Source organism: Streptomyces durhamensis, from assembly GCF_000725475.1.
Lineage (GTDB): Bacteria > Actinomycetota > Actinomycetes > Streptomycetales > Streptomycetaceae > Streptomyces > Streptomyces filipinensis.
The window spans coordinates 1-55324 of sequence record NZ_JNXR01000041.1; the positions used below are offsets into that span (position 1 = coordinate 1).

A 55324-nucleotide genomic window follows, 5' to 3' on the forward strand; every position below is an offset into this window, starting at 1 on the left:
CACGCTCGCCACCTGCACCGAGTTCGGCGCGGAACACCTCGCCGACGCCCTCCTCGCCCGCCTCGACGTCGCCAGCGGGGGCAACGACGACATCGCCATGGTCGTCGTCCGCCTGGACGAAACGACCCGGCCGTACTGATGGGGGCCGAGGCCGTCGTCGGTGAGCATGCCGCCTTCGGACGCAGGTGCCTGACGTGGTGCGGTCGTAGCGCAGCACGTCCCGCAGCGCGGTGCGCGCAGAACTCTTTCGGCCTCCTCCACGCTGTGCCGCCGGTGGAGTACGGCGCTTACCGGCGCTCGGCAAGTGACCCAAGGGCACATCCAGGGCACATGAGCCCGGGAAACGACGTTGATCCGTGAAAACCACTGAGAGGAGTTTCCGCAGGTCAACGAACATTTGACCAAGAAACCCCAGGTCAGCACCCCGGTTCGGACGGGGTCTTCGGTGCCGCCCTCACTCGCGTCGTACGTCCCCGGGGACAACCGCTCCACAACGCTGCTGAACAGGCTCCTGTCCGCCGCCGGGCTCGGTACCTTCAGCGCCGCTTGCCTCTTGCTCGACTGCTCTTTCCCTCGCGTCAGTGGTCGGCTTCGGCTTCTGCGGCCACGTCGCGGATGCCACGCGGCCGTCCGGCCTTGACCCACAGGCGGTACAGCACCCCGGCAATCACCACGGCCGCCACCAGCGATGCGATGGGCTCGCCGCGCGAGAGGTTGACAACGAGGACAAAGCCAACGGCAACCGCCCCGACCAGATTCACCAGCGCGTGGACTGGCTTCCCCTCCCGCAGGGAGAAGCGGGTCATCGCGATCAAGCCGGCGAGGAAGGCCATGAACACGGACACCGCGTAGAACAGGACCAGACGCTGGTCGTCGCCTCCGGCTGCTGTGATCACTACGGCGGAGACGGCGAGGAACAGCAGAGCGCCCCAGTAAGGGGTGTGGTGCTTGTTGGTCCGTCCCCAGACCGCCGGGAGGATCCCGGCGTCAGCGCCGTCCGGACGGTGGTGGCGGGAGAGCGCCTTGAGTAGACCCGGGCCGGCGGCAAACGACGAGGAGGCGGCAGAGAGCAGCAGCAACGCGGTCAGCAACTGGAACACTGCGTAAAGCGGGCCGGAGGCGGCGACGTGCGCCAGGTCGGCGATCTGGGTGCTGTCCGGAGCGGGGATCCCGATTCTGAAGTGCACGGCTTCGGCGGTGAGCCCGAGGGTGAGGCCGCCGACGATGAGCAGGGTCAGCCACAGCGTGATGCGGCCGAACCGGCGACGCCCGGCGTCATCGAGCTGGCCGAGCTGGGCGATCGCGGACGAGGGGGCCTCGACGCCGGTGGCGAGCGCCATGGCGACGGGGAAGGCCACGGCGACGGCCAGCGGCGCCCAGTGCCCCGCCGAGTGGGTGATCGTCCCGGTCGGGCGGACGGGGGCACTCAAGCCTCCGGTCAGCACCGCCACACTCACCCCGATGAAGACGAGGGTCATCAACGCGAACACGGCACGCCCCAGGTGCCCGAACCAGGTCAGCCCAGCCACGAACGCCGTCAGGCCGAGCGCGATCGGGATCCGCCATGGGGCGGCGGCGGGCGCGTAGGCGATGATCGCGGACGATCCGGCTGCGGAACTGATGGCGATGGTGAGCACGAAGTCGACGATCAGAGCCCCGATCGGCACGAACGCCCACGCCTCCCCGAACGCCTCGCCGGCGGCCGCAGCGGCTCCACCGCCCTGGGGATAACGAGCCACCAGTTGGTGGTAGTTGACGATGACAAGGGCGATGAGGGCGACGACCAGGCCCATGGTCGGCAGCAGCAGGTCCAGGTCACCGTGCAGGGCCCGCAGCGCAGCCTCGATCGCGTAGGCCACGGAGGACACCGGATCTGCCATCACCGCGAACGCGAAAGCGAGCAGCAGCACGGGGCGGGCATGCAACAGCGCCCGCCACCCCGTCGCGGCCGTGGTGGTAGGCACCGCCGACAGGACCGGGCGAGGGGTGCATGCGCTGGGGCGATTGCTCTTCACGGCGGCGACTTCCTGATCGGAAGAAAGCATGAGGGGTTGCATCGCCGACCAGACTTCCCGGCACACCGGGGCAGACTTTACGTCAAAAACCTGGCAGCAGAACGTCAAGAAGTCATTAAGACAATCGCTGGTCCAGTACGAGCACACGACACCTCAGGCACCGGCGACTGCCCAGTCCCTCGTGTCCTTACCGGTGCTCGAGGCTCTCCCCATCGCGTGGGGACACCACCAGGACGCTCCGGCCCTGGTTTCGCAGCGAGCACACCTGGTCAACGAGGCGTTCACGCTGGCCAAGGAGCTGTTCGGCCGGGGAGAGCAGGTCGCCGATGCGCTGATCCTCAGTGAGAGGAACAATCACGCCAGTGGCACGCGCCGTAGCCAGAATCGGTACGGCCAGCGACTCGAGTCGCCCGCTGTCCGGTCTCTGCCCGCTGTTTGCCAGCACCCTCGAGTCGATCGCGACGACGGAGACCGTGTCGGGCAGGCGCAGCGCCGACGGATCGAGGGGCACGAGACACAACGGGCCAGGTCACGGCCGATCGTCGCCGCAAAGCCGTCCCTCCCATAACGAGCCCGCCCGGGGTACGGCGGCGAGAATCGCATCCGCCGCCCTCGTCGGACTGCCCCTCAGCGCGAATACCGAGGCCGCGGTGAGCGGGGCGAACGACGCCAGCCGCCTCTCCCCCTCCTCGACCGGGCCGGGCGTCCGGGGCCTGCCGCATAGGTACCGGGCCGCCGGCAGGGTGTGCGATACGCAGTCCGGGCCGGGGCAACAGATCCTTCTCACGCCGCTCCCCCACCTGACGGCGCGCGCGGATCTCTCCGAGCAGCAGCATGCGGTTCACCACGTCGACAGCGGGCATGGCGATGCCGTCGCACAGCCCTTGACGGTGGCGCCGACCAGCGACAGCTGAAGATCGGTCTCGAGCGGCCCGATTCGCCGCAGCATCGGCCTGCGCAGCTTGCCCTCCAGCTCCAGCCCGGCCAGCGCCGCCGGTATCACCCGGGGCAGCCGCGGCACGGGGGAAGATCTTCTGGACGGCTCCGGCGGCCACCGCCAGGCAGTCGACCAGCAGCTCGGTTGCCGCCGCAGCGGTCGACGCGTCGTCACCAGGGGTGACCGGCTGGGCCCAGCGGACATCCGCTTCCTGAACGCCATGAGCCTCCTCGACCGCCCGCACGGTGTCCAGCAGCCGGTCGAGACCGACCCTGCGTTCGTCGAAGGACAGCAGCACCTGGCCAGTGACCGCATTCACCTCGGCTCAACGCACCCCGATCAGCCCACGCAGCGACTTCGTCACCGCACCAGCCAGCCGCACGCGCGTGCGCTCACCACCCCCCGAGCCCGCGCACCTCGATGTGGGCACGCCCATGACCTGCCCACACCCGCCGGATATGCCGACGCGCATGGAAATCGACCAGAGCACGCCCCACCCGCACAGACCGCCCGGGTACCCCCGCAGCCGACGAAACCCCGTGCCGCGCAGTCGACAACGCGACCCGTCCGGTGTCGTCACCCAGGTGATCGAGATCGATGTTCACAGCGGGGTCGGTGACCCGGACCGGGGTGTCGGCGATGCAGGCGCTGGGCAGAGAGGGCGCCCGTGCGGCGGGAAGCGTGGCGCCGGTGGTGATCAGGACGGTGGGCGGGGTGACGGTTGGGGTGACCAGGGCTGGTCTGGGCGTCGCTGGGCACCTCATGTTCCGCATGACGGGCACTCTCGAGCAGAGTTTCAAGGGCGCCCTGCGCCGCAGCAAGGCCGGTGGAGTCGACCGCATCGCCCGTACCGCCGACTTCACCACCAAGATCCGCCAAGCGGTCGTGTCTCAGAGTCGGTATCACATCGAAGGCTGAAGATGTCCCGCACAGAGCTGGCGAGTACCCGGTCGAGTGCGGGGAGCGGCCGCCAACGCAGGTCTGTGGCCGGCCGGTCAGGGCAACAGCTTGGCGAGTCACGTGCCGAACATGCGTTCAGCCGTCCCAAGTCCAGTCCGCCACTTCCGGTAGATCCATCCCGTGCAAGCGGATCCAGACGTGATGGTGCTGCCGGACGTCCTCCATCTGCTGGCGTACGGCCGCCGCGCGGACCGCGAGGCCCGGGACGCGGTCGATGACGTCCATGACGAGGCGGTAGCGATCGAGGTCGTTGCGGACCACCATGTCGAAGGGGGTGGTCGTGGTGCCGATCTCCTTGTATCCGCGCACGTGCAGGTTCGGATGTCCGGTGCGGCGGTAGGCCAGGCGGTGGATGAGCCACGGGTAGCCGTGGTAGGCGAAGATCACCGGCTTGTCCGCGGTGAACAGACCGTCGTACTCGAAGTCGCTCATGCCGTGCGGGTGTTCCTCGGCCGGCAACAACCGGGCGATGTCGACGACGTTGACCACGCGCACGGCCAGCTCGGGCAGGTGACGGCGGAGCAACTGGGCCGCGGCGAGGATCTCCTGAGTGGGTACGTCTCCCGCAGACGCGAGCACCACGTCCGGTTCCCGGGCGCCGTCCTCGGTGCCCGCCCACTCCCAGATGCCGGCGCCGCGGGCGCAATGGACCTTGGCCTCCTCCATGGACAGCCAGTCGAAGCAGGGCTGTTTGCCGGCGACGACGACGTTGACGTAGTCACGGCTGCGCAGGACGTGGTCGGCCACGGACAGCAGGGTGTTGGCGTCCGGCGGGAAGTAGACCCGCACGGCCTCGGGACTCTTGTTGAGGATGTGGTCGACGAAGCCGGGGTCCTGGTGGGAGAAGCCGTTGTGATCCTGGCGCCACACGTGCGAGGTGAGCAGGTAGTTGAGGGAGGCGATGGGGGCGCGCCAGGGCAGGCGGCGGGTGGTGCGCAGCCATTTGATGTGCTGGTTGACCATGGAGTCGACGATGTGGACGAACGCCTCGTAGCAGGAGAACAGCCCGTGCCGGCCGGTCAGCAGGTAGCCCTCCAGCCAGCCCTGGCAGGTGTGCTCGGAGAGGATCTCCATGACCCGGCCGTGCGGGTCGAGGTGTTCGTCCACCGGCAGGGTCTCGGCCTGCCACGCCTTGCCGCTGGCCGCGTAGACAGCCTGCAGCCGGTTGGAGGCCGTCTCGTCGGGCCCGACGAGCCGGAAGTCACGGCGGCTGGCGGTGGCCGCCATGACGTCCTGGAGCAACTCGCCCAGAACACGGGTCGGTTCGTGAAGGGTGGCGCCGGGCTTGTCCACCTCGACCGCGTACTTCTCCAGCGGCGGCAGGGGCAGTTCACGCACCAGGAGACCACCGTTGGCATGCGGGGTGGCGCCAAGCCGGCGGCTGCCCCGCGGGACGCAGTCCAGCACCTCCGGACGCGGGGCGCCGTGCTCGTCGAACAGCTCCCCGGGCCGGTAGGAGCGCAGCCACTGCTCCAGTTGCCGCAGGTGCTCGGGGTTGTCCCGGACCGCGGCCAGCGGCACCTGGTGGGCACGCCACGTACCCTCCACCGGCAGACCGTCGACCTCCGCGGGACCGGTCCAGCCCTTGGGCGTACGCAGCACGATCACCGGCCAGCGGGGCCGGTCCGAGACGTCGTCCTCGCGAGCCGCGCGCTGAATCGCCGCGATGCGGTCCAGCGCGGTGTCCATCGCGCCGGCCATCGCGCGGTGGACGGTCAGGGGGTCGTCACCGGTGACGTGGATCGGATCGTGGCCGTAGCCACGCAGCAGCTCGTCCAGTTCTGCTTCGGGGAGCCGTGCCAGGACGGCCGGGTTGGCGATCTTGTAGCCGTTCAGGTGCAGGACCGGCAGGACGGCGCCGTCGCCGACCGGGTCGAGGAACTTGTTCGAGTGCCAGGAAGCGGCCAGCGGCCCGGTCTCCGCCTCGCCGTCACCAATCACACAGGCGACGAGCAGGTCCGGGTTGTCGAAGGCGGCGCCGTAGGCGTGGGAGAGGCAGTAGCCCAGCTCCCCGCCCTCGTGAATCGAGCCCGGCGTCTCGGGAGCGACGTGGCTGGGCACCCCACCAGGGAAGGAGAACTGCTTGAAGAGCCGGGCCATGCCGGCCGCGTCTCGGGTGACGTCCGGGTACGTCTCAGTGTACGAACCCTCCAGCCAGGAGTTGGCCAGCACCGCGGGTCCGCCGTGGCCGGGCCCCCAGATGCACAGGGCGTCCAGGCCGCGGGCCTTGATGACGCGGTTGAGGTGGGTGTGCACCAGGTTCAGGCCCGGAGAGGTGCCCCAATGCCCAAGGAGCCGCGGCTTGACGTGCTCGGGGCGCAAGGACTCGGTCAGCAAGGGGTTGGCCATGAGGTAGATCTGGCCGACGGCCAGATAGTTCGCGGCGCGCCAGTGGGCATCCAGCGACCTCAGCTCCTCCTCGTCCAGCTGAGCGGGCGCCTGCTGCGTTTCGGGGGCCATCGGGATTCCTTCCCTGCCGAGGCAGCTCACGGACTCGTGCGTGGCGGCCGCTGTACGACCCACCTTCCACCGGAGCACCGGGTACCCGACAGGGCCGTTCGGGCCACCCGGCAGAGTGAGTCATCCGATCGAGTGCAGAACTCATTGCCGACCGGGGCGGGGCTGTCCCGCCCGCCTCCTCGCAGGACGGTCAGCCTTCGCCGGTATTCGTCCTCGTCGATCTCCCCACGGGCGAAGCGCTCGGCGAGGAGTTGCTCGGGGGAGGTCCCTGGATGCCTGCTGCTGGCACGGTTGCCGCGCTCCCGCGGCGCACGCGAGCGATACAGGAGAACGTCGAGGGTGATGAGCAAAACCCAGAAGAGGACGATGCCCACGGGCATGGCGAACCAGCCCCATCCGCTGGCACCATGGCCGTACCAGAACATCACACTGGTTCATCTCCTGAAGGGCCCGGGAGCAAAGGGACCGGAGCCCTGTCACTTTCGAGGTGTCGGCTCCTCACTCTCACCGTCGAGCTTCCAGCGCGTCATGAGCCGCCCAGGCCGACGCGAGGGGTCGATAACCCCTCATCGCAGATGGGGTGGTCCGTGCCGTTTGCAGCGAGCCACTGCGGAGGCGTGAACAGTACTGGCCCGGCGGCAGTGCCTTTTGTCCTCTGCACGATGGCCGCCACGGTGATGGCCGGGAGCTTCGGCTTACGCCCGGCGCGACGCGATACCGAATGGCAGTATCAGCGCCTCTCCCGCCGCATCGCCAGCATCTGGAGCCGTCCTTTGCCGAGTGTGGTCTGCCCCCCGGTCGAGCCGTAGACCTGCGCTGCTGGAACACTCCACCGGAGGCCCATTCGGCCCCGGAGCGCCCGGTCAGCCCCTGTGCCAGCGCGCCACGTCGCTGGACGCTGAAGGCGGGGTCGTCCGGAGGGAGAGCCCGTGATGACCGGCATCCAGGAAGCCCCGGTGCATGCCCTGCTGGCCGACGGAACCACTGTCCGCATACGGCAGGCGGGACCGGCGGATCGCGAGGAGGTGCAGCGCCTGTACGAGGCGATGTCACCACAGAACCTGCGGTTGCGGTTCTTCTCCGTCAGCGCGTCCTCCGCCCGGCAGGCCGCCGAGCGGGTGGCCAGGGGCGAACGCCCGGATATCGCGCGCTGGCCGCGGAGTGCGGTGGGCGGCTTGTGGGGCTGGCCGAGTACGAGGTTCTGCATGAGCCCGTGACCGTCTCTGACGTGGCCCGCCAGCTTCCCGCCGTTGGCCGGACGACGGCGGGACCTGGGTGGCGGCCGTGCGGCGGCTGGGCTGAACCGCTCCCGCGGCGGCGTGCGGGATGTCCCCTGCGGGGTCATGATGAGACGGCCCGGCCGCCGCGGGAGCGCCGGGCGGGAAGGGGCAGGCGATGGAGCTGTTCCCGCCGGCACCGCTGCCGGAGTGGCGGGACACGAAGGAGACGCTGCACCGCTTCGCGCAAATTGTCGGCAAGATCCGCTTGGCCGCGAGCGCTCGGCGCAACCACTGGTGGAACGTCCCGTTCCATGTCACTGGCCGCGGCATCACCACCCGTCCGATGGGTCAGGGCGACGGGAATCCGATCTTCACGATCGACTTCGACTTCGTCGATCACCGGCTCGCCGTCATGACGCTGGACGGCGAAGAGCGGTCCTTTCCGCTTCCGGGCCAGTCCGTCGCGTCCTTCTACGAGCAGACCCTGGCCGCTCTGGCCGCGCTGGGCGTCCGGGTGAACATCGCTATTCCCAGGCCCTTCGATCTATCCGACGCCGACCGGCCGTTCGCCGAGGACACCGAGCACGCGACCTACGACCCGGTGGCCGCAAACCGCTACTGGCGGGTGCTGAGCCAAGTGGCGTCCGTGCTGGAGGAGTTCGCGGCGGGCTTCTCGGGAAAGGCCAGCCCAGTGCACCACTTCTGGCACACCTTCGACATCGCCCACAGCCGGTTCTCCGGGCGCCGGGTCGACCAGCCCAGGCAGGCCGACCCCGTCACCCGGGAGGCGTACTCCTCGGAAGTGATCAGCTTCGGCTTCTGGTTCGGCGACGACACCTTTGCCGAGCCCGCGTTCTACTCGTACACCGCCCCCGAGCCCGCCGGCCTGGCCGAGGCGCCGCTCAGCCCGGCGTCCGCGCAGTGGGTCGCGCGCGGCGACAGCCACCTGGCCGTGCTGCGCTACGACGCGGCCCGCGCCGAGGCCGATCCACGTGCCGCCGTGCTCGCCTTCTACGAAAGCGCCTACCAGGCCGGGGCCGGACACGCCGGATGGGACATCGCGGCGCTTGCGTGCCCCGGCGGAATCACGGACCCGGTCCGTCGCATCTGACGAATTCGGTCAGCAGTGCAGCGCGGTGCAGTGGTCAGGCTTCGGTATCAGTGCGCGCCAGGATGCCCTTGAGCGGGCCCGTGGACTGGCCGGCCTCGATGAGGTAGCCATCCGGGTCGCGCATGTAGCAGCGCAGCTCGGCGCGCCGGTCGATGGGCGGGGTGAGGAACTCGGCTCCCTTGGCGCGGGCTGCCGCGTAGAAGCCGTGGACGTCCGCCACCCGTACGTTCAGGAAGCTGGAGGCGGTGTGGGGATCCTCCGGCGGGCACAGTACGACGTCCGGTTTGTCATCCGTGGGCCCGCCGCCGGGGTCCATGATGATCCAGCTGGTGGCGACCTTGATGACACAGGGGTCATAGTTGGCGTTTGAGCACGCTAATTGGCGGCCGGACGCGATAGTTGGCCTGGCAGAGGGGCACGCCAGGTGTGCTGAGCAAGTCCTTTCGCGAGCGGAGGATCTTCGGCTGCTCCGACTTGACCTTCGAGTCGGGTCGAAGGTTTACGGTCGCTTGTGTGACGAGCTACCGCATCTCGCAGCTGGCCCAGCGCTCCGGCGTTCCGGCCACGACGCTGCGCTTCTACGAGGACTCCGGTCTGCTGCTCGCTGACCGCACGCCGTCCGGGTACCGGGTGTACGGCGAGGACGCGGTGGAACGCCTGGCCTTCATCTCCTCGGCCAAGCTCTTGGGCCTTGCCCTCGACGAGATCCGCGAGCTCCTGGACGTCCGCGAGGGAGGGGTGTGCGCTTCGGTGCGGGCACGGATGCTGCCGCTGATCTGGGGGCGGATCGCGGAGACCGACGGCCGGATCGCCGAGCTGCGCGCGTTCTCCACCCACTTGGCTCGCGTCCATGCCGACCTGTCCGGCCCGGCTCCGACGGGGGCGTGCGGGCCGGACTGCGGCTGCACCACGACCAGCCCGGCGCCGGCGGCCGAGCCTGTGCCCATCGAGCTGTCGCCGACACGCTTCTCAATGGACACCGATCCGTCGCGGGAGGTCCCGGTGGCCTGCACCCGGGGCGGCGCCGAGCTGGGCGAGCGCACCGCACAGTGGCAGCAGCTGGTCGCCAAGGCCACGAGGCACGAGGAGATCACCGACGGCCTTCGACTGTCCTTCCCCGCAGACGCTGAGCTGTCCGGTGACCTCGCGAAGCTGGCCGCGGCGGAGCAGGGCTGCTGCGCGTTCTGGCAGTCCTCGACCGCGCCGGGCTGGTACGCGCCCACCGGGCCGGACGCGAGGTCCGCTACGAAGCCGACCTGCAGCCACTGAGGCGGACAACGCGGTGGATGGACACCCTCACCACCCAGTGGGAGCACCGCCTCAACGCGATCAAGGACCTCGCGGAGGGGGCCAGTGGGCCCTGACCCCGTTGTTGACGCCTCAAAGGGCCGTCGCAGTGCGGAGTCTTCTCCAGTAGATCAGTGCGCATCCGAGGATGAGGAAGGCTTCGTGGATGTCGTCGCGTATCTCTCAGCGGATCCGCAGGCGGCGGAACCAGTGCAGCCGGGCGAACGCACCCTCCACGAACCGGGATCAGCTGAATGACGTCGTTGCGGTTGCCGCGGCTCGTCCCAGCCTCCCGAGGACCCCGCCACCGTGCAGGTCACAGCCATTCATGGATGGCCGCGACCAGCACGGTCGCCTCGTAGCGGACGGCGAGCTTGTCGTACCCCGTCGCCACTGCTCGGTGGCGCTTGAGGCGATTGATGCTGCACTCCACCGCATGGCGCTCTTTGTAGTCCGCGGCGTCGAACTTCGGCGGCCGACCACCCCGGGAACCGCGCTTCTTGCGGTTGGCGATCTGGTCGCGCTTCTCCGGGATCGTGCAGGGGATACCGCGCTTACGCAGGTAAGCGCGGTTCGCGCGGGAGCCGTACGCCTTGTCGGCGCGAACCTTGTCCGGACGGGTGCGCGGACGTGGCACGAGCCGGGGCACCCGGATACGGCCCAGGACCACCTGGAACTGCGGGGAGTCACCGCGCTGTCCGGCCGTGATCACCAGTGACATCGGCTTCTGGGCCTGCTCGACCGCCAGGAACACTCCCTAGGGGCCTGCCTGCCTTCATCACCAGAGCCACGTCGGGGCGCTGCCCCGGGGCCCTTCAGGGGACATCCCGCAGCGCATTGGTCGCGCAGTGCACCTCGCCGCCGACCATGTGCGCCCAGGAGAAGTCCTCGACCCAACGGACCCGGACGCCCTGTGCGGCCAGGCGTCGACCGGCTTCCTCCCGGAAGAGGTCGTGCCCTGTGACCCGGGGGCCATGGGGGTCGGGGGCGGCGTAGTCGCGGGCGGACAGGGAGAGGCCGTTGGCGAGTGCGGGCGAGGCGGCTATGTACCGGCGCGGCAGGCCACCGCCCGGTTCGTCCCCCATGTAGAGAACCGGGAGGCGGATGATGTCCTGTGGCCGCAACCCGGTCGCCCGGAGCAGAACCTTCAGCTGCTCATCGAGATGCCGGGCGGCGTACTCGTTGTCGCCGCGCGTCGCGTCCATCCGGAGATACTCGTCGATGGTGGGCTTCAAATCGGCCTCGGTGCCGGCGAACAACCGCTGTCCGCCCTCTCCTGCGCGTTGTGCCCGGCGCAGCAGGTCAACGGCGAGCCGGGGATCGGAGACCGCGAGCGTCCAGCCGCGGGCGTTGTCTGCCCGGAGGACATGCACGGTCTCATCCGCGTGCCCGACCACCAGCCATGAGGTGTCCAGCACCACTGGCGACTGCTGCCCCTGGGCTCGCAGCATCCGTGTGAACGAGGGATCGGGGTGGCGCTGCGCGCTGCTGCCGTAGAGGATGCGGCCGTGCGGAAAGCCGTCGTAGGGCGGCAGTGACTCGATGTTGCCGGTGAAGTTCAGCAGCTCGTCGACGTTCGGATCGCGGTGCGTCGTGTACTGCTGGACGATGCCGATATCCGGCCCGCGCAGATCCCGGAACAGCAACCGCCCGGCCCGTCGGAGGCTCGCGCTGCGCCCGTCGTGCGATGTCCAGTAGTTGGGTGAGCGCAGCAGGATGCGGAGGGTGTGCGGGCCGTTGGGTGTGGGGCGGGTGACGTAGGCGGGTTCGACGATGTCCTGGCGCCAGATGTCCCGCCACCACTGCGACGTGCCCTTTTGAAACGTCAGTTGGCGGTCTGCCATTCCTGCCGCACGGGTCGCCTTGCGCAGTGAGTCAGCGAATTGCCGCCACAGGCCGGGCTGCCGGGTCGCAGCCGGTACCTCGACCGGCTGGCCCTTGCCGGGGCCGGGGGCGGCCGCGAACACTTGCTGCGCGCGCTGTAGGTCGTTCTGGAGCAGGACGGGGGCGATATGCAGTGCGAGGTGGGCTGTTCGCGCATCCTGCCCCTTGGTGACCGTCAGCGTCAGTGAGATCCGGCCGTTCCACCGCTTCGGGTCGCGCACGATGTCGCGGCCTTCGACGGCCAGCTGCGCCCCGTGGCGCAGCTCCGACGCGGTCAGCTGCCCATCGCTGCCCAGCGATACATACGTGCCGGCGCGCCGTACAAAGATCCGTACGTACTTTCCCTGCTCGGTCGGTACGGAGATCCGGCCACTGGCATGCCGCGTGGTCTTCATGGGGGCCAGCCGTACCGGGGTCAGATCCGCCATGTCCCGTGGCCCGTTGACGATGTCGTCCGCGGCGTCATTGCAGCTGGCCAGCCGCGTGTCGACGGCGACGTCGAGGCGGTCCAGGTCGCCCGGCCGCAGGGTGCAGCGCCGGGTGTCGTCGTCGAGATTCGGCAGGACGAGGGTGCCTTGCGGAGCTGTGAGCCGTGGGCTCGGCGGTAATGCTGTACTCGCCCCGGCGGTCGACGGTTCGCCGACCGCTGACGCGATGATGGCCATGGTCGCTACTCCGCAGGCCAATGCTGGTTTTGTCGTCCGTAGCAGCCGACGTTGCCGACGGTGTGGAATGGTCATATGGCGGGCCTCCCCCTCGCGTCCGGCGGCCGTCAGTCCGCGTTGCGGACGACGGTCGTTTGCACGGTCATTACTCTCCCGCCCTGCTCCCTCGATTTCCTCAAGCTCCGGGTGGAATCCGGATTGAATGTGGACTAGTCCCTTGGATGCAGCCCCGGGCGAGCCGTCTCCACCCTCGGTACCAGGCCAGCGGGAGCACCGGTCGAAGAACGGGTCGAATGGGCCGCAAGGTCTCGTCTCGTGGGCAGACAGGCCCCACGAGGGCCGCTGCCCCAACCCCACCCGCTCCCCCCGCACACGCGAGCCCGTACGCCTCGTCTCGGAATTTCGAGGACTGGGTCGGCCACTCCCCCACGCAGGTCAAGGCGATGCTGAACGGGCCGGCCGAGCTTCGCCGTCGCGATGTCGGCTGCCGTGCCGAGTAGACCAGGAGGGAAGTCGGTAGAAGGCTTGTGGCCTGCTCTGTTACGGTCCTGGGGCCGGCCGCGGGACTCCGGTGCGACTTCCGGAACCTGCCTATGAAGCAATGATTCGCAGCTCGTGCCCCCATTCCCCGGCCGGCGTCCACACCTATGGGGGAAGCATCGGATGGATTCGTACGGGGACCTCATCGCAGCCGATGATGTGCTGCTCTTCGTCAACGCAGCGATCACCTCCACCGGCCAGCATGAATTTCACAGCGATGCGGGCGAGCAGCGGCTGTCCCTGGACTTCCTCCATGCGTACATGCTGGGGAACTACCGTGACCTGTACGCCCGGGTCCTTGCGCTCGACATCAACGACTACAACGCAGCCCTCATCATCCGACGGCTGCTGGAGACCACCGGGGAGGCCACTGCCGACCAGCGTCGCAGCGAGGGCCGGCTGATCGCGTGTCGTTTGGCGACGCTGCCACCACAACGCGTGTACGGGCTGTTCGATGCCCTGCGCCGGGCCGGGGTGAACAACCGACGGACCCGCGCGATCATGCGCGACTGGCTGTCCGCCCGCCCGGACCTGGCGTTCGACGCCGTGAAGTACCGCAGCGGTCTCAAGCGGGCCCTTCGCCACGCGCACCTGGCCCCCGCCGCCGAAGAGCTGGGGGCGTTCGTGTTCGCGCCGCTGACCCGCAAGCACTACGCGACGCCTCTCTTGGAGTCGTGGCGCCGCGCGCACTACGAGCAGGCCGCCCTGTATGAGCTGCCCTATACGGCTGCCGAGGGCTTCGCGGCCAAGCACGGCATCCCCCGGGATGTCTTCCTGGAGCGCATCACCCCACGGATGACCCGCCTGGAGACCTTGCGGCTGCAGGAGTCGGCGCACAAGATCGGGACCACGGGAGTACAGGCAGACCTGACCAGGATGCCGCTGACCCGGTTGGCGACCTATGTGCTTTCGCTGCCGGTCAAGGACCGCCTGCGCCGACGTGCCGAACTGACCCACGCCCTGGAATCGGCCGCCGGCCGGGTGGCAGGCTCCCACCAGGGGAGCTGGGGCGAGGTCACCGCCGTACTGGACGACAGCTTTTCCACCTTCGGTTCGGTTCACAAGCGTCGTCGGCCGCTGGCTGTGGCCCTGGCCTGCCACTATCTGCTCGCGGCCCTTGCCGGCAACTACACCGGGCTGTGGACGTCCGGGCGCACTGACGCGCTGCTGACCCATCCGCACGGGCCGACGCCGGTGGGCCGGCGCATCCTCGACGCGCTGGACACCACACCGTCCAGGCTGGTGATCGTCTCCGATGGATGGGACAACGCGCCTCCCGGCCTGGCCGCCGAGGTGCTGCGCGTCTGGCGAACCCGCCTCGACCCCGGGCGTCGCACCAGCATCGTGCATCTCAACCCCGTCTACGACGCGGCCGATTTCGACGTGCGGCGCCTGTCCGCGACGGTGCCCACCGCGGGTATCCGCGACGCCGAGGACCTTCCCGCACTGGTGGAACTCGCCCAGTTCGCGGAGGGCCGGACCGGCCTGGCCGAATTGATCACCTACATGGACACCCGTGCGGCCCGCATGATGAGCGGCCGGAACCAGGAGCGGGCGCGATGACCACACTGGACCTGACAGGCCTGGCCACGCGTCCCGCACAGGTTTGGGGTGCCGTCCGTCTGGTGCCGCTCGTGCGTGACGAACCTGTCGACGATCTGCGTCTGCGCCCGCAGCTCTACGGTGATGGGGCGGGCTTGGTCGAGGTCGGCCCGCGCCATGCCTATGTCTCCTACATCCCGCACGGATTCGTCGCCACGTGGACGGGTGACGGCACGCCGGCGGCCGCCTACGGGACCCAGCTTTCCGCCGACGGCAACTCGGCTCCCAGCGCCACGATGGGCCTGCGCTTCCACCGCAGGATGGCCCGCCGCCAGGCCAAAGACCGGCTTCGGTTCCTCCCCATGCATCTGGCGCTGGAAGGCTACTTGGCACTGCACTTCGGTGGCCCCTCGCTCGCCTGGGCGGAGTGGTCGCAGCGTGCCATCCGTCAAGGGCTCTCCCCGCGCGTCGAGGAAGCCTATGTGGGCGCCGAAGTACGGGGGCTCACCGACGCGCTGCGCATCTTCGAGATCCACCCCGGCCAATGCGGCGTGATGGTCTACGTCGCGGATGCACTCGCGGCCGCATTCGCTGTCCCGCATCCCGACGACTACCGCGCACTCCACCCCACACTCGTGCAGGACCTGTACGGCGAACTGATCCACCACTACGCGACGCTGATGCCGCCGGTGCGGGATTTCCGGGCCCGCATTCCTGACGCGCACATCCACTCCCTGGCCGACCTGCGCACGGCAGTTGCCGAACAGGAGCACGCCTGGACGCATTTTCACGACACGACCATGCTGGCGGGCCTGCTGGATCAGGTGTACACCTGGCAGACGGTCTACCGGATGGGCCGCTTCACACTCTCCCGCTTCTTGCCGGCGTTCCGTCCCAAGCAGGAGAACCACATCGGCGAGGCCATCACCGACGACAGGGGCAGGATCACCTACCTCAAGACATTTCGCCTGTCGGAGACCCAGGTTCGCCGCGGTCACCTTCTCAGCAAGCTTGCCGCCAACGACTGGCACCTGGCGGACACCGCAGCCGAACTCGGCATCGATGAGGCCCAGCTGGGGCTGCGTCTGGAGTCTGCGGGCTTCGGTTTCCTGCTCCGCCAGGACGTCCTGGACGGATACCGCAAGCGAGGACGCACTCGGCCCGGATGAGGGCGGCGCGATCGACTGTGCCGGCCACGCATGAACCTGGCTCAACTCATCAGGCCCGCTTGGGATCGGTCATCTAGGCTGGCGTGGTGACTGATGAGCAGGAGCGGGTGCAGCCGTCGGGAGTGTGGGCCACGGCGGTGGGGGTGGCCAGGGTGCGGGCGCGGGAGACCGAGCGGGAGAACGCGCTGTTCCGCGACCCCCTGGCACAGGCCTTCGCCACCGCCGGCGGTCTGGGGCCCTCCTCGCCGCCGCCCGGTGACGAGGCCGCGCGACGCCGCCGGCTGGGCGTGGCGTTCTCCATCGTCATCAGGACGAAATTCCTCGACGAACTGTTGGAGCAGGCCTCCGACTCCGGGGTCCGGCAGGTCGTGCTACTCGGCGCCGGCATGGACAGCCGGGCCTTCCGGATGGACTGGCCCGAGGGCACCCGGCTGTTCGAGGTCGACACCGCCGCGCCACTGGACTTCAAGGCCTCGGTGCTGCGCCAGGAGCGGGCGGTCGCACGCTGTGAGCGGATCACCGTCCCGGCGGATCTGCGTGAGGACTGGCCAGGGGCGCTGGCCGCCGCTGGGCACGACCCGGCGGTGCCGACCGTGTGGATCGCCGAAGGTCTGCTGATCTATCTGCCCGAGGACGCGGTGGAGCTGCTGCTGGCCCGGATCAGCGCGCAGTCGGCGGCAGGCAGTCGGATGGGGCTGACGTTGGGCACGCGCGGCGTGATCGAGCGGTTCAGCGCGGACGCCGTGCCGGGATCGGCGGCGGCCATGTGGGTCTCGGAGATGCCCGACGACCCGGTGGGCTGGCTGGCCGGGCACGGCTGGGAGGCCGACAGCTACACCCTGCGCGAGCGCGCCGCCGCCTACGGCCGCCCGATCAGCACCCCGCCGCAGGGTGAGGAGCGGCCCGGCGGACTGATCTCGGCGGTCCGCCGTTAGGGCGCCTCCCGGTTCCCTGGATGAACGATTCCAAGGGTGCCGCCTGATGAGTGGAGCCAGGCTCATGCGCGGCCCGGCGGGTCGTGTGCGCACTGACCGCCTACGACCCCTGACGCTGTCCGTGAGGACGACCAGTCCCGCGCGGCTTCTCGGGAAGCGAGCCGGCCACTGCGGTGGGAGGTCCGGCGGGTGACGCGCCGGGGCATGATGGTGATCGCGGCCAAGGCGGAGTCACGAGACCTGGCGCCCGCGTCTGCTCCGGAGACGGGCTGTGCGGGGCGGCCCGCAGCTTGTCTTGGCCACCGGCCACCTGCCAGCCCGTCCGGTCGATCCCCGCCCAGCGCGTCGACGTTCCCGCTCAACGGCCCTGCCCGGACGGAAGGGTGGCGGCTGGCGTCCCCGTAGCCGCCACGCGACCGGGCAGGGCCAACCTGCCTGATGATCGAGGGCCGCCGGGGCGGAACCCATGGGACGATCCTTCGGGCGTGCGGGCGCGCCCGATCGAGCCGTACGGACCATGAGCTCTCCGCCCCGGCGGGCGGGCGGATCAGCGCAGTCCGGCGAAGAGGTCGTTCTCGGGTACGGCCGCGCCGGTGGTGTCCTGGACGCGAACGAAGGTCTCGACGCCCATCAAACCGGTGAACCTCTCCAGGCCCATCCTGAGGAAGAAGATGTTCTCGCCCTGGCTGGCGTGCGCGGCCAGCGCATCGAACTTCTGGCCGCTGAACGCCGTGGTGTCCACCCAGGTGGTGATCTCCTCGTCGGGAAGTCCGATCTCGGCCACAGCGGCGGCCTCAGCGGGATCCGGCTCCTGCCAGTCCCCACCGAACTCGCGCATGACCTCCCCGAACCGCTGCATCATCGAGCGGGGCGCCGTCGTCCAGTACACCTTCGGTGTCAGCTCGGTCATGGCCAGCGCCGCCATCGTGATCCGGTTGGCCTGGATGTGGTCGGGGTGGCCATAGAAGCCGTTCTCGTCATAGGTGACGACCACATCGGGCTGGTAGCGACGCAAGAGCTCCGCGAGTCGTGCGGCACCCTCCTCCACGGGTGTCTGCCAGAAGGAGCCGGGAGCGTCATTGGTCGGCCAGCCCATCATCCCGGAGTCCGCGTAGTCCAGCGTCTCCAGATGACTGACCTTCAGGACTTCGCAGCTTGCCTCGAGTTCTTGCCGCCGCATCACGGCAACGGCCGCCGGATCGTGTCCGGGATCGCCCGGCTTGACACCCCCCGGTCCGTCACCGCAGCCGCCGTCGGTACACGTGACGAGGACCGTGCGGATGCCCTCCGCCGCGTACTGCGCCAGGACACCTCCCGTTCCGGTGGCCTCGTCGTCGGGGTGGGCGTGTACCGCCATGAGCGTCAAAGGCCGGTCGTTCATGAATCAGTCCTCCTGTGTGAAAAGGCCTTGGTCCGAGTCCGCGGCGGGGCTGCGAGTGCTCGCCCCTCACTATCGGATGTCGGATGACCGGGCGTACCGCGGACCCGAGGGCCCTCGGATCACGCGGGACGGCCTCTTGGCCTCTGTGTTGCTCACCCGCGCGACGCCGGTCTCCTGGCCGTGCAACAGCGTCGGCCGGACCGGTTGTTCCCGCCGCGCACCGGAACACACCTGGCACTTGGCCTTCGCGAGAGCGCCGGCGTACCGCACCGGCCCGGCCGCGGCAGGTTGATGCGCGGATCGCAACTCCTAGCAGAGGCCCCGTGTAAGGACCAAGGGGCACGTCCGGCAGCGCGCCGACGGCCCGCGACCTCTCCGCACGGGCCGTGGGCTCGGCGGCGCCCGGGACTTGAGCGGTTGATGCACCACTCGACGGTGTTGGGCCTCGTCCGCGTCGACCGCCCGCTTCGATCGCGGCCAGCTCGCCGAACGATCCGAGCCCAGCGCCGCATGAGCCACCTCAACTGATCCTGAGTCCGTGTCGGCGGTTAGTGTTCGGGGCCGCATGCGCGAGTCGGGAGGGCAGTCATGGCTGAGGGGCCGAGCACGCGCGACGAGGGAGACGCGGCCCTCAACGGACAACGGGGCGTTGCAGTGAGTCGCGCCGCTCACCGCGTCTGTGGGGAGGCGAGGCCCGTGGTGGCCTCCTTCGGCCGTGATACGTGAGCGATGAGGAAGAGCAGTACTCCACAGGTGGCGACCAGGATCCAGCCCGGGCGGGACGCGTGTGCGAGCCCTGTAGGGCTGGTGGCCGAGACCAGGCCGCCGGCGAGAGCGATGCCGAGGGCGGAACCGAGTTGCCGTGCGGTGGAAGTGATCGCCCCGGCCACGCCGGCACGGGCGGGTGGCAGTCCGTTGACCGCGGTGTTGGTGATGGGGGCGTTGGCGAAGCCGAACCCGATACCGATGAGCGAGTATGCGGCCAGAAGCAGGAGCACGCTCGTGTGCGGGGTGAGCCGGACCAGGCAGAGCCCGCCGACCGTGATGAAACCGCCGGCGAGGAGCAGCGGCAGCCGCGGTCCCTTGCGACCGACCATGCGGCCGGACCACGGGGCGCAGACGGTCGCTCCGACGGCCAAGGGCAAGGTGGCCACGCCGGCGGCCAGCGGCGTCCATTCCCGGGTGTGCTGCAGGTACAGGGTGTTCAGCAGTAGTGTCATGTTCAGGGCAACGAAGACCGCCACGGCGCCCACGACGGCACCGCTGAAGACCGGGCGCCCGAAGAGCCGCGGATCCATCAGCGGTTCACCCCGGCGGGACTCGACCCACACGAATCCCACGGTCGCCACACCAGCCCACGCGTATCCCGCCAGCGCGGCAGGCGACGTCCAGCCGATGCGCGGCCCTTCGATCAGGACGCCGACCACGGCTGCGAGGACCATGGTCAGCAGGGCCTGGCCGGGCAGGTCGAGCCGCCGGGCCCGCTGTGCCCGGGACTCCGGTACGAACACCGCGCTGAGCAGCAGAGCCGCCGCGATGACGGGTGCGTTGATCCAGAACAGCGCCCGCCAGTCGAGCCCTGCGAGCAGTGCGCCGCCCGTGACGGGTCCGGCGGCCATGCTCAGTCCGAACACGGACGCCCAGATCCCGATCGCCTGCGCCCGTTCCTTCGGGTCTGGCATCGTGTTCACCACGATCGCTAGCGCGACGGGGCTGAGCATCGAGGCGCCGACTCCCTGCAGGGCACGGGCCGCGATGAGTACGCCCGCCGACGGGGCGAGCGCGCAGACCAGTGAGGCCGCGCCGAAGACGGCCAGCCCGCACTGGAACACCCGACGCCGCCCGAAGCGATCCGCCAGTGCGCCGGAGGAGATCAGGAGACTGGCCAGGACGAGGGTGTAGGCGTCCACGATCCATTCGAGACCGCGCGTGCCGACATCCAGACCGCGCCCGATGGCCGGCAGCCCCACATTGACGATGGTGGTGTCCAGGCCCACCAGGAACATGCTCAGGCAGCAGACGGCCAGTACCGTCCAGCGTCTGCGTGTACTCAACTTGGGTTGAACAGGGTGCGTCGTCGCGGTCACGGTCTACCTCTGAATCTCTGGGAACAGTGCCCGGCAAGGCTCGGCCCTGGCGACGGCCGCAGCCCATCGATTTTGCGGACCCTGCAAAAATGGCTCCATGAACACAGGACCCAGGGACGCGGAGCTGGAGCAGATCCTCGATGGCATCGGGCCCCGGCTGCGCAGGCTGCGCCGGGAACGGGGACTCACTCTTGAGGCACTCGCGGCCACGACCGGGATCTCGGTCAGCACGCTGTCCCGGGTGGAATCGGGCAATCGGCGCCCGACTCTGGACCTGCTCATCCCGCTGGCACGGGCGCACCGCGTAGCACTCGACCAGCTGGTGGCGGCGCCGGCCAGCGGTGACCCTCGGGTGCACCTCCGGCCCCTGCACAAGGAGCGCGGGAGCGTCCTCGTACCCCTGACGCAGTATCCGGGCCGCGTGCAGGTCTTCAAGCAGGTACTGGCACCCCGCCAGCCGGAACTGGTCACCCACGAGGGCTACGAATGGCTCTACGTCCTCGCCGGTCGGCTACGCCTCATCCTCGGGGCGCAGGACTTCACGCTGCGGCCCGGCGAGGTGGCCGAGTTCGACACCAGCGAGCCCCACTGGTTCGGCCCCGCGGACACGAGCGCCGTGGAGATCCTGCACCTGTTCGGTCCACGAGGAGACCAAGCCGTCGTCCGCGCCCGACCGTCCACAACCGACGCCGCCCCGCCGACCGCCCCCCAACCCACCGTCAACAACGCCATGACCCGCAACAACTAGGACTTGTCCGGCCGATCATGTCCAGAGCCGGATCCGCCGGCTGCGGCGGTGGCCTTGTTGCGATCGTCATAGACCGCCCCCGCCCAATAGGCTGACATGTACAGTTCCGATCTGGAATCCGGTGGGTATGCAGGGCACGCCCACCGGATTCCGGAGGCGCGGAGGTCAAAGGGGGAGGTCGTGTCATGTTTGCGGTGATCTACCGGTGGCGTTTGCACGAAGGCAAGGAGCAGCAGTTCGCAGCTGGTTGGCACCGCGTGACACATGCGATGCACAAGCACTGCGGCAGCTACGGATCACGTCTGCATCAGGCCGATGACGGCACCTGGGTGGCGTACGCACGGTGGCCGGATGCCGCCACTCGCGAGGGGTGCCCCGACGTGGACCCCGAAGGGGAAGCCATGATGAGTGAGGCGATCGCTGAGCACCTCCCCACAATTCGATGTCATGTGGTGGACGACCTTCTCGCAGAACCCCGTGACTAGGTCCGGCCGATCATGTACGGAGCCACATGACCAGGGCCGCCGCAGTGGCAGTGCCGAGGAAGACGTAGCCGCGCTTGTCATAGCGGGTAGCCACGGCCCGGGACTGCTTGAGCCTGTTGACCACCCGCTCCACGCTGTTCCGCTTCTTGTACCGCTCTTCGTCGAAGCCGGGTGGCCGTCCGCCACGTGAGCCTCTGCGGACGCGAGCGGCCTGGCTGTCGGCCTTCTCCGGAATGATGTGGCGGATGCCCCGGCGCCGCAGGCAGGTGCGGCACGGACTGTTGCTGCATCCCTTGTCGGCCGCGAGACTGTCGGGTTTCGTGCGTGGCCGGCCCGGCCCGATGCGCGGAACGCGGATCTTTTCGAGCGACCTCCCCGGCCACCTTGGTCACGCCGCCCTGGCCCGCCGTGCCTGACCGGCCAGGATGCGGCGGCGATTCAGTGGAACTGGCCGACCTGGTAATCGCCGGCCGGCTGCTGGGTGATGACGTTCAGGCGGTTCACCGCGTTCATGAACGAGACGAACAGCACGAGGGCCGTGAGCTGCTCCTCGTCGTAGTGCTGGGCGGCACGCTCCCACACTTCGTCACTGACCCCGACGGCCGCGTCCGCGACCCGGGTCCCCTGCTCCGCCAGTGCGAGCGCGGCGCGCTCGGCCTCGGTGAAGACCGTTGCTTCCCGCCAGGCCGGGACCAGGTTCAGCCGCACCGGGCTCTCGCCGGCAGCAGCGGCTTCCTTGGTGTGCATGTCGATGCAGACCGCGCAGCCGTTGATCTGGCTCACGCGCAGCGCCACCAGCTCCTGCGTCGCGGCCGGCAGCGGCGATTCCTTCAGTTCCCGGCCAGCTGACATGAAGTACTTGAGGGCCTTGCCGGCGGTCGGGCTGGCGAAGTAGTCCAGTCGCGCGTCCATCGTGTGCTCCTCCACGTTCGTCGATGCCTTCACCCCCGAGACGAGACGGCCCTCACTCCTGTGACATGCCAGGGTGTGAGCCATGTCTCTACGCCGATCGGGTTCGTGATGTCACGGACCGGGTCCCGGCCACGGCTGGGGTCCGAGAGACCTCAAGCAGGAAGCTGATGACGAACCTTGCGCTGTGGATCAGCGCCGGGCGTCTCGTGCCCGCCTGCCACATGCCCGGCGCTGCGGTCGTGTCCTACGTCGATGACAAGCCGAGGGAGAGAGCCCCGCGGAAGCCGGCAAACAACCGCGCGGTACTGCAGGCGCTTGAGGCGGGCGCCGACCAGCGCCTCCAGCCGGTCCACGGTGATCGCGGCGAGGTGGGGTTCGTGCTCGTGCCTGTGGTCAGGGGCTGTCGCCGTCCCCGGTCGAAGCGGCCCCGGTCGGCGGGCCCGCCCGTTGACGCGCCGTGGTTGGGGTGACAGTCGGGACTGTGGTCAGGGTGTGTCGCCGGAGTAGTAGAGGCGGCAGCCCACACCTGGACCCGATGACCGAGGCTCGCCACGGCGCGGGTCGTACAGCGACCGCCCGCCGGGGAACTGCCCGAGCTCGGTGGGCAGGGCCGCGCCCTCCTCGACTTCCTCCGGCCGCCAGCCCGTGATGTCCAGCAACAGCCCGTCCAACGGCCCGCCTGTCAGCGCCGCGTAAGTCCGCCACGGCAGCGGGCCAGGGTCGGGGTCGTCGTGGTCACGGCCATAGACCCGGCCGCGCAGCAGCTGCTCATCACCGTCCATCACTCCAGCTTTCCATTCGCCACCGACAACGCGAGCGTGCGCGGGGCCCGCTTTGGGCTTTCCCTCATGGCCGGTCGTCGCGGCTTGGCCGGGTCAGGTGCGGAATCGGGAAGGACAGGAACCAGGGCACTTCGCAGCCGAGCGACATCGATCCGGCACTGGTTCAGGCCGCCGTACAACGCGCCGTGAACCCTGCGGTACTCGGCGCGAGCGCCAGATCGACCAGCGTCCGTATCGGCCCGTCCGACCCGGACAGCACACAAGGGTTCGCTCAAGCTCGCCGCCTGCCTCGGTTTCCAGCGCATGAGCACCTTCGAGGCGCACGGCGCACAACAAACCCTCGCCGCAACCAACCTGCACTCACTCCGAGCCTGAACCGCGCGCGACGCGGCCGCCACGCCCACCGGGGTCGGCGCCGTACGGTCGCCGGAAGGTGACGCTACCGCTGGCCGCACGGGGGATTTCGCGCTGGCCGCTGTCCCCACCCAACGGGCGGCCCTGTGCCGGAAGTCGAGTGCGGGACCACAGTCCGTCGCGCTCCTCGCGGCCGTCGACACCGAGGCGCAACGGCACGGGCTCCGTGATCCGATGTGTCTCCCGAAGGTTCATGCTTCAGGGAGCCGGTCGAGGAAGCCGAGGACGGAGGCGATCCGGCCGTCCTCGGCCAGAGTGATCACATCCGAGCCGGCGACCGGCGCGGAGCCGTCGGCGGTGGACACCAGCTCCCAGCTGAAGCGGGCGATGTGATGGTTGCCGTCCACGTCACCGGCCAGCTTGAACTCAAAGCCGGGGAACTGCTCGTGCGCTGCCCGGATGACCGCGGCGATCGCCTCGTGACCGCGCACGTCGGCCAGCGGGTCGGTGTAGGTGCCGTCCTCGGACCACGCCGCGGCAACCGTCTTGGTGAGCGTGTCCGCGCCGGTGGCATTCCACGCCTCGAAGTATCGGGCGACAGCGGCGGCGTACATCGACATGACAGAGGCTCCTCTGGTGGTGAAGTGGGTTGAGGGTCAAGGGGGTTGAACCAGGCTCCGGGCCGGAGTGCGCCGGTCCGGAGCCCGATGACGCCACTCTGCCGCGTCTTCGCCGGCCGCACGATTACCGCCCAGGTAATGACGGCGCCGGCCCACCCAGCGACCAGCCTTCCTGCCTGTACGGAGTCCTGGGGTCCTTCCCGGCACCTGCCGCTCGGACGGTCAGGCGGCTGCCCCGCCCGCGTTCGGCGTCGGCCCGGCGGCGATGGAGAAGCCGAGGACGAGGCCGTCGCCGGCGGCGTGCGCCGATGTGAGCGCGACGCCGTGGGGCAGTTGGGTGACGGCCACGGTCCTGGGCCTCAGCTCGTCGCGGAGCCCGGAGGTGGCCGGCAGGCCGGCCAGGTCGTCGACGGCCACGCTGCGGCCGAGGACGCTCACCGCGGTGGGCGTGATGGTGAAGGCGTGCGCGGTCGTGGACAGGGTCGCCCGCACGGTGACCGGCAGTCCCAGGCGGCCGACGCTCCCGGTGAGGATCAGGCCGCCGTTCTGACCGCCGGCTGTCAGGCCTTTGCCCAGCGTGCCCAGGCGCCGGGTCACCTGGTCGTATCCCAAGGTGGCGGTCCCGGTCCCGCCGGCGCTGTCGCCGTTCGTCGTGACGTCTTTCAGACGGGCGGTCACATCCAGCACCGCATGCTGACGGTGTACGCCCTTCGCGCTCACCTCGATGTCTCCGACCTCCCCGCCGAGGGTACGAAGGCCCGCGAGCGGGCTGGTGAGATCGGCGTGCACCGGGCCCTCCGGCTTCAGCCGGCGCGAGGCTTGGGCGACGACCCGCTCCTCGGTCCGGTGCTCGACCAGAAGGTCGGTCGCACAGGTGAGGAGGGCCAGGGTCGCGGCGGTCGCGACCAGGATGACGCGGGTCCTTCCGCGGCGGTTCGATGTCATGTGGTCACTGCTCCGGATCGGTCGGCGGGCGGTCAGGGGTGCAGGCGCGGGAGGACCCGGTCGAGTCGGCGGGGTATCCACCAGTTCGCCCGGCCGATGAGGAACATGGCGGACGGCACCAGGATCAGGCGGACCACCGTGGCGTCGATGATCACGCTGATCGCCAGCCCCAGGGCGAGCATCTTCACGACCACGGTCGGTGAGGCGGTGAAGGACAGGAACACCGCGGTCATGATGAAGGCCGCCGCGGAGATCACGCGCGCCGTCGCGGACAGCCCCTCCCCCACGGCGAGCCGGTTGTCACCGGTGCGGTGCCAGGCGTCGGCGATCCGGGACAGCAGGAAGATCTCGTAGTCCATGGACAGCCCGAAGACGATCGCGAACATCATCATCGGCACGTACGACTCGATGGGCACCGGCTCGGAGAGCCCGAGCAGTGCGTCACCCCAGCCCCACTGGAAGACCGCGACGAGCACGCCGTAGGACGCGGCGGTGGTGCAGAGGTTGAGCACGACGGCCTTGAGCGGGATCACCAGGCTGCGGAAGACCGTCATGAGCAGCAGGAAGGCCAGGACCAGGACGATGCCGATGACGATGGGCAGCCGTGTGCCGACCGTGTCCCGGAAGTCGGCCTGGCCAGCCACGGTTCCGGTGAGGTAGGCCTCGGCGCCGGTGCCGTGGAGGGCCTTCGGCAGTGCCTGTTCGCAGAGGGTGTCGAGCAGGTCGCCGGTCGCGGCGTCCTGCGGGCCGGTGGTCGGGGTGAGCGTGGTCACGAGGATCCTCCCGTCGGCGCTCGCCTTGAGGGGGGTGAAGGCGGCCACGCCGTGGGTGGTCCTCAGGGCCGTGGTCACGTCGTCCGTGATCCGGTCGACGGACGGCTTCGCACCGCTCACATCGACGACGGCGACGATCGGGCCGTTCGCCCCCGCGCCGAAGCCCTGCCCGTCGGCGTGCGCGATCCAGTCGTACGCGGTTCGGGTGCTGCTGCCGGGTCGGTCGGCGCCGGCGTCGACGTGTCCGAGGCGCATCGACAGCAGGGGCAGGGAGCACATGCCGAGAATGGCGACACCCGCGGCGAGGAACCCCCACGGGGACCGGGCGACGCGGTTCGCGTAGCGGTTTCGGCCGTCTCCGGCCGCCGTGCCCTCCGCTACCGGGCGGCGCAGCCGGAGCCGGTCGATGCGCCTGCCGACCAGTCCCAGGGCCGCCGGTACGAGGGTGAGGGCGGCAGCGGCGGTGACGACGACGGCGAGGGTGGCCGCGAGGCCGATCTTTCCGATGAAGGTCAGCCCGCAGGCATAGAGACTGAGCATGGCGACGGCCACGGTCAGGGCGGCTATGAGGACGGCACGTCCGCTGGTGTGCGCGGTGCGGGCCGCGGCGTCGACCGGGTCGCGCCCGTCGATGAGGTCCTGACGGAAGCGCGTCGTCAGAAACAGGGCGTAGTCGATGCCGACGCCCAGGCCGATCATGCCGGCGAGGGTGGTGGCCGAGGTCGCGAAGGAGAGTGTGGCGGCGACGATGCCCACGATGCCGAGGCCGACCCCGACGCTGATGAGCGCGGTGATCAGCGGGAGCAGGGCGGCGAGGGCGCTGCCGAAGGCCAGCAGCAGGATGACCAGGGCGGTGACGACGCCTACGCCCTCGCTCAGCTTGTCGTCGGCCGGCGCCCGGACCACCTGATCGAGATCGCCGCCGTAGGCGACGCCGAGCCCCGCGGCCCGGGCGGGCCCGGTCGCCTTGTCCAGTCGCCCGGTGTAGTCGTGGCCGAGGTTCTTCAGCTGTTCGTCGAAGGAGACGGTGGTGTACGCGGTACGTCCGTCGGTGCTGGTGACGGGCGCTGAGACGGCGGTGACGTGCGGCAGATCGCGCAGGTCGGCCAGGGTCCGGTCGAGCGCGGACCGCTGGTCGGCCAGGGCGCCGGACGCGGTGTGGAACACGATCTTGCCGCCCGGCCTGCCCGCCTGCGGCATCGAGGTGGCGAGGAGGTCGGAGCCGGTGTGGGAGGCGGTGCCGGGCAGGCTGACCTGGTCGCTGAAGGTGGGCGCGGCGAGGTGCCGTCCGGCCAGGGCGCCGACGAGGACCAGGAGCCAGGCGGCGATCACCGCTGCCGGGTGCCGGGCACAGAAGCCGCCGATGCGGCCGAGTCCGCGGCGGGCCGCGGCGAAGTCCGTCGCCGGATGCGCGGCGGTGTGCGCTCCGGGCGGCGTGGATGGGTGCTGCAGAGGTCGGGCCACTGGGGTCTCCAAGGAAAGTGTCACGAGTGACACGAACTCTAGAGAGAAAGTGGCAATGATGACAATTGGCAGTCATGCCATTCGCGGATGCGACGCACCTGGGAGGGCACGCGCACCAGGCGCGACCGGCGCGGGAGTGGCATGCGTGTCAATTGACAGTCGCGCCACCATGGCGGGAGGCTTCGGACATGCCGACTGAGATCGCCCCCGCCGGACTGCGCGAACGCAAGAAAGAGGAGACGCGGCGCCGCCTGCTGGAAGGGGCCGCGCGCCTGTTCAGACAACGTGGCTTCGAGGCCACCACGGTTGCCGACATCGCCGCATACGCGAATGTCTCCGTGCGCACCTTCTTCCGCTACTTCGAGAGCAAGGAGGCGCTGCTGCTGCCGGACGGCGTCGAGATCTTCGCCTACGTCGAGAACGCTCTGGCCCTGCGTCCGGCACACGAGGAGCCCCTGGACGCGGTGTGCAACGCTCTGCTGGAGGCGGCCGAGCCGTTCGCCGCCTCCACTCTGACCGCCCTCAGCCACCCGGTCCAGGACATCGAGAACGTCGTCACGGCCCGGCTCGTCCAGGCCTTCTCCGACTTCGAGGAGCGCCTCAGCGTCCTGGTCGAGCGCAGACTGCCACCGGACACACCGGACGCCGACCTGACGGCCGCGGTGATCGCGTGCGCCGCCCTGTCCGCGGTGCGTGCCGTACTACGCACCCGCAGGGCTCGCCGGGCGTCCGGCCTCACGGACACGGGCCCAGCGCCCCTGCCGCGCGCCTTCGGGATACTGCGCGGGATCGCCTCGCACGAACGACCCTGACAGCGAGCCAGGGCTGGTGGCCGCGGCGGGACCGGCACGGCGCGTCGTCAGCCTGTTCGCGATGCAGATCGCAGCGCGCGTTCGTCGCCCGGCTCCCGCGTCGTACGGACTTCGGAACCGGGTGTCGGCTCAGCTGCGGACACGGCGATCAGTTCCTTCACGACCACTGGGCAGCCGGCCCGGCCCTCGCACCACATAGCGGGAGGTCGCGAACAGCCGGACGCCGCACACGACTTCGGTGTTCCGCCCGCGTGAGCGCCGGCTGCTAGGGTCGCGATCATGGGCACCAGTCACCCGCTCACCCTCGCTGAATGGACCACCCGCAACGCGGTCCGTCTCACCGCTGACGATCCCGATGCACCGTTCGACGACCTGGCGATGCTGCACCGACTCGTCGGCGATGCGCGAGTGGTCGCTCTCGGCGAGAACTCCCACCAGATACGCGAGTTCGGGCTGCTGCGCGAACGGATCCTGCGCTTCCTGGTCCGGGAATGCGGATTCACCGTCTACGCCGTGGAGTTCGGGGCTGCCTCCGGCCGGGCGGTCGATGCCTGGGTGCAGGGTGGCGACGGCGACCTCGACACGTTGCTCACGCCTCGTCCGGACGGCTACCCGGGCCAGTCCGCCGAGGGCCGCGACACCTTGCGGTGGCTGCGCTCCCACAACACCACGGCAACGCACCCGGTCCGCTTCGCCGGACTCGACATCCCGGCAGCCGGCGGCTCCCTGGCGCCCGCACTGGAGCCGGTCGCCAGGTATCTGGCTGACGTCGATCCCGGCGCTGTGCGCTACGCCCGTACCGCCCTGGAACTGGCAGAGCCACTCACGGGCGGCTCGGGCCTCGTCTCCGCCCATGCCCGCGTCGCCCTCGGCCCCGAGCCGCAGGACCGGCTCTCGGCAACGCTCGGCCGGCTGCTCAACCGCGTCACGGCCATGCGCGAGATCTACATCCAGCGCAGCGGACACCACGCCTACGACCGCGCACTCTCGGACGTCTGGGCAGCTTGGCGCACCGACCAGATGCAGCGCGCGATGTCCGAACTCCTCAGCGGCGCACCGGACGCCGCCGATCTCGCCGCCCGCGACCGCTACCTGGCCGACAGTCTGCTGGAGCTGCTCGACCGGTCCGCACCTGGCACCCGCATCGTGGTCACCGCGCACAACGCCCACATTCAGCGCACCACCAGCCCCAAAGGCAGCCCGCTACCCCGTATCCCCATGGGGCACGCCCTCGCCCAGGAACTCGGCACGGATTACGTGTCCGTGGCACTGACGAGCGGCGGCGGCCGGACCGTGCGGAACGTGCCCGATCCGGCGCATCCCGCCGGCATGCGCCAGTCCGCGGCCGACGCCCCGCCAGCGACCCCCGACAGCCTTGAGGCCCTGTTCTCGGCGGTGCCGCAGGCACCGGCACTGGTGGACCTCCGCGCACTGCGCGCGCACGCCCGGCGCCACGAACTGCCGGAGCCCACCCGCATCCGCATGGACGACGGCTTCCTTCCCGTTCCCGCCCTGGACGCCTACGACGCGGCGGCCAGCGTGCCCCGCACCACGCTCACGGCGGACCTCGGCGAGTAGACCGGGCCCCGGTCGTCTCCTTGCGACGGGTCGGCGCCTCGGGCACCACCTGTCCCTTGGGGTGGCTGGGGCTCGTGGTCGGGGCAGGCTTCACAGAGCTTCGGACCGAGCCGACTTCACGAATCGCCCTAACCCGCGAGTCTCAGCAGGGCGGTGAGGGTCTTGGTGAGGCGTTCGGTCACCGGGTGGTTGGGGTCCAGCTCGCGTACGGCGCGCCGGTGTGCGTCCTGGAGCAGGGGGACGGCCTCCGGCACGCGGTGCAGTCGGTGCAGGGCGAGCGCGAGGTTGTGGACCGCGGCGAGCGTGTCGGGGTGGTCGTCGCCGCGGACCCGCCGGGACCGGGCCACGTTTTCCTCGTGGACGCCGTACGCCTCCTCGTGTCTGCCCAGATAGTTGAGTGTGACGGCGAGGGTGTTGGACAGGCGGAGGGAGTCGGGGTGGTCGGCTCCCGGCGCGCGGGACCAGGCCTGCCGCAGTGAGACGATCACGTCATGTGCCGCCTGGTGCTGTCCGCTCGCCATCAGGTAGTCGACGGCTTGCAGCAGTCGCGGACGGAGTTCCGGCCGCTCGGCCGCCCTGAGGTGGTCGGTGGTCAGGTGTGCGGTGAACAGGGACCACATGCGCCATGCGTCGGGGACGTCGGGCCGGCCGATGTCGACGGCGGCGAGGAAGGCGGCGACCTTGTGCGACACCGCTTCCTCGTCGGTCCGGGCGCGGACCAGCGCCTGGGTGAGCCGGTGGATCCGGAAGGTGTCGTCCTCCACGTCCGCCAGGCCCCGACGGGCCAGCAGCCGAAGGGTCGTGTCGGGCGGCGGATCCAGCCGGAACCCGGGGAGCGCGTACTGCTGAAGGAGACCCGGCACCCAGCTCACGGGGATGGGCTCGGGGCCGAGGTGCGCCGTCATGCTCAGGAGGTCCATGGCGACGAGGCCTTCGTGGCCGAGGCGGGTGACGGCCTGTGAGACGGGGGGCAGGACATCGTAGTTGGGCACTCCTGTCCTGTGGGCTTCGACGGCTCGGGCGAGAGCGAGGGGGTGGTCTCCCAGTTCTTCGGCGCGCAGGTGGGCCTCCCCGGAGCTCACTCCCAGCCGCTCGGTGAGGAAGTCCACTGCTTCGAGGCGTGTGAACCCCTCCAGGCGAGTCGGACGGGCGTGCTCCGCCCACGCGGGGTTCCTCGATGTGATCAGGACGTGACCGGGCCCGTCAGGCACGTATCGGTCGGCCGTCTCCGGGTCCTCCACGCCGTCGAGGACGATCAGCCAGTCGTCACGCGTGCGGAGCTGCTCGAACAGCGCCGGCATCCTGTCTGCGACCAGCCTGCGGGTCATCCGGACACCGAGGTGGAAGCCCAGTTCCGCGTACTGGCGTGGGATCCGCTCGTGGTCCTCGGCGTCGATCCACCAGACCACTTTGTAGAGGCCGGCGAAACGATGTGCGTACTCGACCGCGATCTCGGTCTTGCCGACACCGATCTGGCCGTGCAGCACCTGCACGGCGCCCCGGTCCTCCGACGTGAAGACGTCACGCAGGTGCGCGAGTACGGCCTCCCGCCCGGTGAAGTCCGGATCGCGGCGCCCGACGTTCCAGGTGCCGGGCACCGACTGTGGGGTGGGTAGAGGGGGGCGCCGGAACGACGGGGGCGGCAGGGGCGACGGGAACGGTGGAACCGGTCCGGGCACCGCGCTGTGGACCGCGTCCAGCAGGGCGGCCAGCGCGGCCGGTTCGTCAAGACCGAAGAGGTCGCGGCGCAGCACGCCCCGCAGGGACTCCGGCAGGTCTTCGGCAGCCAAGTCCTCCACGGCCAGCGGGATGACGCGGTACCCGCTCACGAAGAAGCCGGTGCCGAGTCCGCCCCGGCCTGGTGCGGCATAGGCCTTGGAGAGCAGCATGATCACGGCGTCGGCGCTCCGCGCGGCGCTGTGCAGGTGCCGCGCGAACGCGTCGTCCGGGGAAACCTCGGCCACGTCCAGGACGACGCGGTGCCCCAGCGCCTTCAGGTGCCAGACGATCCACTCGGCCCAGGGGCGGTCGACACCGGCGTAGCTGATCAGCAGGGTCCGGGGTGCGGTGGTCTCCGGCCCAGGCGGATATCCGGGGCGCCCGTCGGAGTAGCGCGGGGCGGGTGCCTTCGCGTGCGCGCGCAGGACCCGGGAGACGTGTGCGGCGGAGGGCCGTGCATGCGGATCCGGGTCCACGCACCGCCGTAGGGCGCGTTGTACGTCGTCGTCCGCGAAGCCCGGCCGCATGGTGAGCAGCAGGACGGCGAGCGCGAAGACGTCGGACGCTTCCGTGGGCCGGGTCAGGCCGGAGGCTTCCAGCTCGGGTGCGAGGTAGGCGTCGTCCAGGCCGGGCGCCGGGCGCTGCCGGCTCGGGACGCCGTCGATCGTGGCGGTCGCCCAGTCCGTGATGAGCACTTCCTTCTCGGTGACGAGCACGCGGTCGGGGGTCAGTGCGCCGTGGACGATCCGTTTGCTGTGCGCGCGGGCCACTCCGGCGGCCAGTTTGGCACCCGTCGAGGCGAACTGCGTCTCGCTGAGGAGCCCGTCGCGCAGCAGCGCTTCCAGAGTCTGGGCCGGTTGCCCGATCTCGATCCGCTCGATCTCGATCCGCACCCTCGGAGTCCGGGGCGGCTGACCGCTCGCGATCCGCACGTGGGGGTCGACCGCCAGCCACGGCACGTCGTCCAGTTCCAGCCGCCAGAGCCTGGGCGCGCTGAGACCGATGAGGCGTACCAGTGCCGTCGCCTCGGTGCGGGCCAGCTCCCTGTCGACGGTGCGGTCCCCGCTGCGGGGGACCCGCAGCAGCGCGATGCGGTCGGGGTCCGGGTCGGTCCGGGAGGGCCATGCCAGGTACTGCACGACATGCCCGTGGACGGTGCTGCCACGGGCGAACGGGGTGTACGGGCCCAGCCGTGCCGGGTCGTCCTCCCGCAGCTGCTGCCATGGCGAGCCCGGCTGGAGGACGAGGCCGAGGACCTCGGCCCTGCTGCTCTCCCCAGACGGCGGCAGAGGGGACGTGGGCGCCGGGGCGGCGGACAGGCCGAGGCGCCGCAGCAGGCGCTCGTCGGCGACCGTGAACGGCCGCCCCTTCGCGCTGACCCGGCCGGGGCCGTGCTCGTGTGCCAGCCAGGCGGCGAAGTCCGGTGCCCCACCCGCCAGTTCGGCGAGACGGGCACCGAGCGTCCGGCTGGTCCGCAGCAGTTCGCTCGCCGGTACGGTGCTCAGCAGGATGCGCCGGGTGTCCTCGGGGAAGTCGAAGACGCGCTGTTCCGGGTGGGTGCGGTCACCACCCGTGTCCGTGCGGCGCATCAGGCCGCCGAGGAAGACCTCCGCCAGGTGGCTGGTGTCGACGTGGTCCCCGAGAACGTCCTGGATCAGCCGCATGACCGGCACGGTCACCGGTGCGACGGCTGCCACGTGCGCGGCGAGACGGTAGGCCTCGGGGGTGGCCGCCGCGCGGAAGCGCAGGACGTCGTGGCCGACGTCCTGGGGGTCCGGCCAGGGCGCGGCGGGCAGGGCGGCCGGCAGGGGGGCCAGCAGGCGTAGTCGCTCGCTGGCACCGGTGGAGCCGATGAGCCGGGCCCAGGCCTCGACCACGGACGCCGACGGTTCCAGGACGGGGACGGGCAGTCCGTCGAACGGGGCCAGTTCCGGCGGCAGGACCGGATCGCGGATCTGCCACGTGTGGTTGGCGGCTCCCGCGCGCCGGGTGGTCACCTGCCACAGCCGGCCGTGGATGCCCGAGTTCTCCCGCAGCGGTTCCGGCAGGGTGTGCATCACGGCGGTCGGACCGTGCCGGGCCAGGCGCGCGAGGGCGGCGTGCATCCGCCCGTCCTGCCAGGCCGTTCCGACGCCGTCGCTCATCACCAGCAGCAGGGTGCTGCCGGCGGCGGCGTCGGTGGCGTTCACGGTGGGCGCGGCGCCGTGGTCGTCGCCGAGGTAGGGGCGCGTGGAGATCCGCGGGGCGCGCCGGCTGCGGGTGTCGAGGCCGTGCACGCGCACGGTGCGGAAGGCTCCGCTGCGTTCGAGGAGCTGCCGTACCTCGGTGACGAGGCGGCGCCACAACAGCATGGACACGCCGTCGTCGACCAGCATCACCAGGTCGAGCCATCGGGTGCGGGCCGGGCGCAGGACGGGGTCCAGGAGTCCGGTCTCCGCCACGACCGTCACGGTTGCCCGCTCGTCCAGTTCCCAGGCGCGCGGATCGGGGCGGCTGCGTTTGAGAGGCCGCAGGGCCCGGCTCAACGGCAGTTCCTCCCGCCTCAGGACCTTGCTCTCCGGGATGCGGAGCGGAAGCGCGGGAGAGGTCTGCTGGTGCCCGGCGCCGTCGGCCGCGTGCAGTGCGCCGCCGGACCCCTCCGGGCCGCGCGGCCGCGTGGAGGTGCGGGCCGCCCGGTCCGCCGCGGTGTTCTCCGCGGGCTGGGTCGCGGAGGTCGACGGCCGGGGGGCCGTGGGGTGCCGGTGGCCCGGGTCCCGCGAATCGTCTCCGTCGCGCCGTCCCTCGGCTCCGGGGCGTGCGGTGTCGTCCGTCCGCCCGGCCGCGCGGGCCAGCGGCGCCGCGGCTCCGGAAGGCATGTGCCGGGCCAGCCACAGGACGTCGAGCAGTTCCTCGGCGGACACCGGGACCCCGCCGTCGGCCAGTACCTTCAGGAGCGCTTCGGGCATCATGGCTACACGGTGCCGCCGAGCCGGTGCAGCACGGCGTCGAGGAGTCCGTCGGCGTCCAGGCTCACTCCGCCCATGCGCAGGAAGACCGCGTTCAGCAGCTGGTCGGTGGCGAGTTCGCCTCGGGCGCGCCGGTTCAGGAACGCGGCCATCAGCTCGTCCATGCCCGCCACCTCGGCCTCGCCCAGGTGGGCCGCCACGATGGCCCGCAGTTTGTCCTCGTCGGGGTCGGGCAGGTCCAGGCGGATGCAGCGGCGCAGGAACGCGGGCGGGAACTCGCGCTCGCCGTTGCTGGTGATGACGACGACGGGGAACTCCTCGCAGCGCACCCGGCCGCGCGCCAGTACGGCCCGGGCTCCCGCGTCGAAGGTCATCACGTCGACGGTGGTCTGGCTGTCGGGGAGCCTGGCCAGTTCCGGGATCTCGAACTCGCCCTCCTCGAACACGGTCAGCAGGTCGTTGGGCAGGTCCAGGTCCCCCTTGTCCAGCTCGTCGACGAGCAGCACCCGTGGCTGGGCCGTGGGCAGCAGGGCGGTGCCCAGCGGTCCGAGCCGCACGTAGGAGCCGATACCCAGGCCGGGTTCGTCGTCCTCGCGCGCGAGGTTGCTCTCACGCAGCCGGCCGACCGCGTCGTACTGGTACAGCGCGTCCTGCACGGTGCTGCGGCTGTTGACGGACCAGGTCAGCACCGTACCGAGGCGCAGCTCGTGAGCGATGGCGTACGCCAGCGAGGACTTGCCGGTGCCCGGGTGCCCGGTGACGAGCAGCGGCCGTCGCAGGTGCAGGGCGGCGCTGACGACGTCCGCCTCCTTCCCGCCGATGAGGTACGGGCGCTCGGTGGCCCGGGTGGTGCGGGGGAAGCGCCGCCAGGGCGGAGCCGGCGGCAGGGCGACCTCCCGTTCCTCGCCGTCGCCCCGGAACAGCCGCCACTCCTCGTCGCCGGGTACCGGAGTTCCCCGCACGCCGCCGGTATCGGTCATCGCGTCTGTGCTCCTTCAGCTGGGTCCATGAGACGGTGGCGGCTCGGCAGCGGCAAGGGTTCCTCCGGTTCCCACACCAGGGACGGACGCGCCCGGTGGTGCTCGGGGTCCGCCCAGATCCTGCCCCGGAAGGTCCGCACCCGCTCCGGAAGCTCCAACAGCGGTCCGTGCGGGGCGATTTCGTCGAGGTCACGGGCGTCCGCGTGCGACTGGGCCGCCCGGTCCCAGATGATCACGGGGACGCCGCAGGCCAGGCAGATCTCCAGCAGGATCTTGCGGGCCGCGGCCGGGCCGTGCAGCACGACCTGGCCGGTGCGCTCGTGGGACGTCCGCAGCAGGCTGTAGAGCTGCTTGGGGTCGGCCGTCTCCTCGTCCACGACGAGGAGTTCGGCCGCGTCGGCGTCCGACCAGCGGGCGCGCAGCATCTGCGCGTGCTTGGGGTTGTGGCCGGTGATGTCGGGGCAGCGCAGCGCCACCCGGTGGCCGACTCCGAGCGGTTCGCCCGGCAGCCACTCGATCGCGTTCCCCGCGTCCCACTCGTCGACCGGCAGATGCAGGCCCTCCCGGTCGACGAGGATGTCCACGTCCTTGACCTCCTGGCCGCTCTCCAGCTCGGCGCGCTCCGCCGCCTGTCGGATGAGCCGCCCGATGCGGTCCGTGGTGGCGGGCCCCGACTCCTCGGTGAACACGGGGACCGGCGTTCCGTCCTCGCGCACCTGCCACAGCCGGCACCGGTACTGCCCCTGCGGGTCCGAGGCGAAGGTGCTGATCTGCGCGACGACACGGGTGACGGCGGCCGGCCGCCGACCCGCCCAGGCGGTCGCGTCGGCTCTGCGCTGGGCCAGGGCGGCCTGGTGGACACCGAGCCGGCGGGACACCCGCCCGTTCCACGTGCGCAACTCCTCGCGGGGCGGATCGGGCAGTGCCGCCGCCGTGAACTCGACGAGCTTCAGCAGCGCGGGCACCGAGGGACCGCCGTCCGGCAGGTCGCCGTCGGACAGTGCCTCCAGTTCGCCCACTGCCGCCTCGACGTCTTCCGGTGACAGGCGCGCACCGCGCAGCGCGGCGGGCAGCGGGGTGTAGCGCAGGGCCTCGCGGGCCGCGCGGGGCAGCAGGGCGGGATCGTACGCGGCGGCCTGCTTGAGTTTTCCGGTCAGCGTCCGGTGCTCGCCGACGGAGAGCAGCCGGGCGGTGTCGGACATCCGGCCCGCCGCGAGCAGCCGGTCCAGCGCGTGTGGACGCCCGCTGCCGGGGTGGGCGGAGGCCAGGGACTCGGTCAGGGTGGCCAGGGCGCGGTCCGCCGTGATGAGCAGGTCCGCCAGCTCCTCCACGCCGGGTGCCGAAGCGTCCGCGGGCGGGAGGTAGCCCAGTTGGTCCGAGAGTCTTCTGGCGTGGTCGGCCCGGATCAGCGGATCGCCGAGGAGTTCCCACAGGGCGTGGCCCAGTGCCTCCCGGGCGGGGTCCGCGGCCAGGGGGTCGCGTGCCGGGCACCGCTCGATCAGGTCGCCGGCGCCCGCGGCGAGCAGTTCGGCGCGGATGGTCTGCCACGGCAGCGCCCAACTGCGCCGTACCACCTGCTGGCCGGTGAGCGGGCCGTGTGTCTCGCGGTGCGCGACGACCAGTCCGAGCACGGCCGGATCGTGCCGGTGCCACAGCGGTCCGCCGCTGAAGCCGGGGGCGATGGCCGCGCCGGACAGCGCGCCGTCGAGGTAGTAGATGCCCTCGTCGGCCAGCTTGACCTCGGTGTCGGCGAAGCCGCCGGCCTTGCCGTCGGGGCCGAAGGCGCGGACCGCCTGGCCCTCGGCCATCTCCCGCCACACCACGGGCCGGCTCTGCTCGGGCGCGGGTTCCGTCAGTTCCAGGACGCACAGGTCACCGTGCCAGACCCCCGACGGCATGCGCCGGGGCGGCACCCACACCGTCACCCGGGCGACGGTCCGTCGGGGGGTGCCGGCGGTGTGGAAGACGACGTCCAGCCCCTCGGCGGCGGGGCGGTCGGCGCTCAGGGGACGCACGCCGAGGGCGTCGTTGACCACGTGCGCGCAGGTGAGGACCTGTCGGGGAGACAACAGCACCGCGGCGCCCGCCTCCTTGCCGCCGCCCGGCTTCTCCACCTCCCCGGCGCCCTGCCTCAGCACGGACACGACGGGTCTGGGGGATCCGTCCTGTCGGAACCACGTCATCGGTCAGTTCGATCCGCTGCCGAGCCGCCAGGTCGCCGTGATCTTCATGGTGGCCTGACCGCTTCCGCCGACGATCCCGAGCTTCAGGTCCTGACCGATCTGCACCCCGAACTCCACGGAGACGTCCTGCGGCGGGTTCTCGGCGCCCATGACCGAGTCGTGCACGTGCTGCAGGACCGGGCCGAGCGGTCGCAGGGTCGCCTTCAGGGCGTCCGCGGCCATCGCCGTCACCTTGGCCCCGCCGCTGGCCACCGGTGTCCAGCCGTCGCCGTCCGCGAGGGGCTCCCCGACGTCGGCGAGTTCCAGACGCACGTCCGCCCCGGCGAGGCTGAGTTCGATGTAGTCGGGCATGGAGCCATTCTGTCGATCAACTGCTCTCCGGGTAACGGAGTTTACGGTACTGCGACCGGACGCACGGGCGGCCACCGGAGGTACGGCTGGGCACCGGGCGGGCGGCTGGGCACCGGGCGTCGGCCAGGCACGGGGGGGGCGAGCAGGCACGGGCGGCCCGACGCGCCACCGCATGCCGATGCTGCAAGCCAGGCGCGCGCGACCGGGCGGTCAAGGGCCGGATGCCGATCATGCGGAAGATCTGCGCGACTGCGTAGACGTACAGCGGGCGGCCTGGTGTGAAGCCGGGAAGTAGACGGAGCCGTCGCTGAGTCCGGGGTTGATGACCAGCGTCTTTTCGTCGGCGACCGGCTGTATGGCGCGTGACCGCGGTTGGCGGCCGTGCGATCCCGAAGGGTAATCTCACGCTCGCATTGATCACCACTCAACCATGGGGATTCCCAGGTATGTCGACGCCTCCGCCGCAGTATCAGAATCAGCCGCCGTACAGCCAGCCGCAGCAGCCCTACGGGTACCCGCAACAGCCACAGGCCCCCCATGGACACCCGCAGCCTCCCCGCGGGCCGCAGCGACCGCAGCCGGGCGGTCTGGGGCGGATGCTGAAGTCCGCCGTCATCGTCATAGCCGTGTTCGGCGCCCTCGGCTACTGGGTCTGGGACTACAACACCGACCCCAACGGCGGCAAGGCCAAGAAGGAGGCCGAGGCGGCATCGCACAATCCCACCATCGGCGACTGCGTCAAGGTCCAGGATCCCCAGGGCAGTCCGGTACCGACGGTCGTCGACTGCGACTCCCCCGAGGCCGAGTACAAGATGGGCGACCTCGTGGTCGCGGGCCAGCAATGCGGATCCCAGTACGACTACGCCATCAAGGTCACCCGCCGGGGCCTGGGCCACACGATGTGCTTCACCAAGCTCTGAGCCTCTGATCCCGTTCGCGGCCGCCGTTCCCGGGAACGGGCGTCGGCCCTGCGGTCATACCGGCGACGTCGATGTGACGGTCGCCGCGCATCGATCCCCCTGGTTGTGCCCTCTCATGACATTGGTTCCTCGCGGTCAGGCTCGGCGGGCGTAGGACGTGAGGCGATCAGCGAGCGCGATGACGAGGTCGCGGAGTTCATCGGGGCGCTCGATGACGAACGGCCGGTCGAGTAGGGCGAGTACCGGAGGCAACCAGTAGCCGCCGACTCCGTCGTGGTGAACGAGTCCGCCTTCGTGGACGGCGTCGACAGGCTCGGGATCGGCGATGCCGCCCTAGAAGATCGCCAACAGGGCGGTGGCCTCTTGCGGGCTCAGCGGCTCGTGGCGCCGGGCCGGCTTGGCGGGCGACCGATCGGTCCCAGTCTTGGAGCGGCGATGAACTGGTCGTGCTGCTGGTGGGTGAAGCTGGTCGAGTGGGCGGACCGCGTGCGCGTGTGCGGTGATCAGGGTCAGCGCGTTGGTGGCTTTGTCGGGCTGGTCCCTGGCCCGATGCCGTGTCCTCGGCACGGTCACGGACAACGCAACGCGCCAAGCATCCTCCGGCAAAACGGTCCTCACAGCGCCGTTCGGTTGGGCGTCACCGTGACGCCCAACCGAACGTCACATCGGCACGCGACTAAGCTTGAGGCGTTGACCTGCAGGGCGTGCTTGGCGGTCTGACCTGAGCGCGGGGTGGCATCGAGCCCACCCTTACCTTCCTGCTCCCCCAGGGGTGCGAGGCTGTCGGCCAGCGTCGCTCTCGGCCACGCCGGCATCGGTGGGCGCAGCAGTCACCCTCGCTGCAGCGGTCTTCGAGGCGCCAACTTGACTGGTGCAGAGAAGGAACCGCCACCACCGCAACAGATCCAGCCCGTAGGAGCGAACCGTTGACGGCGCTTTCCCTGCCGCCAGCAACTCCTGGAAGTAGACGGCGACCGCCTCGACAGCCGCTCCGTCGGGATCGATCAGCCGGTAGGGCTCGTACCGGTCGCCGGTCTCCAGCAGCCGACCCCACCGGGGAACCACCAGGGCCGCCAAATCTCGTCGGGGAGCATCGTTCATCACGACCGGTGACCGTAGTGCCCGGTGACTTCATCTGCCCACTGAACTGGGCAATCTCCAGGCCTCGTTCAGTCAACGGGGCATGCTCGTGCTTGCACGGGGTGCCGTAAGACCGCCCGCAAGTGCCGAGGGAATCCTTGCGGAGCTCGAAGTGCTTCTGGAAGTCGTGTCATTCCGCGGAAGTAGGCTCGCTGCATTCCTCCTGCGGACGCTCGGCCCTGCGCCGGTCGAGGAAACTTCGATAGGTCCGAACCAGGTCGTCCTGGAAAACAGCGAGGTACGCCTGAGTCGTGGTCAATGTCTTGTGGCCGACAATCCGGGCCGCGATGTGACCGGGCAGACCGCCGGTGACGGCCTCGGTCGCGAACATCCTCCGGCAGTCATGCGGCGTGCAGAGCAGCGGCTCGCCGGACTGGTCGTGGAGTCCGGTGACCTCCAGGGTCCGGTCGAGCAAGCGCTTGACGCCGGCCTCCTCATCACCTGTGGCTGCCACTAGGCCCTGTTTGATAATTGATCTTGTGGTGGGTCGTGGTGAGCTGACGGATGCGGCGTGGGAGCGGATAGCGCCGCTGTTGCCGGGTGTTGACGGGCGGGGTCGTGCGTGGCGGGATCACCGGCAGGTGATCAACGGGGTGTTGTGGCGGTTACGGACGGGTGCTCCGTGGCGTGACCTGCCGGAACGCTTCGGGCCGTGGCAGACGGTCTATGAGCGGTTCGCCCGGTGGGAGGCGGACGGGACCTGGGCCCGCCTGCTCGAGGAGGTCCAGGTCCGCGACGACTCGGTCGGGGCGGTGGAGTGGACCGTGTCGGTCGACTCCACGATCAACCGTGCCCACCAGCACGCCGCTGGCGCCCGTAAAAAGGGGAGGCGTCGGGGGACGAACTGGAAGATCCGGAACGCGCGGCGGATCGTCAGGCGCTCGGCCGGTCCCGCGGCGGGCTGACCACGAAGGTGCACCTCGCCTGTGACGGTCGGGGCCTGCCCCTGGCCGTTGTCGTCACGCCGGGCAACGTCAACGACTCCACCGCCTTCGACGCGGTCCTGGACGCGGTGAGAGTGCCCCGGACCGGCGTCGGTCGGCCGCGCCGCAGGCCCGACGCGGTCATCGCCGACAAAGCGTATTCGTCACGGGCGATCCGCCAGACGCTGCGGCGCCGCGGCATCCGGGCGGTGATCCCGGAGAGAGCGGACCAGAAGGCCAACCGGATACGGCGCGGCCGGGCCGGCGGCAGACCACCGGCCTTCAACCGCGATCTCTACAAGGCCCGCAACGTCGTCGAACGCTGCTTCAACCGGCTCAAGCAGTTCCGCGCCATCGCGACCCGCTTCGACAAACTCGCCGCCCGCTACCGGACCGGACTCCACCTCGCGGCACTCATCCTCTGGCTCCGCGAACCCCAACAAGATCATTTGTCAGACAGGTCCTAGGAGCGTACACAGGGCGTACATATTGCGTCCATGGCGTTCACGCTAGTGCATGCGGGCCGAGCCGCCCGGGGCAACGTACGCCCGCCTGCGGCGCGTCGCAGCCGGTCTGCGAGGATGTCGGGCGGCCGTCCGCACCAGGTCCGCCGCGCTGCGCGAGCCCGGGAACGCGCAGGCGGCGACAGGCGGGCGGGGACGGGCCCCGGGGCCCTGCGGGTGGGAGAGCGGAGTGGTGCGGGACGTGCCGGAGTACCCGGAGTACCTTGCCGCGGCGGTGTTCGCCGCGGGCGGCGTCGTGCATGCCGTGCTGGCGCCGCACCGGTTCTCCACCGCGGTCCTGTTCTGCCTCGCGGTGACGTCTGCCGGACTCGGTGTGTCCGCCCGCAGCGCGCAGACCCACCACACCGTCGCCACCGTGCTCGCCGTCCTCGCCCTGCTCGGGGCGCTCGCGCTGGGCCTGCTCCTGCTGGTCGACGCCGTCCTCCTGGTCCGGCGCTACGGACCGCAGCCGCCGTTGCTCGCCACCGGCGCCGCCGGCTGCGCGGTGCTGGCGGTGCTCGGCCTCGACGCCGTCCTGTACGCGGTCGGCGGCGAGGTGGCGGGTGGGCTCATGGTCGCGGTGAACGCGGCCGCGGGGTACCTCTCGCTGCTCTTCCTCGTCTTCACCGGGTACGTGATCGTCCGGGGGCGCAGCACCCCGCCTCCGGGGACCACCCATGTCGTCGTCCTGGGCGCCGGGCTCGACGGCGACCGGCCCGGCCCGTTGCTGCGGCGCAGGCTGGAGCGCGCCCTCGCGGTGGACGCGCCCGACGTGCCAGACACGGATCCTGTGACGTTCGTCGTCTCGGGCGGGCAGGGCGACGACGAGGTCGTCTCCGAGGCGGACGCCATGGCCGACTACCTGCGCGCCCGCGGAGTGTCCTCCGACCGGATCGTGCGGGAGGACCGCTCCGTCAACACCAGGCAGAACCTCCGCTTCAGCGAGGCCCTCATAGAACGCGTCGGTCCCGGCCACCGGGCCACGGTGGTCACCAGCGGCTTCCACGTCTACCGCACCACCCTGCTGGCCCGCCGCGTCGGCGTCCCCGTCGACGTCATCGGCGCGCCGACCTCCCCCGCGTACTGGCTCTCCGCGACCCTGCGCGAGTTCGGCGCCGTCCTGTGGCTGGACCGGCTCCCGCTGGTCGGGCTCAGTCTGCTGCTGGCGGCGCCCGTGGCGACGGCGGTCTTCGAGCGCTGAGCGAGTCCTCGCGCCCTTCGGTGACACCCTCCTCGGCGTGCCGGTGCGATGAGTTCGCCGACTTCTCGCTCGGCTGAGCCTGCCCCGTCGTGTAACCGCGTCAGGGTGTTCGGCGTCGCGAGGGCCTGAGGCGGTACCTCTCGGCTTCCTGCCGCTCGCGCCAGTCCCACTCCACACCGCCAGCCGGGCCTGTGCGGCGGGCGGCCCGAGAACATGGGGGGGTCACCGCTCAGCCCGGGTCGTCGCGGACACTGGCGCGGTGACTGGCAAGCGGCGCAACCCCGCACCGCCTACACCAGGCCGGGTGCGGGGCAGCTTCGGACTCTTGTGAGGGCGGAGATCGGGGGCCTCGAAGGCGCGGGGAGGGTGAGGGAGCGGGCTTCGGCACGATGCAACGCACTGGACCGGCGAGCAGGCGACCGCCCAGTGGTTCGGCCCGTCGCGGAACCAGGGTCCGTCTTCAAGGATGAACGGGGTCGACGGGTATGCGGGGGCTCACCCTTCGTAGGGCGTATCCCAGGGGCAAGGACCTGTGCCCAGGTGCCACGCCGTGAGCGCCTCGGCATCCATGCACACGATCCCGCACTGCTCGGCGTACTCCAGGGCCGGTGCCGTGAAGTCGGCGGTGGTGACGACGACGGCTATGTCGGCTTCATGGACGGTGAAGCAGGTACCGCCGAAACGCTGGAGGTCCTGCGAACCGACCCTGTTGCCCTCGCCGTACCGTTTGCACTGCACCACCAGACGGTGCCCGCCCGGGGCCACCGCGAGCACGTCGGCTCCCAAGTCACCCGCGCCACCGACCACTTCGACGTCCGTGCACCCATCCCGGACACACAGCTCGGCTATCGTCCGCTCGAACTCCTCGGGATCCAGCACCGCATAGTCCATCACCTGCGGAACGACAGCGGCATCCAGCAACAGAGTCTCCTCCGCATACGTGGCGCCCGGTGCAGGTGCCGTTGCTGTTGCTGTTGCTGTTGGCGTTGCCACCGGCGGCTCGGCCACCTCCACGGGGGCGGCGGCCACAGCCGGTTCCTGCAGCGCGTCGGCCGCCGTCTCCGCCGCCGCCTCAAGTGCTTCGGTCGCACGCCGCAGAGCTCTGCAGGCCGACCATCGGCGCCGACCCCGGTGACCGGCGATGACAGCGGCCGAGGCCAACAGCAGCAGGATCACCGCCCAGACAGGGCGCCGCTGTGCAGCCTGCGCGGCGGTGCGGGCGATCAGCCCGCCAAGACTCAGCAGCAGTGCGAGAAGAACGAAGAACCAAGTCGTCGTACGCAGATCAAAGCGACGACGGCGCACGGGACGCAACGGGCGAGTAGGCACAGTCATGATGGACGTTCCTCCCAAGCAGACTTCCGATGAAGATCACTTGGGCTAGTGCCCCAGGAGGAACGATTCACCGTGTCACCACCCCAGGCGATGCCGAGGAATCCGGCTCAGAACGCTGGGAGAAGGGCCTGGGCCCGGGCGGCCCCAGGGCTCGGCGGTGTGCGCCAGGATCGTTGCGAGGTGCGTGACGTGCTCGCTGGACGTCGCGGAGGCGGGCTCAAGAACGCGAGAGCGTAGCGCGGGGTGCGGGGTGTGACGGGTGTCGAGAGTCGGTGGTACGGGCGCGCGTGCGGGGCGGACGCCGTGCGGTGGGCCCGTCGGCCCACCGCCCGTACGCGGCGTCAGATACGGCCGCCGGTCAGCCGCGTGATCGGACCGAGGCTGTGACGGCCCGAACGGCGGCCCGCCGCATAGGAAGCGGCCGTCAACGCGGTCACACCCGCACTGATACCGGCGGCGATCAGCTTGCGGTGGGCGACCACCGCAAGAGCCGTCTTCGCCGTGGCGGCCACCTGCCCAGTGGCCGCCTTGGCCGTCGCCGCGACCCGCCCGGTCGCCGCCACCAGCGTCTGACGACCCGCCTCGGCCGCGCGGGCCATGCCCTGCGCCGCCGAACCAACCGTCTCGGCTGAGCGCTCGGCCCCGGAGGCGGCCGCCGACTTCGCGGCCGACGCGGTGTCAGTCGCCTTGTCCGCCGCGCCCTTCGCAGCCCCGGCGGCGGGCGCGGTCGCCTTGTCCGCAGCGCGCCGCGCCTTGCCGGCAGCCGCACGAGAGGCGGCCTGCTTACTGTTCGTTCCGGATTTCGCTTCAGTCATGGACTGCGCGTTGCCCCTCCCCCGGCCCGCAAACGCGTCCGGCCGCATCCCGTACGGGCTTTGCGCAGTACGGCGAGTTCCTCGGCGAGGGCGGTGGCTTTGTGCCGGCCGATGTGCCGGCGGGCGCTGGTGTGCCGGTCCATGTCGTCCCGCCTCCCCGGGACGCGGGTGGTGCCTGTGCGGCGCACAGGCGAGAGCCTGTCCGGCCGGGACTGGTTGCTGCGCACGGGGCTGATGGCCTTGGTGCCCGGCCAGGGTGGCTCGTCCGTATTCAGGCCGCTGATGCATCCGGCTGGAAGGCGCGGCAATGCACGACGGGCGTGGTCGGCGACGATGCCGTAGTTCGTGGTGGGCACCTCGCCTCGCGGAGTCTTAGCTTGTCGTTTAACCAACGGCGTTCGGCGGGGACGCGGCAGCGGTCACCTGGGCGGTCCAGGAACCGGGTTCCCGGGGCGGATCCCAGGTCACGTCGACGCGTACTTCGTGGAAGTCGCGTGCGAGTCCCACCACCATGGCCGCCGCGGCGGCCCGTGCCTCGGTTGGGCCGGCGTTGACCGGAACGTCGGTGAGGCGCCCGCAGTGCATCCCGCCGTCCACGGTGATGACACCAACGCACCAACGGCGCCCCGACCGTCGTCGCCCTCGCCGCCGAAGCCCAAGTCCCCCGCAACGCCCTCAGCCAACGCCACCCCGACCTGCGCAACGAGTTCTACTCCCGCGTCCGCGACCGAGCGGCAACGCCCGACGTCGAACTCCGGCTGCGCGCCCAAGTCGCCCAGCTCAAGCAGACCCTGGCGAACAAGAACCGCGAGATCGCCCAACTCCGCACCGACACGACGGGCCTGATCCGCTCCCTCAGCCAGCTCACCGAAGAGAACGAACGCCTCCGCCGAGCCCATCACCTCCCGAGCGCCGACGTCATCCCCCTGCGCCCGCACCCCACTGCCCCCGGCCCTACACACAGGTAAGAGATCTGCTGGCGAGCACAAAAGAGCCACGTGATGGTCCTGAAGCCCGGCCCGGGTTCGCGTTACCCCCGCATAGCCTGGTTGGCCTTGAGTAACTCTGTAACCAGCAACCGGGGGCGACACGGCAGCCGAGGACGGCTCCTGCGATCTCTCTCAGCTGGCCAATGGTGGAAAACCGGGCGGCAGCGGATTCTCAGCCAGCCAGCGCCGGACCGCCTCTGCCTCCCCTGGACGTCCGAGAGCATCCAGAGTTTTTGCCTGGATGCTCAGCGCCTCGTGGAACAGCGGAAGCAGGTGGCTACCCGCTGCGAGGTGAGGCCGAAGGTGGTTCGCCGCGCCAATCGCTGCTTGCAGCGCCTCCCACAGATGCCCCGCGTTCGTCAGAGCACGTGCTTGCATTGCCAGTTGCGCGCCGACGAGAGGTTCGAAGATGGCGGCGCGCTCGTTGTCCAACCGGCGCCGGATCTCTTCCGCCTCCTGCTCAGCAGCCAGGGCCTCGCTGTACCGAATGACCTGTCGCAGCGCGTTGCCAAGCGTGGACAATGAGTTTGCGAGGTCAAGTTCGTGGGCGGCTGGGTCGTCTGCCGCCAGCTTGCGCCGGATCTTCACTGCCTCCTCAGCCACGATTATGGCCTGCCTGCCCCGACCCATCTTCCAGAGGGCTCGGAAGAGCATGGACAGTGAAAGTGCGAGGCCGGGTTCGTGGGCGGCTGGGTCGTCTGCCGCGAGCCTGCGCCGGATCTTCACTGCCTCCTCAGCCATGTCCACGGCATCCCGGTACCGACCCATCATGTGCAGCGCGTCGCCAAGCATGGACAGTGAGTTCGCGAGGTCGGGTTCGTGGGCGGCTGGGTCGTCTGCCGCGAGCCTGCGCCGGATCTTCACTGCCTCCTCAGCCACGTCCACGGCAGCCCGGTACCGACCCGCCTTCGACAGGAAGAGACCCAACCCGAACAGTGAGACTGCAAGGGCGTACTCGAACCCGGGGTTGGCAGCCGTCCGTCGACGCCAGTTTTCCGCTGCTTCCTCAGTGGCAGCCCACGCTTCATCGTCCCGACCTACATTCGACAGCCAGACACTCAAGGCGCCCAGAGACGAAGCGAGGTGTGCTTCGTAGACAGGATTGGCAGCCGCCTGTCGACGCAGGATCTCCACCGACTCCTCCAGAGCGGCGATGGCCTCACCAGGCCGATTCGCCGCTGACATCCAGGAGGCCTGAGAAGACAGTGACCCGGCAAGTTCGAGTTCGTAGCCTGCAGGGTCCTCGGTCGCCGCATGCCTGTCGACTTGGACAAGGGTGTTGGCCATGCTCAGAGCCAGGTCGATGACGGCGGAAGCCGGGAAGGGGAGCGCCGAGACTGTGGACCGCAGTGCCTTTCGGGTGAGGGGGACGGTGTCCAAGGCGTTGTTGAGGGCGCGGAGTACGCCGCGGCTGTCGGTCGTGCGATCGGCGCTGTGATAGGCGATGGCGGCGCGGGCCAGAACGGTAACGGTCTGGGCCTGCTGCTCCGAATCGGCTGCGCCGAGGAGCGCGGGCAGTGCGAGGTCTCCCCGCAAAAGAACACTGCTGGCGTGGTGCTCGGCAAGGCGATCGGGCTGGAGCGAACCCCAGTAGCGGTCGTGGTCGGCGGGGTAGAGCTGGGCAAGCCAGGCAGCGGTACGCGCGATCTTGTGTGCGGGGACGACGGGAAGGGTGGCCAGAACCTGCGCGGCGCTTCCGGTGCTGTCGGCGCCGCACAGAGCCGCCACCGCGACCGCGGCCCTCAGCGCAGGCATATCCAGGCCGAGTTCGAAGGCGTCGGCGTCGGCGCTGTCCTTCCAGAAGCGTTCCTCATGCCGCAGCAGGGTCTTCTCGGCCGGTTCGCCGGTGCCAGCGGCCACGGGGCGCGGGCCGTGCTGGAGGAGAGCGACCAGGGCGGTCATCTGCAGGGTGAGGGCGTTGCCGTAGCGCGAGTGGGCCAGGTCGTCGGCCGGGCTGATGGTACGGGCCAATGCGGTCCAGTCGTGTCCGGGCACGCTGGATGCCCCAGGCAGCAGTAGGGCGAGATCGCGGGCGGCATCACGGAAGGCTTCGTGCCGCACCTGGGGAGGTTGCTCAGCCGGTTGGAGAGGACCGAGCGGGACGAGGGGGGCCGTGGCCAGAAGGTCGCGCACCGGGGCGGTTGCGCTGAGAGCGTCAGTGCGCCACTCCCCGTCGGAGCGCGCGAGCAGCAGCAGGCGAACACGGTAAGGGGAGTCGAACAACTGGGTGGCCAGGGCGCGCAGCAGGTAGGGGCGGGTCTCGGCATAGTCGACAACCAGGAGGAGGGGCAGCGCGGTGTTCAGGGCGGTCAGGTCGGGCACCGGGGCGTACTGGTTGGGGCGGTCGGTGAGGTCGGCACGCAGGTGGCCGGTGACCCAGCCTTCCTTGCGGAGGGCGTCGGTGAGGTGGCGGGCGAGGCGGGTTTTGCCCTGGCCGCCGGGGCCCGTGATCACGCGGATCGCAATCTTCGCGGGGCCCTCGGTGCACCAGGCGCGCAGGTCGGCGAGTTCCCGGTCGCGTCCATGAAAGGCGACGGCCGCAGTGTCGGCGCGCAGCAAGGCGGCGGGCGAGCCGAGGTTGCGGTCGACCGCAGCGGGTTTGAGGAGGGGGGCGGGTTCGATGGGTTCGAGGACCGGATCCCACCCAGTGTGCCGCAGGACGAGCTGGCGGAACTCGGAGGGCTGGTCGTCCTCATCGGCGAGGAGGTGACTGACGGGGGTAGCGGTCAGGCGAGTGCCGCCATCGGCCCTGCGGTCGCGGCGGATGATCCCGCACAGCAGGTCGCCACTGTACTTGTCGTCCGCCAGGACGGCTGCGCCGGAGATGCCGGACCAGCGTGTGCCGTCGTTGTCCGGAGGATTCGGTGGGATGGCCTGCTTGCTAGTGATCTCGTAGCGGCCGGCCAGCGAACCGGTGCCGGGAGTGATCTTGCCGGGCAGGTGCTCGTCCAGGTCACCCCATTCACGGTCCTGCTGCATGGCGGGGAAACCGGTCAGGGAGATCCGGTGTGGGCGGGTGCCGATCAGGTGACCGTAGCGCTGCGGAGGCCTGGCGGTCAGGTCGGACAGGGACTCGGGCACCGGCCATCCGCAGTCGGCGGCGATCTCGACCAGCGCGGCATCCGCGGTCTCGTCCTGCCGTTGCCAGACCACCGTCGCTGGGTACTTTTGCTCGTCACTGTCGGGCTGGCACACAGTCACCGCGTACGGACCGGCGTCTCGGTCCAAATCGTCCAGAACGTGGTCGGCGGTCAGCACCAGCCTCGGTGCGACAAGATACCCCGTCCCGGACCCCTCCCCGCCGCCTTTGAGGAGCAACCGGATCTGTACCCGGCGGTCGAACTTCATGAAGGCTCCCCCCTCGATCCCCGGTCACCCGACCTACTGATCAGCCGATCGCGGCGAAACCCTGCGCACGTTGACGTCGCCGCCGCCGGTCCGATGCGGGGTCAGTTTCACGTGCACGGTGTGGGTGGCCTTGGTGCCGCTCTCCTTCTTCCCTCCGAGGCTGATCACGCTCCACTTCAGGCCGCCGTTGACGCCCTTGGTACCGGTAAGCTCCAGGCCCATGTCGAGGGTGATCTCCCCCATCGTGAACTGCACGCCCTTGTCACCCCCACCCACGGGGTCGGCGATCCGCCGCTGGGCCTCGGCGATCTGATCGCGCAATAGCGTGATCGCATCCGCCAGGTCCAGCCACTCACCACTCGTGCCGTCCTCGCTGCTCATACCGTTCCCTCCCTGCACCCCTGCTGTTGCGGGGGGTGCGTACCGACCCACTGCCCACCGTCGTCCCGCACCAATCCCTCTCGCCCACGCAGCCCGAATCGTGATCTGTGCCGGTCGCGATGGCGGTCTTACAGCCCCGGCCCGAGGACGGAAGCAAAGAACTTCACGTTTGGGCCCCAGCTCAGATGCAGCTTCAACACGCTGACTTGCGAAGGATGACGAGGGCGGTGAGCTCGGTGTTGTCGAGTTCGGTGAGGGCGCCTTCGCCGGAGGCGAGGACGGAGTCGGTCAGGGCCCGTTTGCGGGCGAGGAGGTCGTTGATGTGGTCCTCAACGGTGCCCTCGGTGATCAGGTGGTGGACCTGGACGGTGCGGTGCTGTCCGATGCGGTGGGCGCGGTAGGTGGCCTGATCCTCGACGGCGGGGTTCCAGGGCCGGTCGTAGTGGATGACGTGCTCGGCCCGGGTGAGGGTCAGTCCGGTGCCGGCCGCCTTGACGGACAGGATGAACACCGGGGCTGGGTCGGGGTCGTGCTGGAAGGCGTCGACGAGCTCCTGGCGGCGGGCCGGCGGGGTGCCGCCGTGGAGGAAGCGGACGGAGCGGCCGCGGACGCGCAGGTGGTGCTCGAGGATGCGGCCCATCTGGACGTAGCCGGTGAAGACGAGCGCGGCTTCGCCCCGGTCGGCGAGGGTCGACGTGAGCTCGTCCAGGGCTGCGAGCTTGCCCGATCGACGGGCGAGGCCGTCCGGCTCGGCGTCGTCCAGGGGCTCCTTCAGGTAGAGGGTGGGGGTGTTGTTGATCTGGCGCAGGGCCTGGAGCAACTTCAGGACCAGGCCGCGGCGTTCGATCCCGCTGCTGGTGGTGATCTTGTCCATGGTGTCGCGGACGATCGCTTCGTACAGGCCGGTCTGCTCGTCGGTGAGCGCGACGATGCGGTGGTGGTGGACCTTGCCGGGCAGCTCGGGGGCGATGCCGGGGTCAGTCTTTCGTCGGCGCAGCATGAACGGGGCGACAAGCCGGGCAAGCCCTGCGGCGGCGGGCGCGTTGGGGTCTTTCTCGACGGCGCCGTAGCGGGCGCGGAAGGCGGAACGGGTGCCGAATATGCCGGGGTTGGTCCAGTCGAGGATGGCCCACAGCTCGGTCAGGTTGTTCTCGACGGGGGTGCCGGTGACCGCGAGCCGGGACCGGGCGGGGACGTCGCGTAGTGCCTTGGCTGTGGCGGAGGCCGGGTTCTTGATGTGCTGGGCCTCGTCGGCCACGACCAGGCCCCACTGGGTGGCGGTGAGGGCGGGGTCGCGGCGCAGGGTGCCGTAGGTGGTGATGACGACCGTGGTGTGGTCGAGCGCATCGGTGTCGAGGGTGCGGCCGGTGCCGTGGTACCGGAGGACGGGGGTGTCCGGGGCGAAGCGGGCGATCTCGCGCTGCCAGTTCGTGATGAGGGAGGCCGGGCAAACCACGAGGGTCGGGCCGGCGGTTTCGCCGGCCGTTTCGGCGCGGTGGAGGTGCAAGGCGATGGTCGTCAGCGTCTTGCCCAGGCCCATGTCGTCGGCGAGAAGCGCTCCGAAGCCCAGGTCGAGGGTGTGCGCGAGCCAGGTCAGGGCCCGCTGCTGGCGAACCCTGACAACACGCGCTCCGCCGGACCGGGACCCCCTGACGCTTCGAATGAGCCGGGCAGGGTCCGCGCGTCTGCGATGCGATCGAGCCGGAAGGTTCGATCCTCGCCGACCTGGGCGTCCTTGCCCGTGACGTACCACCGGCCCGCATGGGCGACGATCCCGTACGCGTGCAGCGTGCGTTCGCTGCGCCGTCCGTCACGGTCGGTGTAGCGGATCGAGACCGGCCGGCGGTGGCGCACCGCATCGGCGATCGTGAGCAGGACACCAGCGTCCGGGTGGTCCAACTCGCCAGGCCGATCCGTGAAGGAGAGAGCCTCCAGGAGTGTGTCGAGCCGACGGGCGATGTGCTTGGGCAGCACCCGCCGGATCTTCGCTGAGGCCGTCTCGTTCGCCGTGCGCTCCGTCGTCGTCAGCCCTGCCCGTCGGCCGGCGACCAGCCCGAGCAGCACGGCCAGCGCCTCGTCGTCGCTGAGCATGAGCGGTGGCAAACGGTACCCGGGAGCCAGCCGGTACCCGCCATAGCGGCCGCGCACCGACTCCACCGGCACGTCGAGGTCGATCAGCTGGTCCACATACCGCCGCACGGTGCGCCCTTCGACGCCGAGACGGTCGGCGAGCTCGGCCACAGTCCGGGTGCCGCCCGACTGCAGCAGCTCCAGGAGTGTCAGCACGCGCCCGGTGGGTCGTGGCATGTTGGCAGCCTAACGCGAATACAGGACCGATTCTGTCCACTATTTCTCCTAGCCTGCGACGTGTACGCCTCCAGCACAGCCAAGGAGATTCCCATGGATTTCGTCTCGATCCGCATCATCACCAGCGACGTCGCACGCCTCGTCGAGTTCTACGAGCGAGCCACAGGGATGCAGGCGATAAGGGCCACCGAGGACTTCGCCGAACTCAGGACCGCGGGCGCCACCCTCGCGATTGCCAGCACCCGTACCGTCCCGCTGTTCGCCCCGGGCTCTGCCCGCCCGGCGGACAACCACAGCGTGATCACCGAGTTCCTCGTCGACGACGTGGACCGCGTTCACGAGAACCTGACCGGCTTCGTGACGGACTTCGTCAACGAGCCGACCACGATGCCCTGGGGTAACCGGTCGCTGCTGTTCCGCGACCCCGACGGCAACCTTGTCAATTTCTTCACCCCCGTCACCCCGGAGGCCGTCGAAAAGTTCGCACGCTGACGCCACGCACAGCCGCTGACGCGGAAGCACTGAACCTCGCCCGCCGCGGCCGCCGGGTGCTCAGCGAGAAGCGCCCGGCCGTCGCCGACGCATGGCTGTTGAGCGTCGAAGCCCTCGGACAAGCGGCAGCCGGGGACCGGTGCAGCGCCGACCAGGCCCTGACCGCATCCCGCACAGCGACGGAGACTCTGGCGGCCGACCAGGAGCCGGCGCCCGGGTGGCAGCCTGGCGCGGCACCTCCACCCGACGCGGACCCGGCCGACGCTGCCACGGGAGTCATCGTCACGAACTGCGGATCATGGTGGCGCAGGGCGAACGAACCGGGCTGGCCCTGGATGACCAATCCGAGGGCGACCAGGGCTGCCGAGCCGGAGGCGATCAGGCCGTGACTGGCTGTACCTCCTGGGCGGCCCGTGCGTCGTAGACGTCGCGGGCGTCCAAGACGGCGTTGATGTTGTCCTCGGACCAGGCGCGGATCGCGTGCATCAGCGCGGTGACACTCTCGCCCAGTTCGGTGGCCGCGTATTCGACCCTTGGCGGAATGGTCGGGTAGACCGTGCGGGCGACGAGCCCGTCCCGTTCCAGGGTACGCAGGGTCTGGGTGAGCATCTTCTGCGTGATGCCGTCGAGGCGGCGCCGCAGCTCCCCAAAGCGTATCGGGCCGTCGGACAGTGCCCCCATGACCAGCATGGTCCACTTGTTGGCGAGCACGTCCAGGATCTGACGGGAGGGGCAGGCGGCCAGATAGGCATCCGCGCCGCCATGAAAACGCAGGTTGTCGGTAGTACCCATGAGGTACCTATATACCTTTCAAGTGCCTTCTGTTCAACGGGTACTGGCCCGCCGAGGATAGGGACATCCCAAGCAACCTTCCGAACAGGAGTGCATGACGATGCGTGCGATCACCCAGAAATCCTTCGGCGGCCCCGAGGTGCTGGAGCTCGTCGATGACGCGCCCGAGCCGGTACCCGGACCTACTCAGGTGCTGGTCCGCGTCAGGGCGACCAGCGTCAACCCCGTGGAACTGTTCGTCCGCTCCGGCGCCTTCCCGTTGCTGGGCGAGCCGCCTTTCGTCCTGGGCTGGGACGTCTCCGGGGTGGTGGAGCAGGTCGATCCGGGGGTGCACCGGTTCAAGGTCGGCGACGAGGTCTACGGGATGCCGTACTTCCCGGCCGCGGCCGGGGCCAACGCCGAGTACCTGGTCGCCCCCGCACGGCAGTTGGCGCGCAAGCCCGCCGGCATCAGCCACGAGGAGGCCGCGGCACTGCCGCTGGTCGGGCTGACCGCCTGGCACGCACTGGTGGAGATCGCTCAGCTGCGGCCGGGGCAACGAGTGCTGATCCACGGCGCGGGCGGCGGGCTCGGGCACATCGCGGTGCAGCTGGCCCCAAGCTGGCGGAGCGCTTGGGCGTGCGCTTCGCGGCGGTCGGCGTGGAACCGGACCCGGCCGGCCTGGACGCACTGACCGAGCTGGTCGAGACAGGGAGCCTTCGAGTGCACCTGCAGCAGGTGTTCCCGCTGGAGAAGTTGTCCGAGGCACACGAGGTGCTGGCCGCGGGCGGCGTGCAGGGCAAACTCTCGATCACGGTCTGAAGGGATTGCGTCACATCTGATCAGACAGCAGCGTCCACCCGCCGCTCGGCCAGAACGCCGTTGTCGAAGCGGGCCCCGGCACGGACCAGAGCGACGAGGTGGGCGCCCCTGATCGCGCGCCAGCGACTCCGGGCGGACCGGACGCCAACCGTCACCACCATGCCTCGTCGAACTCGGCGCGTACACACGGCGTGTTACGGCCGGCCCGGCGGTCTCGGTCGACTCGACCGCCAACCGGGTCCATCAGCACGCTGCCGGTGCTCGCACAAGGGGGCGCCGGCGGGGGACGAACTGGAAGATCCGGCACGCACGCAGGCTGGTCAGGCGCTCGGCTGGTCCCGCGGTGGGCTCACCACCAAGGTCCATCTCGCCTGCGACGGCCGGGGCCTGCCTCTGGCTGTCGTCGCCACCCCGGGCAACCTCAACGATTTAACCGTCTTCGACGCACTCCTGGAGGCGGTACGCGTCCCCCCGGGCTGGCGCCGGACGGCCGCGCCGCAGGCCCGATGCGGTCATCGCGGACTGCTTCGCGCTGGTCGACGTCCGGGGCGCTGCGGTGGCCGAACGGGCGATGGGCATTCCAGCAGCACGAGCACCGGCTTCGAAGTGCCGATGATCGTGCTGGAGTGACTGAGGGATCCGGGCGCGCGCCAGGGGGCCTCATGGGCGTCGGCGTGGCGGGAACGGCGCAGCTGCAGCCGACCCGCGGGAGGGTCGGCTGCAGCTGCGACTCTGGCTTCGGCGTAAGGTCAGGAAGTGCGCTTCAGGGTCCAGGTGTTGGGGTTGAAGCTGGGGACGGCGGAGTAGCGACAGCCGCTGGAGTAGTAGGTGCTGGTGATGGTCCAGCCGGCCGGCGGCCAGGTGGACGCGCAGGCGTTGACCTGCGTACCCACGGGATAGCCTCTCAGGTCCTTGATCTGCTTCATGTTGGGCGTGAAGCCGGATCCGCATCCGGCGCTGTTCCACCACTGGACGTCGACCCATCCGTCCGGGGTGAGGGCGCTGGCGCACATGTTGACCGTGTCACCGGGGGCCGCGGATGCGGGACTCGCGGTGACGGCCAGGGCGGTGACGGCCATGGAGGCCAGTGTGACGGCGAAACGGGTGCGGATCACGAGACGTTCCTTCCTCGGCACACTGGGGATCGCCGCCGACCGTCGGCGGGTCGTGCCAGGCGCCGCACTATTGCTATCCGACCGGCCCAAACTCCAGAAAGTCACGTTTTGGGCATATCTCGGCGATCGTTTAGAGCCGCCGCGGTGGCGGTCAGCCGAACGACGGCCGGGCCTCGGCGCGCACCCCGCGTCAGGCGGCACGGCAGAGTTCTGCCGGGCCCGCTTCCCGATTCATAAAGGCGAACCCGGCCTTGATCATTTGTCAGACAGAACCTAGTAACCTGAGTCAGAGGTTCGTCGTTGGTTTGGTGTGAACCGTCGTGGACCGAAGATCCCGCCGTTGTCGGTGACGGATGCCCAGCGGACTGTGCTTGAGGAGTGGGTGCGTCGCCGGTCGACGGCTCAGGCTCTGGCCTTG

At 70.2% G+C, this 55324-nt stretch carries 39 protein-coding genes and 7 pseudogenes; 16 read left to right on the forward strand and 30 right to left on the reverse strand.

The genetic code is table 11. The features are described 5' to 3' along the window. Positions 1–578: 578 nt before the first annotated feature. The 3 genes from IO33_RS0138370 to IO33_RS50770 form a co-directional block, all read right to left on the reverse strand. On the reverse strand, positions 579–2045 hold the full coding sequence (locus tag IO33_RS0138370) for an APC family permease (RefSeq protein ID WP_245236001.1): 1467 nt from the start codon (positions 2043–2045) through the stop codon (positions 579–581). Between the two features lie 157 nt (positions 2046–2202). Continuing rightward, on the reverse strand, positions 2203–2526 hold the full coding sequence (locus IO33_RS0138375) for a hypothetical protein (protein ID WP_031173716.1): 324 nt from the start codon (positions 2524–2526) through the stop codon (positions 2203–2205). Positions 2527–2856: 330 nt separating this feature from the next. Continuing rightward, positions 2857–3036: a hypothetical protein gene (locus tag IO33_RS50770; RefSeq protein ID WP_157858000.1), complete on the reverse strand. Its 180-nt coding sequence runs from the start codon at positions 3034–3036 to the stop codon at positions 2857–2859. 555 nt (positions 3037–3591) lie between these two features. Here IO33_RS50770 and IO33_RS0138385 point away from each other — a divergent pair. Next, a complete protein-coding gene (locus tag IO33_RS0138385; RefSeq protein WP_167349503.1) occupies positions 3592–3870 on the forward strand; it encodes a hypothetical protein in 279 nt (92 codons plus the stop codon). A gap of 117 nt (positions 3871–3987) precedes the next feature. Here the strand turns inward: IO33_RS0138385 and IO33_RS0138390 are convergent, their stop codons facing one another. Together IO33_RS0138390 and IO33_RS53890 are read right to left on the reverse strand one after the other, a co-directional pair. After that, a complete protein-coding gene (locus IO33_RS0138390; RefSeq protein WP_031173720.1) occupies positions 3988–6372 on the reverse strand; it encodes a phosphoketolase family protein in 2385 nt (794 codons plus the stop codon). Between the two features lie 26 nt (positions 6373–6398). Then, entirely contained in the window at positions 6399–6797 is a 399-nt protein-coding gene (locus IO33_RS53890; protein ID WP_078964083.1) for an SHOCT domain-containing protein, read from the reverse strand. 507 nt (positions 6798–7304) lie between these two features. Here IO33_RS53890 and IO33_RS0138395 point away from each other — a divergent pair. After that, complete coding sequence (locus IO33_RS0138395) at positions 7305–7589, forward strand: hypothetical protein (RefSeq protein ID WP_245236002.1); 285 nt, start codon at positions 7305–7307, stop codon at positions 7587–7589. A 178-nt stretch (positions 7590–7767) separates the two neighbouring features. Then, positions 7768–8703 (forward strand): DUF5996 family protein, encoded by a 936-nt coding sequence (locus IO33_RS0138400; RefSeq protein WP_031173723.1) that lies wholly within the window; start codon positions 7768–7770, stop codon positions 8701–8703. A gap of 34 nt (positions 8704–8737) precedes the next feature. On the opposite strand, the pseudogene IO33_RS0138405 reads toward IO33_RS0138400, so the two are convergent. After that, positions 8738–9058 (reverse strand): annotated as a pseudogene (locus tag IO33_RS0138405) (VOC family protein); the annotation flags it as partial. Positions 9059–9216: 158 nt separating this feature from the next. On the opposite strand from IO33_RS0138405, the gene IO33_RS0138410 reads away from it, so the two are divergent. Beyond that, the gene (locus IO33_RS0138410) at positions 9217–9972 is read left to right on the forward strand and encodes a heavy metal-responsive transcriptional regulator (RefSeq protein WP_078964084.1); all 756 of its coding nucleotides are present in this window, start codon (positions 9217–9219) and stop codon (positions 9970–9972) included. Between the two features lie 334 nt (positions 9973–10306). Here IO33_RS0138410 and IO33_RS0138415 read toward each other — a convergent pair. Together IO33_RS0138415 and IO33_RS0138420 are read right to left on the reverse strand one after the other, a co-directional pair. After that, a pseudogene (locus IO33_RS0138415) lies at positions 10307–10738 on the reverse strand (transposase); the annotation flags it as partial. A 67-nt stretch (positions 10739–10805) separates the two neighbouring features. Beyond that, complete coding sequence (locus tag IO33_RS0138420) at positions 10806–12539, reverse strand: protein-arginine deiminase family protein (protein ID WP_031173730.1); 1734 nt, start codon at positions 12537–12539, stop codon at positions 10806–10808. A 663-nt stretch (positions 12540–13202) separates the two neighbouring features. Here IO33_RS0138420 and IO33_RS0138430 point away from each other — a divergent pair. The 3 genes from IO33_RS0138430 to IO33_RS0138440 all read left to right on the forward strand — a co-directional run bounded on the left by IO33_RS0138430 (position 13203) and on the right by IO33_RS0138440 (position 16725). Next, positions 13203–14642 carry a hypothetical protein gene (locus IO33_RS0138430; RefSeq protein ID WP_031173731.1) on the forward strand — a complete coding sequence of 480 codons (1440 nt, stop codon included), beginning with the start codon at positions 13203–13205 and terminating at the stop codon, positions 14640–14642. Continuing rightward, entirely contained in the window at positions 14639–15790 is a 1152-nt protein-coding gene (locus tag IO33_RS0138435; RefSeq protein ID WP_037687076.1) for an ARPP-2 domain-containing protein, read from the forward strand. The genes IO33_RS0138430 and IO33_RS0138435 overlap by 4 nt, the downstream gene beginning before the upstream one ends. 86 nt (positions 15791–15876) lie before the next feature. Beyond that, the gene (locus tag IO33_RS0138440) at positions 15877–16725 is read left to right on the forward strand and encodes a class I SAM-dependent methyltransferase (RefSeq protein ID WP_031173733.1); all 849 of its coding nucleotides are present in this window, start codon (positions 15877–15879) and stop codon (positions 16723–16725) included. 547 nt (positions 16726–17272) lie between these two features. Here IO33_RS0138440 and IO33_RS0138445 read toward each other — a convergent pair. Together IO33_RS0138445 and IO33_RS0138450 are read right to left on the reverse strand one after the other, a co-directional pair. Continuing rightward, on the reverse strand, positions 17273–18106 hold the full coding sequence (locus IO33_RS0138445; protein ID WP_031173734.1) for a PIG-L family deacetylase: 834 nt from the start codon (positions 18104–18106) through the stop codon (positions 17273–17275). 668 nt (positions 18107–18774) lie between these two features. Next, complete coding sequence (locus IO33_RS0138450) at positions 18775–20160, reverse strand: MFS transporter (protein WP_031173736.1); 1386 nt, start codon at positions 20158–20160, stop codon at positions 18775–18777. Between the two features lie 130 nt (positions 20161–20290). Between IO33_RS0138450 and IO33_RS0138455 the strand changes: the two genes are divergently transcribed. Further along, complete coding sequence (locus IO33_RS0138455; RefSeq protein WP_037687082.1) at positions 20291–20941, forward strand: helix-turn-helix domain-containing protein; 651 nt, start codon at positions 20291–20293, stop codon at positions 20939–20941. A gap of 495 nt (positions 20942–21436) precedes the next feature. Here IO33_RS0138455 and IO33_RS0138465 read toward each other — a convergent pair. The 6 genes and pseudogenes from IO33_RS0138465 to IO33_RS0138495 all read right to left on the reverse strand — a co-directional run. Continuing rightward, positions 21437–21793, reverse strand: a pseudogene (locus IO33_RS0138465) (transposase family protein); the annotation flags it as partial. Between the two features lie 71 nt (positions 21794–21864). Beyond that, positions 21865–22338, reverse strand: a complete 474-nt coding sequence (locus tag IO33_RS0138470) for a carboxymuconolactone decarboxylase family protein (protein ID WP_031173741.1) — start codon at positions 22336–22338, stop codon at positions 21865–21867. Between the two features lie 485 nt (positions 22339–22823). After that, positions 22824–23120, reverse strand: a complete 297-nt coding sequence (locus IO33_RS0138480; RefSeq protein ID WP_031173743.1) for a hypothetical protein — start codon at positions 23118–23120, stop codon at positions 22824–22826. A gap of 605 nt (positions 23121–23725) precedes the next feature. Further along, a complete protein-coding gene (locus IO33_RS0138485; RefSeq protein ID WP_031173745.1) occupies positions 23726–24094 on the reverse strand; it encodes a nuclear transport factor 2 family protein in 369 nt (122 codons plus the stop codon). A 222-nt stretch (positions 24095–24316) separates the two neighbouring features. After that, the gene (locus IO33_RS0138490; RefSeq protein ID WP_031173746.1) at positions 24317–25039 is read right to left on the reverse strand and encodes a DUF2993 domain-containing protein; all 723 of its coding nucleotides are present in this window, start codon (positions 25037–25039) and stop codon (positions 24317–24319) included. A 32-nt stretch (positions 25040–25071) separates the two neighbouring features. Beyond that, positions 25072–27276 carry an MMPL family transporter gene (locus IO33_RS0138495; RefSeq protein WP_245236004.1) on the reverse strand — a complete coding sequence of 735 codons (2205 nt, stop codon included), beginning with the start codon at positions 27274–27276 and terminating at the stop codon, positions 25072–25074. A 188-nt stretch (positions 27277–27464) separates the two neighbouring features. Between IO33_RS0138495 and IO33_RS46285 the strand changes: the two genes are divergently transcribed. Together IO33_RS46285 and IO33_RS0138505 are read left to right on the forward strand one after the other, a co-directional pair. Further along, positions 27465–28088 carry a TetR/AcrR family transcriptional regulator gene (locus IO33_RS46285; RefSeq protein ID WP_051927216.1) on the forward strand — a complete coding sequence of 208 codons (624 nt, stop codon included), beginning with the start codon at positions 27465–27467 and terminating at the stop codon, positions 28086–28088. A gap of 279 nt (positions 28089–28367) precedes the next feature. Then, complete coding sequence (locus IO33_RS0138505) at positions 28368–29666, forward strand: erythromycin esterase family protein (RefSeq protein ID WP_031173750.1); 1299 nt, start codon at positions 28368–28370, stop codon at positions 29664–29666. Positions 29667–29794: 128 nt separating this feature from the next. Here the strand turns inward: IO33_RS0138505 and fxsT are convergent, their stop codons facing one another. The 4 genes from fxsT to IO33_RS0138530 are packed head-to-tail and all read right to left on the reverse strand — an operon-like array spanning position 29795 to position 37844. Beyond that, on the reverse strand, positions 29795–34333 hold the full coding sequence (fxsT, locus tag IO33_RS46290; protein WP_051927217.1) for an FxSxx-COOH system tetratricopeptide repeat protein: 4539 nt from the start codon (positions 34331–34333) through the stop codon (positions 29795–29797). 2 nt (positions 34334–34335) lie between these two features. Next, a complete protein-coding gene (locus IO33_RS0138520) occupies positions 34336–35310 on the reverse strand; it encodes an AAA family ATPase (protein ID WP_051927218.1) in 975 nt (324 codons plus the stop codon). Beyond that, positions 35307–37454 (reverse strand): VMAP-C domain-containing protein, encoded by a 2148-nt coding sequence (locus IO33_RS0138525; protein WP_051927219.1) that lies wholly within the window; start codon positions 37452–37454, stop codon positions 35307–35309. Before IO33_RS0138525 ends, IO33_RS0138520 begins: the two co-directional genes overlap by 4 nt. Positions 37455–37496: 42 nt before the next feature. Next, positions 37497–37844: a CU044_2847 family protein gene (locus tag IO33_RS0138530; RefSeq protein ID WP_031173754.1), complete on the reverse strand. Its 348-nt coding sequence runs from the start codon at positions 37842–37844 to the stop codon at positions 37497–37499. A 596-nt stretch (positions 37845–38440) separates the two neighbouring features. Between IO33_RS0138530 and IO33_RS0138535 the strand changes: the two genes are divergently transcribed. Continuing rightward, positions 38441–38764 carry an LppU/SCO3897 family protein gene (locus IO33_RS0138535; RefSeq protein ID WP_245236005.1) on the forward strand — a complete coding sequence of 108 codons (324 nt, stop codon included), beginning with the start codon at positions 38441–38443 and terminating at the stop codon, positions 38762–38764. Positions 38765–38899: 135 nt separating this feature from the next. Here the strand turns inward: IO33_RS0138535 and IO33_RS53055 are convergent. Together IO33_RS53055 and IO33_RS53060 are read right to left on the reverse strand one after the other, a co-directional pair. Beyond that, positions 38900–39019 (reverse strand): annotated as a pseudogene (locus tag IO33_RS53055) (transcriptional regulator); the annotation flags it as partial. Between the two features lie 1015 nt (positions 39020–40034). After that, positions 40035–40358: a tyrosine-type recombinase/integrase gene (locus IO33_RS53060; protein WP_245236006.1), complete on the reverse strand. Its 324-nt coding sequence runs from the start codon at positions 40356–40358 to the stop codon at positions 40035–40037. Between the two features lie 28 nt (positions 40359–40386). Between IO33_RS53060 and IO33_RS48375 the strand changes: the two genes are divergently transcribed. Both IO33_RS48375 and IO33_RS0138560 read left to right on the forward strand, forming a co-directional pair. Continuing rightward, positions 40387–41294, forward strand: a protein-coding gene (locus tag IO33_RS48375) for an IS5 family transposase (protein WP_425347999.1) whose coding sequence is annotated in 2 segments (ribosomal slippage) — positions 40387–40732 and positions 40732–41294 — 909 coding nt in all. Because the reading frame shifts where the segments join, the coding sequence is not laid out codon by codon here. Positions 41295–41532: 238 nt separating this feature from the next. After that, on the forward strand, positions 41533–42531 hold the full coding sequence (locus IO33_RS0138560; RefSeq protein WP_167349505.1) for a YdcF family protein: 999 nt from the start codon (positions 41533–41535) through the stop codon (positions 42529–42531). A gap of 495 nt (positions 42532–43026) precedes the next feature. On the opposite strand, the gene IO33_RS0138565 is transcribed toward IO33_RS0138560, so the two are convergent. From IO33_RS0138565 to IO33_RS0138595, 6 genes and pseudogenes are all read right to left on the reverse strand, one after another. Beyond that, positions 43027–43866 (reverse strand): restriction endonuclease, encoded by an 840-nt coding sequence (locus IO33_RS0138565; protein ID WP_031173763.1) that lies wholly within the window; start codon positions 43864–43866, stop codon positions 43027–43029. 341 nt (positions 43867–44207) lie between these two features. After that, complete coding sequence (locus IO33_RS0138570) at positions 44208–44681, reverse strand: hypothetical protein (protein ID WP_107069482.1); 474 nt, start codon at positions 44679–44681, stop codon at positions 44208–44210. Positions 44682–45802: 1121 nt separating this feature from the next. Beyond that, positions 45803–49018, reverse strand: a complete 3216-nt coding sequence (locus IO33_RS0138580) for a tetratricopeptide repeat protein (protein WP_031173767.1) — start codon at positions 49016–49018, stop codon at positions 45803–45805. Positions 49019–49051: 33 nt separating this feature from the next. After that, on the reverse strand, positions 49052–49399 hold the full coding sequence (locus IO33_RS0138585) for a trypco2 family protein (RefSeq protein WP_031173768.1): 348 nt from the start codon (positions 49397–49399) through the stop codon (positions 49052–49054). A gap of 193 nt (positions 49400–49592) precedes the next feature. Further along, a complete protein-coding gene (locus tag IO33_RS0138590) occupies positions 49593–51062 on the reverse strand; it encodes a DEAD/DEAH box helicase (RefSeq protein WP_425348000.1) in 1470 nt (489 codons plus the stop codon). After that, positions 51002–51706 (reverse strand): annotated as a pseudogene (locus tag IO33_RS0138595) (helix-turn-helix transcriptional regulator); the annotation flags it as partial. The gene IO33_RS0138590 and the pseudogene IO33_RS0138595, both read right to left, overlap by 61 nt. Before the next feature lie 93 nt (positions 51707–51799). Here IO33_RS0138595 and IO33_RS0138600 point away from each other — a divergent pair. Then, the gene (locus IO33_RS0138600; protein WP_031173771.1) at positions 51800–52198 is read left to right on the forward strand and encodes a VOC family protein; all 399 of its coding nucleotides are present in this window, start codon (positions 51800–51802) and stop codon (positions 52196–52198) included. Positions 52199–52576: 378 nt separating this feature from the next. On the opposite strand, the gene IO33_RS0138605 is transcribed toward IO33_RS0138600, so the two are convergent. Next, positions 52577–52990 (reverse strand): winged helix-turn-helix transcriptional regulator, encoded by a 414-nt coding sequence (locus tag IO33_RS0138605; RefSeq protein WP_031173773.1) that lies wholly within the window; start codon positions 52988–52990, stop codon positions 52577–52579. 100 nt (positions 52991–53090) lie between these two features. Here IO33_RS0138605 and IO33_RS44955 point away from each other — a divergent pair. Both IO33_RS44955 and IO33_RS48390 read left to right on the forward strand, forming a co-directional pair. Next, a pseudogene (locus tag IO33_RS44955) lies at positions 53091–53791 on the forward strand (NADP-dependent oxidoreductase). Between the two features lie 211 nt (positions 53792–54002). Beyond that, positions 54003–54314: pseudogene (locus IO33_RS48390) on the forward strand (transposase); the annotation flags it as partial. Positions 54315–54540: 226 nt separating this feature from the next. Here the strand turns inward: IO33_RS48390 and IO33_RS0138620 are convergent. Further along, positions 54541–54906, reverse strand: coding sequence for a hypothetical protein (locus IO33_RS0138620; protein WP_245236007.1), 366 nt, complete (start codon positions 54904–54906; stop codon positions 54541–54543). Positions 54907–55324 lie beyond the last annotated feature (418 nt).

Bases quoted from the DNA above. Each gene is read 5' to 3' on its own strand.
- IO33_RS0138370 (WP_245236001.1), bottom strand. From the start codon at position 2,045: ATGCTTTCTTCCGATCAGGAAGTCGCCGCCGTGAAGAGCAATCGCCCC.
- IO33_RS0138385 (WP_167349503.1), top strand. From the start codon at position 3,592: ATGCAGGCGCTGGGCAGAGAGGGCGCCCGTGCGGCGGGAAGCGTGGCG.
- IO33_RS0138390 (WP_031173720.1), bottom strand. From the start codon at position 6,372: ATGGCCCCCGAAACGCAGCAGGCGCCCGCTCAGCTGGACGAGGAGGAG.
- IO33_RS53890 (WP_078964083.1), bottom strand. From the start codon at position 6,797: ATGTTCTGGTACGGCCATGGTGCCAGCGGATGGGGCTGGTTCGCCATG.
- IO33_RS0138395 (WP_245236002.1), top strand. From the start codon at position 7,305: ATGACCGGCATCCAGGAAGCCCCGGTGCATGCCCTGCTGGCCGACGGA.
- IO33_RS0138400 (WP_031173723.1), top strand. From the start codon at position 7,768: ATGGAGCTGTTCCCGCCGGCACCGCTGCCGGAGTGGCGGGACACGAAG.
- IO33_RS0138420 (WP_031173730.1), bottom strand. From the start codon at position 12,539: ATGGCCATCATCGCGTCAGCGGTCGGCGAACCGTCGACCGCCGGGGCG.
- IO33_RS0138430 (WP_031173731.1), top strand. From the start codon at position 13,203: ATGGATTCGTACGGGGACCTCATCGCAGCCGATGATGTGCTGCTCTTC.
- IO33_RS0138435 (WP_037687076.1), top strand. From the start codon at position 14,639: ATGACCACACTGGACCTGACAGGCCTGGCCACGCGTCCCGCACAGGTT.
- IO33_RS0138445 (WP_031173734.1), bottom strand. From the start codon at position 18,106: ATGAACGACCGGCCTTTGACGCTCATGGCGGTACACGCCCACCCCGAC.
- IO33_RS0138455 (WP_037687082.1), top strand. From the start codon at position 20,291: ATGAACACAGGACCCAGGGACGCGGAGCTGGAGCAGATCCTCGATGGC.
- IO33_RS0138470 (WP_031173741.1), bottom strand. From the start codon at position 22,338: ATGGACGCGCGACTGGACTACTTCGCCAGCCCGACCGCCGGCAAGGCC.
- IO33_RS0138480 (WP_031173743.1), bottom strand. From the start codon at position 23,120: ATGGACGGTGATGAGCAGCTGCTGCGCGGCCGGGTCTATGGCCGTGAC.
- IO33_RS0138485 (WP_031173745.1), bottom strand. From the start codon at position 24,094: ATGTCGATGTACGCCGCCGCTGTCGCCCGATACTTCGAGGCGTGGAAT.
- IO33_RS0138490 (WP_031173746.1), bottom strand. From the start codon at position 25,039: ATGACATCGAACCGCCGCGGAAGGACCCGCGTCATCCTGGTCGCGACC.
- IO33_RS46285 (WP_051927216.1), top strand. From the start codon at position 27,465: ATGCCGACTGAGATCGCCCCCGCCGGACTGCGCGAACGCAAGAAAGAG.
- IO33_RS0138505 (WP_031173750.1), top strand. From the start codon at position 28,368: ATGGGCACCAGTCACCCGCTCACCCTCGCTGAATGGACCACCCGCAAC.
- fxsT (WP_051927217.1), bottom strand. From the start codon at position 34,333: ATGATGCCCGAAGCGCTCCTGAAGGTACTGGCCGACGGCGGGGTCCCG.
- IO33_RS0138520 (WP_051927218.1), bottom strand. From the start codon at position 35,310: ATGACCGATACCGGCGGCGTGCGGGGAACTCCGGTACCCGGCGACGAG.
- IO33_RS0138530 (WP_031173754.1), bottom strand. From the start codon at position 37,844: ATGCCCGACTACATCGAACTCAGCCTCGCCGGGGCGGACGTGCGTCTG.
- IO33_RS0138535 (WP_245236005.1), top strand. From the start codon at position 38,441: ATGCTGAAGTCCGCCGTCATCGTCATAGCCGTGTTCGGCGCCCTCGGC.
- IO33_RS0138565 (WP_031173763.1), bottom strand. From the start codon at position 43,866: ATGACTGTGCCTACTCGCCCGTTGCGTCCCGTGCGCCGTCGTCGCTTT.
- IO33_RS0138570 (WP_107069482.1), bottom strand. From the start codon at position 44,681: ATGACTGAAGCGAAATCCGGAACGAACAGTAAGCAGGCCGCCTCTCGT.
- IO33_RS0138580 (WP_031173767.1), bottom strand. From the start codon at position 49,018: ATGAAGTTCGACCGCCGGGTACAGATCCGGTTGCTCCTCAAAGGCGGC.
- IO33_RS0138585 (WP_031173768.1), bottom strand. From the start codon at position 49,399: ATGAGCAGCGAGGACGGCACGAGTGGTGAGTGGCTGGACCTGGCGGAT.
- IO33_RS0138600 (WP_031173771.1), top strand. From the start codon at position 51,800: ATGGATTTCGTCTCGATCCGCATCATCACCAGCGACGTCGCACGCCTC.
- IO33_RS0138605 (WP_031173773.1), bottom strand. From the start codon at position 52,990: ATGGGTACTACCGACAACCTGCGTTTTCATGGCGGCGCGGATGCCTAT.